The organism is Metallibacterium sp., assembly GCF_054637675.1.
This window is the reverse complement of record NZ_JBTSRB010000022.1, coordinates 1-45520: the sequence shown is the minus strand read 5'-3', so window position 1 is coordinate 45520 and position 45520 is coordinate 1. Positions and strand designations below refer to the sequence as shown.

The 45520-nt window shown below is 63.1% G+C and carries 30 protein-coding genes and 3 pseudogenes; 14 read left to right on the top strand and 19 right to left on the bottom strand.

The annotated features are described in order from the left end of the window. Positions 1-162 precede the first annotated feature (162 nt). A complete protein-coding gene (locus tag ACYDAT_RS08640) occupies positions 163-873 on the top strand; it encodes a response regulator transcription factor (RefSeq protein WP_461438729.1) in 711 nt (236 codons plus the stop codon). On the opposite strand, the gene ACYDAT_RS08635 is transcribed toward ACYDAT_RS08640, so the two are convergent. After that, a complete protein-coding gene (locus ACYDAT_RS08635) occupies positions 837-4400 on the bottom strand; it encodes a PAS-domain containing protein (protein ID WP_461449617.1) in 3564 nt (1187 codons plus the stop codon). The genes ACYDAT_RS08640 and ACYDAT_RS08635 overlap by 37 nt on opposite strands. A 441-nt stretch (positions 4401-4841) precedes the next feature. On the opposite strand from ACYDAT_RS08635, the gene ACYDAT_RS08630 reads away from it, so the two are divergent. The 5 genes from ACYDAT_RS08630 to ACYDAT_RS08610 all read left to right on the top strand — a co-directional run bounded on the left by ACYDAT_RS08630 (position 4842) and on the right by ACYDAT_RS08610 (position 14090). Further along, positions 4842-6140: a hypothetical protein gene (locus ACYDAT_RS08630; protein WP_461442091.1), complete on the top strand. Its 1299-nt coding sequence runs from the start codon at positions 4842-4844 to the stop codon at positions 6138-6140. A 73-nt stretch (positions 6141-6213) separates the two neighbouring features. Beyond that, positions 6214-6432, top strand: a complete 219-nt coding sequence (locus tag ACYDAT_RS08625) for a DUF3311 domain-containing protein (RefSeq protein WP_461438712.1) — start codon at positions 6214-6216, stop codon at positions 6430-6432. Between the two features lie 13 nt (positions 6433-6445). Further along, positions 6446-8038 carry a monocarboxylate uptake permease MctP gene (gene mctP / locus ACYDAT_RS08620; RefSeq protein ID WP_461449615.1) on the top strand — a complete coding sequence of 531 codons (1593 nt, stop codon included), beginning with the start codon at positions 6446-6448 and terminating at the stop codon, positions 8036-8038. A 342-nt stretch (positions 8039-8380) separates the two neighbouring features. Next, positions 8381-13285: an NAD-glutamate dehydrogenase gene (locus tag ACYDAT_RS08615; protein WP_461449613.1), complete on the top strand. Its 4905-nt coding sequence runs from the start codon at positions 8381-8383 to the stop codon at positions 13283-13285. A gap of 40 nt (positions 13286-13325) precedes the next feature. Continuing rightward, on the top strand, positions 13326-14090 hold the full coding sequence (locus tag ACYDAT_RS08610) for an NAD kinase (protein ID WP_461438715.1): 765 nt from the start codon (positions 13326-13328) through the stop codon (positions 14088-14090). 306 nt (positions 14091-14396) lie between these two features. Here the strand turns inward: ACYDAT_RS08610 and ACYDAT_RS08605 are convergent, their stop codons facing one another. From ACYDAT_RS08605 to hpnI, 6 genes are all read right to left on the bottom strand, one after another. Then, entirely contained in the window at positions 14397-16160 is a 1764-nt protein-coding gene (locus ACYDAT_RS08605; protein WP_461438716.1) for an ABC transporter transmembrane domain-containing protein, read from the bottom strand. A 54-nt stretch (positions 16161-16214) separates the two neighbouring features. After that, positions 16215-16811 (bottom strand): IMPACT family protein, encoded by a 597-nt coding sequence (locus ACYDAT_RS08600; protein ID WP_461449612.1) that lies wholly within the window; start codon positions 16809-16811, stop codon positions 16215-16217. Between the two features lie 116 nt (positions 16812-16927). Further along, positions 16928-18373: an aldehyde dehydrogenase family protein gene (locus ACYDAT_RS08595; protein ID WP_461449610.1), complete on the bottom strand. Its 1446-nt coding sequence runs from the start codon at positions 18371-18373 to the stop codon at positions 16928-16930. A 65-nt stretch (positions 18374-18438) separates the two neighbouring features. Continuing rightward, the gene (locus ACYDAT_RS08590; RefSeq protein WP_461449608.1) at positions 18439-18639 is read right to left on the bottom strand and encodes a hypothetical protein; all 201 of its coding nucleotides are present in this window, start codon (positions 18637-18639) and stop codon (positions 18439-18441) included. 41 nt (positions 18640-18680) lie between these two features. Continuing rightward, a complete protein-coding gene (hpnJ, locus tag ACYDAT_RS08585; RefSeq protein WP_461438719.1) occupies positions 18681-20102 on the bottom strand; it encodes a hopanoid biosynthesis associated radical SAM protein HpnJ in 1422 nt (473 codons plus the stop codon). A 58-nt stretch (positions 20103-20160) separates the two neighbouring features. Continuing rightward, positions 20161-21321, bottom strand: a complete 1161-nt coding sequence (gene hpnI / locus ACYDAT_RS08580) for a bacteriohopanetetrol glucosamine biosynthesis glycosyltransferase HpnI (protein ID WP_461449606.1) — start codon at positions 21319-21321, stop codon at positions 20161-20163. Between the two features lie 633 nt (positions 21322-21954). Here hpnI and ACYDAT_RS08575 point away from each other — a divergent pair. The 6 genes from ACYDAT_RS08575 (at position 21955) to ACYDAT_RS08550 (ending at position 30811) form a co-directional block, all read left to right on the top strand. Then, complete coding sequence (locus ACYDAT_RS08575; RefSeq protein ID WP_461438721.1) at positions 21955-22503, top strand: DUF2147 domain-containing protein; 549 nt, start codon at positions 21955-21957, stop codon at positions 22501-22503. A gap of 51 nt (positions 22504-22554) precedes the next feature. Next, entirely contained in the window at positions 22555-23583 is a 1029-nt protein-coding gene (gene mvaD, locus ACYDAT_RS08570; protein WP_461442098.1) for a diphosphomevalonate decarboxylase, read from the top strand. After that, positions 23583-24656, top strand: a complete 1074-nt coding sequence (locus ACYDAT_RS08565) for a mevalonate kinase family protein (RefSeq protein WP_461449604.1) — start codon at positions 23583-23585, stop codon at positions 24654-24656. The genes mvaD and ACYDAT_RS08565 overlap by 1 nt, the downstream gene beginning before the upstream one ends. 142 nt (positions 24657-24798) lie before the next feature. After that, the gene (locus ACYDAT_RS08560) at positions 24799-27087 is read left to right on the top strand and encodes a hydroxymethylglutaryl-CoA reductase, degradative (protein WP_461449602.1); all 2289 of its coding nucleotides are present in this window, start codon (positions 24799-24801) and stop codon (positions 27085-27087) included. A gap of 46 nt (positions 27088-27133) precedes the next feature. Next, positions 27134-27697: an isopentenyl-diphosphate Delta-isomerase gene (gene idi / locus ACYDAT_RS08555; protein WP_461438725.1), complete on the top strand. Its 564-nt coding sequence runs from the start codon at positions 27134-27136 to the stop codon at positions 27695-27697. Between the two features lie 522 nt (positions 27698-28219). Beyond that, positions 28220-30811 carry an MMPL family transporter gene (locus ACYDAT_RS08550; RefSeq protein ID WP_461449600.1) on the top strand — a complete coding sequence of 864 codons (2592 nt, stop codon included), beginning with the start codon at positions 28220-28222 and terminating at the stop codon, positions 30809-30811. A gap of 284 nt (positions 30812-31095) precedes the next feature. Here ACYDAT_RS08550 and hpnA read toward each other — a convergent pair whose 3' ends face one another. Both hpnA and ACYDAT_RS08540 read right to left on the bottom strand, forming a co-directional pair. Next, positions 31096-32208, bottom strand: coding sequence for a hopanoid-associated sugar epimerase (gene hpnA / locus ACYDAT_RS08545; RefSeq protein ID WP_461438727.1), 1113 nt, complete (start codon positions 32206-32208; stop codon positions 31096-31098). Further along, positions 32192-33256, bottom strand: a pseudogene (locus ACYDAT_RS08540) (RNA-guided endonuclease InsQ/TnpB family protein); the annotation flags it as partial. The pseudogene ACYDAT_RS08540 and the gene hpnA, both read right to left, overlap by 17 nt. A 338-nt stretch (positions 33257-33594) precedes the next feature. Here ACYDAT_RS08540 and ACYDAT_RS08535 point away from each other — a divergent pair. Then, the gene (locus ACYDAT_RS08535) at positions 33595-34494 is read left to right on the top strand and encodes a polyprenyl synthetase family protein (RefSeq protein WP_461438561.1); all 900 of its coding nucleotides are present in this window, start codon (positions 33595-33597) and stop codon (positions 34492-34494) included. A 247-nt stretch (positions 34495-34741) separates the two neighbouring features. On the opposite strand, the gene ACYDAT_RS08530 is transcribed toward ACYDAT_RS08535, so the two are convergent. The 9 genes and pseudogenes from ACYDAT_RS08530 to ACYDAT_RS08490 all read right to left on the bottom strand — a co-directional run bounded on the left by ACYDAT_RS08530 (position 34742) and on the right by ACYDAT_RS08490 (position 43819). Then, positions 34742-35476: a phosphorylase family protein gene (locus ACYDAT_RS08530; RefSeq protein WP_461438560.1), complete on the bottom strand. Its 735-nt coding sequence runs from the start codon at positions 35474-35476 to the stop codon at positions 34742-34744. Further along, positions 35473-37443, bottom strand: coding sequence for a squalene--hopene cyclase (gene shc, locus ACYDAT_RS08525; protein ID WP_461438559.1), 1971 nt, complete (start codon positions 37441-37443; stop codon positions 35473-35475). The genes ACYDAT_RS08530 and shc overlap by 4 nt, the downstream gene beginning before the upstream one ends. Beyond that, the gene (locus tag ACYDAT_RS08520) at positions 37440-38606 is read right to left on the bottom strand and encodes a phytoene/squalene synthase family protein (protein ID WP_461449598.1); all 1167 of its coding nucleotides are present in this window, start codon (positions 38604-38606) and stop codon (positions 37440-37442) included. Before ACYDAT_RS08520 ends, shc begins: the two co-directional genes overlap by 4 nt. Beyond that, on the bottom strand, positions 38510-39022 hold the full coding sequence (locus ACYDAT_RS08515) for an IS66 family transposase (RefSeq protein ID WP_461449596.1): 513 nt from the start codon (positions 39020-39022) through the stop codon (positions 38510-38512). The genes ACYDAT_RS08520 and ACYDAT_RS08515 overlap by 97 nt, the downstream gene beginning before the upstream one ends. 486 nt (positions 39023-39508) lie before the next feature. Then, positions 39509-40213: an MlaC/ttg2D family ABC transporter substrate-binding protein gene (locus tag ACYDAT_RS08510; protein ID WP_461438556.1), complete on the bottom strand. Its 705-nt coding sequence runs from the start codon at positions 40211-40213 to the stop codon at positions 39509-39511. 260 nt (positions 40214-40473) lie between these two features. Then, positions 40474-40666: pseudogene (locus ACYDAT_RS08505) on the bottom strand (transposase); the annotation flags it as partial. A 30-nt stretch (positions 40667-40696) separates the two neighbouring features. After that, positions 40697-41848, bottom strand: a complete 1152-nt coding sequence (locus ACYDAT_RS08500) for a glycosyltransferase (protein ID WP_461449594.1) — start codon at positions 41846-41848, stop codon at positions 40697-40699. Positions 41849-41850: 2 nt separating this feature from the next. Continuing rightward, on the bottom strand, positions 41851-42996 hold the full coding sequence (hpnH, locus tag ACYDAT_RS08495) for an adenosyl-hopene transferase HpnH (protein ID WP_461449592.1): 1146 nt from the start codon (positions 42994-42996) through the stop codon (positions 41851-41853). A gap of 76 nt (positions 42997-43072) precedes the next feature. Then, on the bottom strand, positions 43073-43819 hold the full coding sequence (locus tag ACYDAT_RS08490; RefSeq protein ID WP_461449590.1) for a transposase: 747 nt from the start codon (positions 43817-43819) through the stop codon (positions 43073-43075). A 413-nt stretch (positions 43820-44232) separates the two neighbouring features. On the opposite strand from ACYDAT_RS08490, the gene ACYDAT_RS08485 reads away from it, so the two are divergent. Continuing rightward, positions 44233-45180: an MlaA family lipoprotein gene (locus ACYDAT_RS08485; protein ID WP_461449588.1), complete on the top strand. Its 948-nt coding sequence runs from the start codon at positions 44233-44235 to the stop codon at positions 45178-45180. A gap of 98 nt (positions 45181-45278) precedes the next feature. Here the strand turns inward: ACYDAT_RS08485 and ACYDAT_RS08480 are convergent. Next, positions 45279-45520 (bottom strand): annotated as a pseudogene (locus ACYDAT_RS08480) (hypothetical protein); the annotation flags it as partial.

Genomic DNA, 45520 nt, shown 5'->3' with positions numbered 1-45520 from the left:
GAGCCTGCCGAAGACGCGCTCGGGCAAGATCATGCGCCGCATCCTGCGCAAGATCGCCGAGAACGCCCCCGATCAGTTGGGCGACATCTCGACCCTGGCTGATCCCTCGGTGGTGCAGAGTCTGGTCGGGGAACGGCTGATCCAATGAGCGGTCCGGCCGCCATGGATCCGGCGCGCGGCGCGGTGACCGACGGCGCAACGGTCCCGCGCGAGGTCTTGATCGCTGACGATCATCCGCTGTATCGCGACGCCCTGACCAGCGCCGTGCAGGGCGCATTGCCCGGCGCGCAGGTGCACGGCGCCGACAGCGTGCCGACGTTGCTGGCGCTGATCGAGGCGCACCCGCAAGCCGATCTGCTGCTGCTGGACCTGCACATGCCGGGCGCGCGCGGCTTCTCGGCGCTGGCGCACATCCGTGGTCAGTATCCCGGGCTGCCGATCGTGGTCGTCTCGGCGCACGAAGAGGCGGCCGTGGTTCGTCGCGCCCTCGCGCACGGCGCGTCCGGCTATCTCGCCAAGTCGGCGGCGGGCGAGGACATCGGCGCCGCAGTGCGCGCCGTGCTCGCCGGCGAGGTATGGGTGCCGGCCACAATGACCCCCGGACAAACCGAACTGAAGCCTGACGAGGCCGCCGTGGCGGCGCGCATCGCCGAGTTGACGCCGCAGCAATTTCGCGTGCTCGGCATGATTGCCGAAGGCTTGCTCAACAAGCAGATTGCCTACGAGCTCGGCGTCTCCGAGGCGACGATCAAGGCACACATGACCGCAATCATGCGCAAGCTAGGTGTGTCCAATCGCACACAGGTCGCACTGGCCGCGAGCCAGTTGGCGCTGGATCAGACGCCGCTGCCCCTGCTGCCCGACGAAGACTGAAGCACCGCGGCGCGCGCGGCGACGGCACGTCGCCGTGTCGTGTCGGCACGCGCCAGCGCGGCCAGCAGCGCGCGCAGGACGGCCGGCTTGATCGGCTTCAGCAGCACCGGTACGCCCAACGCACGGGCACGCGCCTGCAACTCGTTACTGCCGTCGGCGGTGAGTAGTGCGGCCGGTAGCCGTTCGGGATACCGCAGACGCAGGTTCCGCAGCACATCCAGCCCGTCCGCATCGGCACCGAGATGCAAGTCCAGCAGCAGCAGGTCCGGCACGCGTTCGGCGAGCGCGATCTCGACCTCCGCGATGCCGGTGGCGGTACGGCAGCGCACCCCCCAGCGAACGAGTAGTGCGCTCATGCCCTCGAGAATCGTGGGATCGTTGTCCAGGCACAGCACGTCCAGATCCAGCGTGTGCGCGAAAGGCGAGGCTTCGCCGCCGACCGGCGCCGTGCGCGGCAGCACAGCCACGCCCTCGGCACGCGCCACGCTGACCATGAAGCCGCTGCCGCGCCCGGGCGTGGAGGCGAGCTCGAGCCGGTGGTCGAGGATGGTCGCAATGCGCTCGCAGATCGACAATCCAAGCCCGAGGCCGCGTTCGCCCCAGGGCGAGGGCTGATCGAGGCGCTGGAATTCGGCGAAGATCAGCCGCTGCTGCTCCGGCGCGATGCCGGGGCCGGTGTCCCAGACCTCGATGCGCACGCCGGCGCCGCGCCGGCGCGCACCCAGCAGCACGCCGCCGTGCGGGGTGTAGCGCAACGCGTTGGACAGCAGGTTCTGGATGATGCGGCGGAGCAACTGCGGATCGCTGCGTACCAGCAGCCGCGTCTCGCGCACGCGCAGGGCGAGACCGCGCTGCGCCGCCAGCACCGCGTACTGCGCCTTCAGTGAAGCAAACAGCTCGCCCAGCGCGACCGCACCGATTTCCGGGTGGTAGCGGCCGGCGTCCAGATGCGAGGCATCGAGCAGCCCCTCGAGCAGATCCTCGGCGGCGCGGAAGCTGGTCTCGATGCGTTCGCCCAGATGCGCCGCCTCACGATCCAGATCCGGCTGCTGACGCAGTGCCGCCGTGAACAGGCGCGCAGCGTTCAGCGGTTGCAGGAGGTCATGGCCGGCGGCAGCAATAAAACGGGTCTTCGACAGATTGGCAGCCTCGGCCTCGCGCTTGGCGTGCTCCTGCGCGGCCAACGCCTCGCTGAGCTGCACCGTGCGTTCGGCGACGCGCTGCTCGAGCGTTTCGTTGGCTTCAATCAGGGCAAGCTCGACCCGCTTGTAGGCGGTAACGTCGGCATACGTGGTGACATAGCCGCCCCCTGAGAGCGGGATGCCGCGCATCTCGATCACGCGGCCGTCCGTGCGCACGCGCTCGAACACGTGTGGCGAGCCGGCGTGCATGTGGCGGATGCGCTTGGCGACGTGTTCGGACACCTCGCCCGGACCGCATTCGCCGCGTTCGGCGTTGTAGCGGATCAGCTCGGCCACCGACTGACCGACGAATACCAGCCCCGGCGGATAGTCGAAAAGCTCGAGATAGCGGCGGTTCCAGGCCACCAGGCGCATCTCGGCATCGACCACGCTGACCGCCTGCGCGATGTGCTCCAGCGTGGATGACAGCAGGCCGCGGTTGAAGCGCAGTTCCTGCGAGGCCTCGTCAAGCAGGGCCAGCACTTCGGCAACGTCGAGCCCGCTGCCGGACAGCGCCGACATCAGCAGACGTCGCGCCGAGGCCGCGCCGACCGCGCCGGCCAGCACGCGCTCGGTGTACTGCAGCAGCGCGCGATCCGCGACCGCGGAGGGCGCGAGCATGGCCTGACTCCCTTGCGCGTAGTCCTCGAAGGCGCGCACCGCGCCGCGCTCGCCGAGGATGCGTTCGGCGATCGCGCGCAGATCGGCGACGGTGATCCGTCCGCGCCAGTCACCGGCTGTCGACAGGGATGCATCAAGCGCGGGCTGTTCGAGGAAGTCCTGTCCGCGCAGGCGATCCTCCAGGCTGGGGCGGAACCGCAACGAGACGAACACCAGTGCCGCCACGTTCACCAGCAGTGACCATGCCGTGCCGTGGGTGACCGGATCCCAGCCCGAGAGGTTGAACAACGCCAGCGGCCGCAACCAGTCGATGCCGAACGGGCCCTGGCGCACCCATCCGGCAGCAAACCAGTGCGCCTGCGCCAGCGCCGGCAGCAGCAGCGTATAGATCCAGACCGCGAAGCCGCCGATCAGCCCGGCATAGACACCGGCACGACTGGCGCCGCGCCAGTAGAGCGCCGCGAGCATGGCCGGCGCGAGCTGCGCCACCGCGGTGAACGACAGTAGGCCCAGCGCGGCGAGATTTTCGCGGTCGGATAGTCCGCGGTAGTAAGCGTAGGCCGCCGCGGCCAGCAACAGGATCGCCGCGCGTCGCACCGCGAGCACGACGCGGGAAAGGTCGCTGCGCTGCTCCAGATGCAATGCGCGCACGCGCAACAGCGCCGGCATCACCAGATCGTTGCTGATCATCGTTGCCAGCGCCACGCTGGCGACGATGACCATCCCCGTCGCCGCCGAAAACCCGCCGACGTAGGCCAGGATGGCCAGCGCACGGTTGTTCTGTTGCAGCGGCAGCAGCAGCGACCAGGCATCGGCCTGACCGCGGTCGCCGGCCAGCAGAACGTTGCCGGCAGCGGCGATCAGCGGCACTGCCAGCACGATCAACAGCAAGTACGTGGGGAAGATCCAGCGTGCCGTGCGCAGATCGTCCGGATGCTCCGACTCGACGATGGTCACCTGGAACTGGCGCGGCAGGGTGATGCCGGCGAAGAAGGCCAGCAGGCATTGCGCCAGGAAGTCTGGAGGCAATCCATCACGGGGGACGGTGGTGACGGTCTGCGCGTAACTCGCGATCAGTCCGGGTCCGTGGCGCAGCGCGAACAGCGCCACCGCGAGAAAGGCCAGCAGCTTGATCAGCGCCTCGACTGCGATCGCCAGCATCATGCCGTGGTGATGCTCGGTGGCGTCGATCGCGCGCGTGCCGAAGAGGATCGCGAACACCGCCAGCAGCAGCGCGACCCACAGCGCGCTGTCGGTGATCAGGGCACCGGACGAGTGACTGCCGGCGAGAACCACCACCGATTGCGACACCGCCTTGAACTGCAGCGCGATGTAGGGCACCGCCGCGATCACCGCGATCACCGTGATCAACGCGGCCAGTCCCGGCGAGCGGCCAAAGCGCGCGGCAATGAGGTCGGCAATGGACGTCAGGTTGCGGCGCTTGGCAATCCGCTGCACGCGCCCCAGCAGACCGTACCCGAGCGTAAACAGCAGGATCGGCCCGAGATAAATCGGCAGGAAGGCCAAACCGCTGCGCGCGGCTGTGCCGACAGCGCCGTAAAAGGTCCATGCCGAGCAGTAGACCGCCAGCGACAAGCTGTAGATCAACGGCTGCAGCGCGGTGCGCGCCGGGTAGACCGGCCTGCGGTCTCCCCACCAGGCCAGCGCGAACAGCATGCCGGCATACGCCAGCGATACCAGCAGCAATACGCCGCCTGCGATCATGCCCCCTCCGCCAGCCCCGTCGGCCGTGAGCTTGCTCTCCCTGCGCGACCGGGGTGGCAGTGTAACCGGTGCGTCTGGCGCCGGTTGGCCGCGAGCCTGCTCGTCCTTGCCAGCGCCTTGCGAAGCGCCTGTTGCAGCCGCTCGACTCGGCCGCCGCCGCAGAACCCCTTCCAGGCAGGCGGCGGCTGCCGCATTGCGGCAGCCGAGCGCGAGCGCTTCGACTTAAGTGGAATAGCTATCGTGGATTCTACAACTCATAATTTTCAAATGCTTCGTCGTGACGTTCATCGCGGCAAGCATTACTGCGATCACCCGAGGGGACATCCGATGAAACGTAATCGTTTATTTCTGGCCTTGACCATGTGCTTTGGGCTTGCCGCGGCCGGCCCAGTGCTCGCAGCCCCCGCCCACAAGCGCAGCGCAGATCAAGCGTTGCGCGCCATGATCGACAAGCAGCAGAAGCAGCTTGATCAGCAGCAGCAGGATCTGCAGATGCTGCGTGACAAGCTCAAGCAGATGGAGAGCGAACAGGCGCAGCAGCAGACGCAGATCCAGGCTCAGGCCAGCGCGCCACCGGCGCCGGCGCCGAAGCTGGAGAAACAGGTGTTCAGCAGCGGCCCGGGCGTCTCGGTGTCCATGCACGGCTGGGTCGACGCCACCTTCTTCCACCAGGACAAGAGTTTCATCTACGGTAACGGGCAGAACGCCGAATACCCGCAGCCGGGCACCACCGGCTCACTCAGCGGTGGCGACGTGCGCAACACGCGCTTCTGGTTTGACTTTGCCGGCCCCGCGCTGGCCAACGGCTGGACCGGCGGTGGTCATCTAGAGATGGACTTCTTTGGCGGCTTCAACGGCGCCGGCCCTTACAGCCAGGAGCAGGCCACGCCGCGCCTGCGACAGGCTTACATAGTTCTTGCCAATCCGGGCAATGGCAGCACGATACAGATCGGCCAGCAATGGGATCTGATGATCGGGCTCGACAATATCCCGGTCTCCCTGTCGCACATCGCCTTCCCGTTGGGTCTTGGCGCGGGTCTGATCGGTTGGCGCTTCCCCGGCGTGGTGTGGATGCAGGATCTCAACCACGGCGCCACTGGTCCGCAGTGGCGGCTCGACCTGGGCGTCTTCCAGGGCCAGTGGAACGGACCGGGCAACGATGTCAACTACCTGACCGCCGGCAACGCCGGATTCAAACCGCAACTCGAGGCGCGCCTGCACGTGCAGGACAAGGACTGGCTGGCCTACGCCGTGGTGCATTACAGTCAGGTCAGTCTCAGTGGAGTGGGCGGCACCGCGCCAACCCCGATTGCCTCCGGGATCAACACCGAAGCGTTCGAGGTCGGCGCCAGTTGGCATCCCGGTCCTTGGCTGTTCCACGGCAACCTCTACAGCGGCAAGGGCCTCGGTCAGATGTTCGGCACCATGACCCAGTTCGGCAACATCAAGGAGACCGGCGGCTGGCTGCAGGTGGGCTACAACCTCACCCCGCATTGGAGCGCCAACGCGTTCTACGCGTACGGCAAGCCCAATACGCATGACGTGATCACCTGGATGGGCCATGGATCATCCGGCTACCTCGAAAACCGCCAGGCAGTGGCGAGCCTGCTCTATAACGACGGCCCTTATGGTCTCGGCATCGAGTGGCTCCACGACTGGCTGAACTACACGACCACCGGCCTCAACCGCAATAGCATCAGCGGCAACCAGATGAACTTCAGCGCGATCTACCACTTCTGACCCTGACCCACCATGCCCCCCCCGGTCGCTTCGCGCGGCCGGTAGGTCAATGCAAACCTGACGGAGTCCTTCCATGACGACAAGCCAACCGTCTTCCGGCATTCACCCGCGCCTGTGGTGGCGGCTGCTGCTGCTGGTGCCGATCGTCGCCGTCCTCTGGGTGCCTTGGTACAACCACCTGGATCCGCGCTTCATCGGCATCCCGTTCCTGTACTGGTACCTGCTGATGTGGGTGCCGCTGAGCGCGGTGTGCTCGGCGGTCGTGTACTTCAAAACGCGTGACCTGACCTGAGGGGGAATCCGTCATGCAATGGAGCACACTGATCGTTTTTCTGGTGTTGTTCGTCCTTGTCACCGTGCTCGGCTTCGTCGCCGCGCATTGGCGCAAGGGTGACCTCGACCAGCTGCACGAATGGGGTCTGGGCGGGCGCCGTTTCGGCACTCTGGTCACCTGGTTCCTGATGGGCGGCGACCTGTACACCGCGTACACCTTCATCGCCGTGCCCGCGCTGGTGTTCGGCGCCGGTGCGATCGGCTTCTTCGCCGTGCCCTACACGATCATCGCCTACCCGATCGTGTTCGCGGTGCTGCCACGGCTGTGGTACGTGGCGCACAAGCACAACTATGTCACCGGTGCCGACTTCGTCCGCGGCCGCTACGACAGCCCGCTGCTGGCGTTGCTGGTGGCGCTCACCGGCATCCTCGCGACCATGCCCTACATTGCCCTGCAGCTGGTGGGCATGGAGGTGGTGATCTCGGCGCTCGGCTTCCCGATGAGCGGCTGGACCGCCGACCTGCCGCTGATCGCCGCTTTCGTGGTACTCGCCGCCTTCACCTACACCAGCGGCCTGCGCGCACCGGCCCTGATCGCGATCGTCAAGGACACCCTGGTCTACATCACGGTGATCGCCGCGGTGGTGATCATCCCGATGCAGTTGGGCGGGTTCGGCAAGATCTTCGCTGCCGTGCCGCCGGCCAAGCTGCTGCTGGCCGTGCCGACGGGACAGAGCCTGGGCATGTACAGCGCGTTCGCCACCCTGGCTCTGGGTTCGGCGCTGGCGTTGTTCGTCTATCCGCACGTGCTGACCGGCGTGCTGTCGGCCAAGAACCCGCGCACGCTAACCCGCAACATGGCCTTCCTGCCGGCCTACAGCCTGGTGCTGGGTCTGCTGGCGCTGCTCGGCTTCATGGCGCTGGCGGCGGGCGTGGACAAGGTTCCGCAGTACGCGCCGTTCTTCAAGCAGTACGCCAACAGCTTCGCCGTGCCGGCCCTGCTGATGCACAGCTTCCCCGGCTGGTTCGTCGGCGTCGGCTTCGCCGCGATCGTGATCGGCGCGCTGGTGCCGGCGGCGATCATGTCGATCGCAGCCTCCAACCTGTGGACGCGCAGCATCTACCGCGCCTACATCAACCCGCACTGCACCGAGGCGCAGGAAGCAAGCCAGGCCAAGCTGGCCTCGCTGGTCGTCAAGTTCGGCGCGCTGGTGTTTGTGCTGATACTGCCTGCGACCTACGCGATCCAGTTCCAGTTGCTCGGCGGCATCTGGATCATCCAGATCCTGCCGGCGCTGGTGTTCGGCCTGTACACGCGCTGGTTCCATCGCTACGCGCTGGCGCTGGGCTGGCTGGCCGGCATGGGCGTGGGTACGGCGATCGCGGCGCATCTCAAATTCGCCAGCTCCATCTATCCGTTGCACGCGTTCGGCTACGCCATACCCGGTTATGCGGCGCTGTATTCGCTGATCCTCAATATCGCGGTTGCAGCGGTGCTGACCGTCGTGCTGCGGCTGCTCGGCGTGGCCGGCGGCCAGGACCAGACCGTGCCCGGCGATTACCGCGCCCAGCCGAGTCACGGGGCCAACGACGGCCAGTTGGCGGCCCCGCCGCCCATGCTGTAAGCCGGCGGCGACCACGCCCAGCCTGGCCACGCGGGGCGGCTGATCGGCTGTCTGCCCCTGTCGGCCACAGGTGCTGGTGGGGGTTCGACTTGGCGACCGTCTCTCAAGCACGCTCGGCGTGGCCGTCGGTGCGCCGACGCTGACAGACGGCGCGCACGGGAAGCCCCATCTTGCCCGCCATTGGCCATGGGCTTCTTTTCAGCCACAGCGGCGAGATCGTTTTCCGGCGCGGTTTTACTGACTGGCTCGCCACCACGTCGCTGCCGGGCTCACCTCACGGGGGTAAACTTTCGTGCTGGGCACAGGTCTGTTGTGCCATCCCATTCCTGCCACGGAACCTCCATGAACGCGCTAGCCCAGAGTGATCGCTCGATGTCGCATATGGCCCTGATCAAGGAAGTCGCCGGCAAGCTGGCGGTGCAGCACAAGCAGCTCGGTGCGCCGTTCGCACAGGTGCTGCTCGGGCGCGTGGCCGACAGCGAGTTGTCTTCGCGGCCGGCCGATGACTGGGCGGCGCTAGCCACGCACCTGCTGGGCTTCATGCGCGAGCGCCGCGCCGGTCAGGCACGCGTGCTGGTGCACAAGCCCGAAAGCGATGGGCAGGGTGGGGAGAACCTGTTTACCGCAATCAGCATTCTCACCGACGACATGCCGTTTCTGGTCGACTCGGTGAGCATGGCGGTGCGCGCCGAGAACCTCGACACCCATACCCTGCTGCACCCGGTGCTGAGCGTTCGTCGCGATGCCGGCGGCAACCTGCTTGAATTGGACGAGGGCGGCGCGGCCGAATCGCTGATGTATCTGGAGATCGACCGTCTCGCCGATGCCAGCGAAGTGATGCGCCTGCGGGTCGCGATCGAATCGGCGCTGAGCGATGTGCGCGCTGCGGTGGCGGACTGGGCGGCAATGCGCGAGCGCATGCTGGAGATCGCCGCGCAGTTGCCGCGGCAGCCGGGCATGGACACGGCCAGCGTGGGCGAGGCGCAGGAGTTCCTGCGCTGGGTAGCGGCTGACAACTTCACCCTGCTCGGTTATCGCGAGTACGAGGTAGCCACCGAGGGCGGTGACGAGGTGCTGCGCGCGATCGCGCATTCGGGCCTGGGCATCCTGCGTGAGCGCGAGCGTTCGCACGCACCGCGCTCGCTGAAAAGTCTGGTCGCCAGCGGCCTGCCGCAATCCGGCGCGCCACAGACGGTGATCCTGACCAAGACCAATGCGCGCGCCACCGTGCATCGTGCCGGGTACATGGATTACATCGGCGTGCTGCGCTTCGATGCCAAGGGCAAGCCGGTGGCGGAGCAGCGTTTTCTTGGCTTGTTCACTTCCTCGGCCTACACCGCGCGCCCGCAGGAGATTCCGTTGGTGCGTCAGCGCGTCAGCGCGATTCTGCAACGCTCCGGCCTGCGCCGCGATTCGCATTTGGGCAAGGCGCTGCGTCACATTCTCGAAACCATGCCGCGCGACGAATTGTTCCAGGCCAGCACCGAGGAGCTGGAAGCCACGGCGATGGGTGTGTTGGGCCTGGCCGAGCGCGCGCGCCCACGCCTGTTCCTGCGCGCCGATCGTTACGCGCGCTTTTATTCGTGCCTGATCTATCTGCCGCGCGAGCGCTTCAGCGAAGGCGTGCGCGAGCGCCTTGAGCACATGCTACGCGATTCGCTCAGCGGCGATCGCATCGACTCGCAGGTGCTGGTGGATGAATCGCCGCTGGCGCGCCTGTACGTCGTGGTGCGTCCGCGCGCGGGCGCGCACGTGCAAGTGGATGTCGCCGCGCTGGAACAATCGGTCGCCGCGCTGTCGCGCAACTGGCACGACGATCTGCGCGAAGTGCTGATCCATCGTCACGGCGAGGAAAAAGGTTTGCGCCTGGCCAACCGTTTTGGTCGGCTGCTGCCCACCGATTACATCGATGACGTCGGCGCCGAACTGGCCGCAGACGACGTGCAGCATCTTGCCGGCCTGCGCGGCGCCGACGATGCCGCGATCACGCTGTATCGCGTCGGCGACAGCGGCGCGCTGCGCTTCAAGATCATCCACTTCGGCGCGCCAGTACCACTGTCCGATGCGCTGCCGATGCTGGAAAACCTCGGCGTGCGCATCAGCGCCGAGCACCTGCTTGAGCTGGAAATGCACGGCACGCCGGTGACCATGCATGATTTCGATCTGGCCGAGCCGGTCGGGCTGGCGTTCCCGGTCGCGAGCGTTGCCGCCCCCTTTGCTGAAGCCTTCGCCGCGATCTGGCGCGGGCAGGCCGAGAACGACGGCTTCAATCGCCTCGTGCTGGGCGCGCGTCTGGATTGGCGCCAGGTCGCGGTGTTGCGCGGCTACTGCAAGTACCTGCTGCAGGTCGGGCTACCGTATTCACAGCCATACATGGAGGAGGTGATCGGGCGCTATCCGCTGATCGCCGGACTGCTGATCGAGCTGTTCCTGGCCAGGTTCGATCCGCGCCGCGAGCGGCACGACGCCGCCGCGCAGGCGCAGTTCAAGGTCGAGCTTGAAGCGCTGGTCGATGCCGACCTGCGCCAGCGCAATCCCGCGCTGATCGAGAATCTGGTGCAGGCCATGGCGCTGCCGCGCGCCGAGCAGGTCGCGCGCATCGAACAGGCGCTGAAAGCCGCGCTGGACGATGTACAAAGTCTCGATGACGACCGCATCCTGCGTTTGTTCCTGGGCGTGGTGCGCGCCACGCTGCGCACCGGTTATTTCCAGCGCCCTGGTGGCGCGATGCGCGAGTACATCAACTACAAGTTCGATTGCGCGCGCGTGCCCGAACTGCCCAAGCCGCGGCCGTACCGCGAGATTTTCGTCTACAGCCCGCGCGTCGAGGGCATCCATCTGCGCTTCGGTCCGGTGGCGCGCGGTGGTCTGCGCTGGTCCGACCGGCGCGAGGATTTCCGCACCGAGGTACTGGGCCTGGTCAAGGCGCAGATGGTCAAGAACACGGTGATCGTGCCGGTGGGTTCCAAGGGCGGTTTCTTCGTCAAGCGCCCGCCCGTCGGTGGCGATCGCGAGGCGCAACTGGCCGATGGCATCGCCTGCTACCGTCTGTTTGTCAACGCGCTGCTGGACATCACCGACAACATCATCGAGGGCGCGATCGCGCCGCCAGTCGATGTGGTGCGGCACGATGGCGATGATCCGTATCTGGTGGTCGCCGCGGACAAGGGCACGGCCACGTTCTCGGATATCGCCAACAGCATCTCCATCGAGCACGACTACTGGCTGGGTGACGCGTTCGCCTCGGGCGGCTCCAACGGCTATGACCACAAACGCATGGCGATCACCGCGCGCGGCGGCTGGGAGTCGGTGAAGCGCCACTTCCGCGCGCTGGGCCGTAATTGCCAGCGCGAAGATTTCACCTGCGTCGGCGTGGGCGACTTGTCCGGCGATGTGTTCGGCAACGCCATGTTGCAGTCGCGGCACATTCGTCTGCTGGCCGCGTTCGATCACCGCGATATTTTTCTCGATCCCAATCCCGACGCTGCGCGTTCGTTCGTCGAGCGCGAGCGCATGTTCAAGCTGCCGCGTTCGAGCTGGCAGGACTATGACAAGAGCACGATCTCCAAGGGCGGCGGCATCTGGCCGCGCAGCGCCAAGTCGATCCCTGTGTCGCCCGAGGTGCGCGCCGCGCTGGGCATCAGCGATGAGGTCGAGCACATGGCACCGACCGATCTGTTGCGCGCGATCCTCAAGGCGCCGGTGGACCTGTTCTGGAACGGCGGAATCGGTACTTACGTGAAGGCCAGCAACGAAACCAACGCCGACGTCGGCGACCGCGCCAACAATGCCATTCGCCTGAATGGCAACGAGCTGCGCTGCAAGATCGTCGGTGAAGGCGGCAATCTCGGCCTGACCCAGCGCGGGCGCATCGAGGCGGCTTTCCATGGTGTGCAGATGAACACCGATTTCATCGACAACTCGGCCGGCGTGGACACCTCGGATCACGAGGTCAATATCAAGATCCTGCTCAACGATGCCGTGCAGCGCGGCGAACTGGACGAGGCCGCACGCAATCGCCTGCTGCCCGGCATGACCGACGAGATCGCGCGTCTGGTGCTGTGGGACAACTACCGCCAGAACCAGGCCATCAGCCTGATGGAGCACATGGCGGTCAAGCGTCTGGGCTCGTTCGGGCACCTGATCCGCACGCTGGAAGCCGAGGGTACGCTGGACCGCGCCATCGAGTTCTTGCCCAGCGACACCGAACTCGCCGAGCGCAAGACGCGCGGCCTCGGTCTCACCCGTCCGGAGCTGGCGATCCTGCTGTCCTACGACAAGATCAAGATCTACCAGCAGTTGCTGGACTCGGACGTACCCGAGGACGCTTACCTCGCGCGCGAGCTGGTGCGCTATTTTCCCGAACCGCTGCACGCTCCCTACGCCGCGCACATGCAACGCCATCGCCTGAAGCGCGAGATCATCGCCACCGCCGTCACCAACACCCTGGTCAACCGCATGGGCGCCAGCTTCATGCTGCGCATGCAGGAGGACACCGGGCAGGGCGCGGCCGCCGTGGCCAAGGCCTTCACCATCGCGCGCGAGGTCATGCAGGCACGCGAGCTGTGGGCCGAGATCGAGGTGCTGGACGGCACCGTCACCGACGCGGTGCAGATCGAAGCAGTGCTCGCGGTGTGGGAACTGGTGCGCAACCTCACGCGCTGGTTGCTCAACCGGCCGGGCGCGGCGCTGGACATCGCCGCGCAGGTCGAGCGCTATGCCGCCGGCTTCGCCGAGGTGCGCGCCGCCATCCCACAAAGCCTGCCCGAGCCGGGCGCCAAGGCGCACGACGAACTGGTGCAGCGCTGGCTGCAGGCGGGTCTGCCGCGGCCGCTGGCCGAGCAGCTGGCGGCGCTGCCGACGCTGGGTCTGGCGTTGGACGTGGTGGAAGTGGCGCACGACAGCAGCCAGGCCATCGCCCGCGTGGCGCATACGTTCTTCGAGCTGGGCGCGGCGCTGGAGCTGGACTGGATGCGCACCCGCATCGAGGAACTACCCGTTGAAAGCCGCTGGCACGCGCAGGCGCGCGGCGCGCTGCGCGACGAGCTGGCGCACCAGCACCGCCAGCTCGCGGTGCAGGTGCTGGGCAGCGGGCTCGGCGTCGAGGCGTGGCTGGGCCGCGACGATGCCGGCCTGCGCTACACGCTGACCATGCTCGGCGAGATCCGTGCACTGCCGCTGGATTATCCGATCGCCTCGGTCGCGGTGCGGCGCTTGGCGCAACTGGCGCAGGCCGGCGTCGCGTGAACCACGCGCGGCGCAAACCGATGGCGATGGCTATGCGCGCGTGAGCACGCACATCGCTTTTCTGGCCAACCCATCGGCTGAGGCGCAGCGCGCACGCGCCGAGCTGATCGCGCGCTACGGCGAGGTGGCGCCGCAACACGCCAGCGTGCTGGTGGCGTTGGGCGGCGATGGCTTCATGCTGCGCACGCTGCACGCCATGCTCGACCTGCGTGTGCCAGTGTTCGGCATGAAGCTGGGCAAGGTCGGGTTTCTGATGAACCATTATCGTGCCGAGGATCTGCCCGCGCGGCTGGCGCGCGCGCACGCCACGCCGCTGGCGCCGCTGCACATGCGCGTGCAAACGCGCGACGGCGGCAGCGAGGAAGCGCTGGCTTTCAACGAGGTTTCGCTGCTGCGCCAGACCAATCAGGCCGCGCACCTGCAAATCGCGCTCAACGATCGCGTCAAGCTCGACGAGCTGATATGCGACGGCGCGCTGGTGGCGACGCCGGCCGGTTCGACTGCCTATAACCTCTCCGCGCACGGCCCCATCCTGCCACTGGACGCCAATGTGCTGGCGTTGACGCCGATCAGTCCATTTCGTCCACGGCGCTGGCGTGGCGCGCTGTTGCCGGTGAATACCCAGGTACGCATCGAGGTGCGCGAGCCCGAGCTGCGCCCGGTCAGCGCCACCGCCGATTTTCACGAAGTGCGCGACATCCGCAGCGTCGTGGTGCGCTCACAGTCCGAACACGCTGTGACCCTGCTGTTCGATCCCGAGCACAAGCTGGCCGAGCGCATTCTGGACGAACAGTTCGCGCTGTAAGCCAATCCCGCCAATTGTTCGGATTGGGGCGGCCCTGGTGACTGCCGTCCAGTGGGCAGGGCTGGTCGGTATCGACATGCGCCTATTCACGGAGCCATCCGCAACATGGACCACGCCGCATTCGCTGGTGAGCTGGTCCGAGAGCATGACGCGTCAGACCGGCCGCGTGCGTGAGCTGTTACAGGGGCGCGGGTGCAGCCTGACCCACACCCTTGAGACCTTGAATCCGGTGCTGCGGGGGAAGGGGGAGGTTACCGGTTCCCTACCCGATGTCCACCCGGCAGCAACGTCCGCCGGCGCGCTGGATCAGGCGAGCAGTTGCAGACGCGCGAGGTCGGCGTACAGCCCGCCTTGCGCCAGCAGTTGTTCGTGCGTGCCTTCGGCGATGATATGGCCGGCATCCATCACCACGATGCGATCGGCGCGCTGCACGGTGGCGAGGCGGTGCGCGATCACCAGCGTGGTCTGGCCGTGGTGCAGGCGCGCGAGGGCTTTCTGGATGGCGGCCTCGGATTGTGCGTCGAGGCTGGCGGTGGCCTCGTCCAGCAGCAGCACCGGCGCGTTCTTGAGCAGCGCGCGGGCGATGGCAATGCGTTGCTTCTGGCCACCGGACAGGCGCACGCCGCGCTCGCCCAGTGGCATGTCATAGCCCTGCGGCATCTCGCGGATGAAGACGTCGGCCTCGGCGGATCGCGCGGCTGCGATGACTGCGGCATCATCGGCCTCGGCGCGGCCGAAGCGGATATTGTCGGCGGCGCTGGCGTGGAAGATCACGGCCTCCTGCGGCACCATGGCGATGGCGCTGCGCAGCGCACTCGGGTCGAGTTCGCGCAGGTCGATGCCGTCGAGGCTGATGCGTCCCTGCTGCGGATCGTAAAAGCGCAGCAGCAATTGCAGCACCGTGGTCTTGCCAGCGCCGGAGGGGCCGACCAGCGCCACCGTTTCGCCCGGTCGCACGCGCAGGCTGAACCGCGTCAGCGCCGGGGCATCCGGGCGCGAGGAATAGTGAAACTCGACCGCTTCAAACGCGATCTCGCCGCGCAGCGGCTGCGGCAGGGCGCGCGGCTGCGCCGGCGCGATCAGCCTGGGTTGCTCGGCCAGCAGTTCATCGATGCGCTCCATGGCGCCCGCGGCGCGCTGCACCTCGCCCCAGGTCTCGGCCAGCGCGCCGATGGCACCGGCGGCGAATACCGCATACAGCACGAACTGTCCGAGTACACCGGGGCTGAGCTGCCCGGCGACAACCTCGCGCGCGCCCGACCACAGCACCAGCGTGACCGCGCCGAACACCAGAACGATCACCGTGGCGGTGAGTCCGGCGCGCGTGCCAATGCGCTGCTGCGCGCTGCGCAGTGCCTGCATCAACGCAGTGCGGTAACGAGCGGTTTCGTAGGGCTCGCGCGCATAGGCCTTGACCGTGCTCGCGGCATTCAGGGTTTCATTGGCGATCGCGGCGGTATCGGCGATGCGGTCCTGGTTGCTGCGCGAGAGTTTCTGCACGCGGCGGCCGAAGATCAGGATCGGCAGGATCACGCCGGGGATCACCAGCGCGGTCAGGCCGGCTAGGCGCGGCTGCGTCCACACCATCAGCGCCGATGCGCCGAGCAGCGTGACCATGCTGCGCAGCGCCACCGACACGCCCGAGCCGAGCATGTCCTGCACCACTTGCGTATCGGTGCCCAGACGCGAGTTCACCTCGCCCACGCGCAGGCGCTCGAAAAAGCTCACGTCCTGGCCGATCAGGTGCGCATACAGGTGCTCGCGCAACGCGGTGATGGCGCGCTCGCCCAGTAGCGAAATGCAGAAATAGCGCCCGGCAGTGGCCAGCGCCAGCACCAGCGCGATCATGAACAACAGCAGAAAACTGCGGTTGAGCGCGGTCGCGTTGTTGTGACTAAAGCCGTGGTCGATCATCAGCCGCACGCCATAGGGCAGCGCCAGCGTGGAGCTGGAGGACAGCGCCAGAAACACCACCCAGCCCAGCGCCAGTGCGCGGTGCGGGCGCACGTAAGGCCACAGGCGGGTGAGGGCGCGCAGATTGCGGCCGCGTGGGCGTGGGGCTTCGGTCATGGAACTGCTGCTCGAAGAAAACGTCAGTGTAGAGGTTGCACCGTTGCTTTCGCGTCAGCGTGCGTCCGCGGCGCCGGCCAACATGCAGTGGCCCTGACCACGCGTGTGCTCGGCCAGCCATTCGCGTAGCGCCGGAACTTGTTCGAGCGGCAGTTGCAGGTGCAGCACGGTGTTCATCGAGGTATCGCCATCGATGCGCGCGGCGAACGCCGGCAAGCGCCCGCGCAATCGCGCCAGGGTCGCGGGGTCGGCTGTGATGCGTGCCGTGGTCATGGCCATGAGCACACGCCGCGGCGCCGTGCGCAGACATTCCGCTGCGCAGCCACCGTAGGCGCGCAGCAGCCCGCCCACGCCCAGCTTGGTGCCGCCGAACCAGCGCGCCACACGCACCACCACGCAATCCAGACCTTGCGCGTCGATGGCCTGCAGGATCGGGCGCCCGGCGCTGCCGCCGGGCTCGCCGTCGTCGCTGCTGCGGTACTCGGCGCTGCAGCGCCACGCCCAACAGTTGTGTGTGGCGTCGGCGTGGCGTTGTGCCGCCAGCCAGCGCATGGCAGCGGCGGCATCAGCCACCGGCGCCGCGTCGGCCAGAAAGCGGCTGCCGCGCACCGTGAGTGCGTGCTGTGCGGGGGCGATGAGAGTTTCCGGCATGGTCGTTGATGGCAGAGGTGAGCCCCCTCCCGCCGGGAGAGGGGTGAGGGTATGACCCGCGAGCAGGCGCTGACATGACGTTCGCAAGCGACCAGATCCTGGGTGCGTGCGCGGCGTCAGTGGCTTGCATCCGCTTGCTCGCGAATCACCAGCAAGCGTGGCTCGGTCATTTCCAGAATGCTGGCGCGGATGCCCTCGCGACCCAGGCCCGAGCGTTTGACGCCGCCATAAGGCATGTTGTCGACGCGGAAGCTGGGCACATCGCCGACGATCACGCCGCCGACATCGAGCGCATCCCACGCACGCAGAGCATGCGCCATCGAGTCGGTGAACACGCCGGCCTGCAGGCCGTAGCCGGAATCATTGACCGTGCGCAAGGCGGCGTCGAAATCATCGAAAGGCTCCAGCACGGCGATCGGGCCGAAGGCTTCCTCGCGCCACAGCTTGGCTGCATGCGACAGGTTTTCCAGCACGCTGGCGGGCAGCAGCAAGCCCTCGCCCTTGCCGCCGCACAGCAGGTGCGCACCGCTGCCGATGGCTTCGTCGAGCCAGGTGCGCAAACGCGCCGCGGCGGCGGCATCGATGACCGGACCCAGCGTCACCGCCGCATCGCGCGGATCGCCCATGCGCAGCGCCGCGGCCGCGGTCACGAAACGTTGCCGGAACCCGGCGTACATCTCGCGCTGCACGAGGATGCGCTGCACGCTGATGCAGCTTTGCCCGGACTGGTAAAACGCGCCGAAGATCATGCGCTCGACCACGGCGTCCAGGCGCGCGCGCTGATCGCCATCGACGATGCAGGCGGCATTGCCGCCAAGCTCCAGCAGCACCTTCTTGCGCCCGGCGCGGGCTTTCAAATCCCAGCCGATCTGGCCGCCGGTGAAGGACAGCAGCTTGAAACGCGCGTCCTCGACCAGCGCGGCGGCGTGATCGCCGGGCAGCGGCAGGATCGAGAACGCGCCCGCGGGCAGATCGGTCTCGGCCAGCACCTCGCCGATGATCAGCGCGCCCAGCGGCGTTTTCTCCGAGGGCTTGAGCACGAACGGGCAACCCGCGGCGATCGCCGGCGCCAGCTTGTGCGCGACCAGATTGAGTGGAAAATTGAACGGCGTGATGAAGCTGCATGCGCCCACCGGCACGCGGCGGGTGAAGCCGCGATAGCCGCGCGCGCGCGCGGAAATCTCCAGATTCAGCACCTCGCCGTCGATGCGCACGGCTTCCTCGGCGGCGACCTTGAAGGTGTCGATCAGGCGCGTGACCTCGCCGCGCGCATCGCGGATGGGTTTTCCGGCCTCGACGCATAGCGTCAGCGCCAGTTCCTCCTGACGTTCGCGAAAACGCGCCACGCAGTGTTCCAGTATTTGCTGGCGCGCATACGGCGGCAGCGCGCGCAGCGGCGCTTCGGCGGCCACGGCAGCGGCAATGGCCCGCTCGATGGTGGCCGCATCGGGCAGCGCCACGCGCGCGGCCAGTGTGCCGTGATACTTGTCGATGACCTCGAGATCGGCGTTGGGCGCTTGCGCGACATTGGCCAGGTAATACGGATAGCGCTGCGCCGACATGGGCATGCTCCGGGGTGGACTGCTATGTGACTGTGTGCACGTGCAACGGTTCCAGCGCACCGGTTTCAACCATCGTCGCGCAGCCACGCTCGATGCGCCGATCCGGCACCAGCCACATCAGCGCCGCCACCAGATAAAGCCATTGCGCCAGCTATGGGGCGCACGAAGGCCAGCGCGATGGCGATGGCGTACGTCGCGATCGACGGCTTGCCCTTGAAGTCACCCGCGGACCGCGCGCACCAGCAATGATTGCTCGCCTTCGCCATGCACGACCATCATTCCAGAATCCGGCAGGCGATGGCTGCCATCAGCTCTCGTGCGCGTGGAGGAAGCGGAAGAACTCCAGGCCCTCGCGCAGGCGGCGCTTCATCATCTCCCAACTCACCATCATTTCCTTGACAATCTCCCAGATCTTCGATGGGCGGAAATAGAAGCTCCTGTAGAACCTCTCGACACCGTGGTAGATGTCCTCCTTGGAAAGGTGCGGGTAACTGATTGAGGCGAGCTGGATGCCTTTGTCGTTGACCAGATGGACCGCCTCGTTTTCCACCAGCCAGCCATTTTCGACGGCCTGCTTGTACAGCGAGGTACCCGGATAGGGCGCGGCCAGCGACACCTGGATCGTGTGCGGATTGATTTCCTTGGCGAAACGGATGGTCTTTTCGATCGTTTCCCGGGTCTCGCCGGGCAACCCCAGGATGAAGGTGCCGTGGATGATGATGCCCAGCTTGCGGCAATCCTCGGTGAAGCGTCGCGCGATATCGGTGCGCAGCCCTTTCTTGATGTTGTGCAGGATCTGGTCGTCGCCCGACTCATAACCTACCAGCAGCAATCGCAGGCCATTTTCCTTCATGACCTTCAACGTCTCGTGAGGCACGTTGGCCTTTGCGTTGCAAGACCAGGTAACGCCGAGCTTGCCCAATCCGCGGGCGATCTCCTCGACGCGCGGCTTGAAGTCAGTGAAGGTGTCGTCGTCGAACATGATCTCCTTGACCTCGGGCATGTTCTCCTTGATCCATTTCACCTCGGCCAGCACATTTTCCGCTGAGCGCACGCGATAGCGATGGCCGCCGACGGTCTGAGGCCACAGACAGAAAGTGCACTTCGAGCGGCAGCCGCGGCCGGTATAAATCGACACGTACGGATGCTTGAGGTAGCCGATGAAATATTTTTCGATCGTCAGGTCGCGCTTGTAAATCGGCGCCACGAACGGCAGATCGTCCATGTTCTCGATCATGGCCCGTGGCGGGTTGTGCCGCACACGACCGTCGGCGAGCTTGTAGCTGAGTCCGTTGATGTCCTTGAACGGGTGACCGTCGGCAACTTCCTTGCATGTGTAGTCGAATTCCTCGCGGGCGACAAAATCGATCGCCGCCGAGGCGATCAGCGATTCAGTCGGGTCAACCGCGACCTTCGCTCCGACCATGCCGATGAGGATGGTCGGGTTGCGAGCTTTGAGCAGCTCCGCGAATTTCGCGTCGGTAGGAAAGGAGGGCGTGCTGGTATGGATGACGACGAGTTCGTAGCCCTCGGCGATACGCAAGGTCTGTTCCACCGAAAGCTCGTCCGCTGGCGCATCCAGCAGGCGGGAATCCGGCACCAATGCCGCAGGCTGCGCCAACCAGGTCGGGTACCAGAAACTCTTGATCTCGCGCTTGGCCTGATAGCGCGAGCCAGCGCCACCGTCAAAACCATCGAACGAAGGGGCCTGCAAAAAAAGCGTTTTCATGGGGCTGAAGCTCCTGCGGCAACACGAACCGATGTTCACGAAAACCAGGTGGTTCAGGTCACGGCGCTGGACGGTTACCCCGGGCATGAAGCACCTGGCCGCGCCATCCTACACGCCAACCGGTCAGGGCAGCAGCCCATTCCAGCAGCAACAGACCGTCACGAAGCGGGATCAGCGCGATTTCGTACCATGGCGAGCCTCCACGGTGGCTTCGCCATTGCGAAAAACGCAGCCATACCCTCGCGCAGCCACCGCACAGGGCGAAGCCTGCCGTCAGCAAGTTGGGCGCGATGCACAATCCCACTACAAGTATCGGCGTCGTGAAACAGACAAAGCTCATGGCAAATCCAAGCGGCGCGATCGCGCGGATCGTGCGCAGCCAGCGCAGCTCGTGCATCCACAGTGCGGATAGCCGGGTTTCACCCACCTCCGTGCCAACGACCAAGTCCGAAAGGACCGTACGCAGTTGCTTTTTCCTGGTCAATTCACCCAGCCAGAAATCGTCCGCCAGCACATCCCGCAGAGTTTCGAAGCCACCGATCGCCAGCAACGTGTCGCGGCGTAGTGCGATGGTCGAGCCGAAGGCGAAACGCGTCGATCCGAATGCGTGTGCAAGCCGAACCGAGGGCGCGAACCAGTCGTCGATGAACAGGCGGCCGATGTGTGACCAAAGCCCATGCCGTGCAATGCCGTGATACAGGCATGTGACGACGCCCACACCGGGATCGGCCAAAGGGGCAGACACGCGCGCAAGATAATCCGCAGGCACGCTGATGTCGCTGTCGGCGAGTACCAGCCAGTCGTGTCTGGCGTGCGGCAACATGTTCATGAGGTTGCTTACTTTCAAATTTGTACCGTATACACGGGCATCGATTACTAGGGTCATGTCGAGCTGCGGAAATTCCATTTGCAACCGCCGTACAACGGCGATGGCCGGGTCATCGGGTTCGCGCACGCCGAAGATCAGCTGGTAATCCGCGTGTGTCTGCAGGCAGAAGCCGCGCAGATTTTCATATAGGCACGGCTCGGCCCCATGCAAAGGTTTGAAGATGCTTACCGGTTGCAGTAGGTCAAGACCGCGAATGTCTGAAAGCGAAGCCATGGAGTGGGCACTTTTCAGTGCTGCGAACAAAACGGCGCAGGCATATCCGGCGGCGGCGGCGGTCAATCCGGTGCCGAACCAATGGATACCGACGATAACGGTCCAGTCTGTTAACATGAGGCCTATACTACAGTCGGATTTCAGCCTGTCAGGCTGGGGCCGTTGTGTCCCATCGCTTGTTCCTGTCGACTCGGAGGCTGTTGCGATGCGTCGCGGGTTTGAAAAACCTGTTCTTGCCAGCAGCGGATGCACGTCCCCTGTCAGGGTTTACGCGGGCGCGGGCGCAGGATGCCGGATCAGGGCGTAGGCAGCGGCGGCTTGATGCCACGTTGCTTGAACACAGCGATGGACGCCGTGGACCGCTCGCGGCAGCGCCGCGCGCAGCCGCCGCTCCGGCGCGCTCGAGGTGTCCGCCGGCGGCATGGCGTGCAGCCGGCACGTCATCCAAGCCGCCCAGGATCGCACCCGCCAGCGCGTGCAACTCGCGCATCGGACGATCGCTCGGAACCCGATCCTGCACCGGCCCATGCGAGAACATACCTGGTTGCCGCACGTCTGGACTACGCATCGATTCCATGCCTCTACGATCAGTGCTACCTGTGACCACGGCGCGTTCGCGGAGTTGCTCGACAGCCTTTCCGGTAAAGTCAGGACATGAACCGGGCCAACGCACAAATCGAGCATGGGGATGGCGTCATGGCTGCAGCGTGGCCGGACCATCGCGCGGCGCCCCTCCGGGGGCGGACTTGCTTGGAATACGGTCAACTCTGGTTGTATGGCCTGGCATGCGGCCTGTGGCTGATCGGCGTGGGGATCGCGGCAGCGAATCCCATCGTCGCTGGTGGCAGCGCTGCTTCCAGCATCCAGGGTGACTGGCTGGTAGCGAACCGCGATGCCGTGATCCACATTTATCGCGTCGGTGACGAATTCGAAGGCCGCATTGTGTGGCAATCGCACGGCCGTATAGAGAACGGGCACGTCCGCAATGGCAAGGCCGTCACGGCTCGGAGCACTTCGGGCGCGACGCGGAGATCTCAGCCGACAAACGAATTGCGGCTGTTGTGGGGGTTGCGCTATGACGCCAGCGACAGGCGCTGGGCAGGTGGTTACATTTATGATGCCGACAACGGCAACACCTACCACTGCCGGATACGACTGATCAATCCCGACCAACTGAAGTTGCGGGGCTACATCGGTTTCAGTCTGTTTGGCGGCACCACGTTGTGGAGCCGCGTCGCGATGACAACCCCGATGCATGGTGGCCTCCCCTACGTGGTAATGCACTTTGCGGGAGGGTGAGGCTGACAGATAGCCGTCGCCATACCGACAACCCGTTATCCAGCGAAGTCCATGAATCCCGAGCCTCGTACCGCAGCGCTTGGCAAATTCCATGCCGCAGCACAAGCCCAGCCCAACATAGCTCTGGTCAAGTACTGGGGAAAGCGCGACGTCGTGCTGAATTTGCCGACCACAGGCTCCATATCCATCACATTGGACAGCTTGTGGACACGCACCGAAGTGCGCTTCGTGCCGGGACAGACGCATGATCGGGTCAGCCTCAATGGTCGCAGCGATGCGGCCGAGACGAAGCGGGTAGTCGCCTGCCTTGATTTGCTGCGGCAGCGTGCCGCTGTCGACTGGGGTGCGGAGGTCGATAGCCGCAATAATTTTCCCACTGCTGCCGGTCTGGCTTCCTCCGCTTCCGGATTCGCGGCGCTGGTACGTGCCGGCGCCCAAGCCTTGGATCTTGGCCTGAATGAGACCGAGCTGTCGATGTTGGCGCGCCGTTGCTCCGGATCGGCGGCGCGCTCGATATTCGGCGGTTATGTTGAATGGGCGCGCGGTCGGCTGGCCGATGGATCCGATTCAGTCGCTCTTCCGCTGCTGTTGGCGGACGCATGGCCTTTGCGTGTGGCGGTGGCAGTCACCTCCATCACTGCTAAGCAAATCGGCTCAAGTGAAGGCATGCGCCACACCGCGCAGAGCTCTCCATTTCAAGCTTCCTGGGTTGCCACCCAGCCGGCTGATCTGACTACGGCGCGCAATGCCATCTTGGCGCGCGATTTTGATGCGCTCGCGCTGGTTTCCGAACATAGCTGTCTGAAGATGCATGCGCTGGCCTTGGCGGCGCAGCCGGGATTGCTCTATTGGAATGGCGCCACGGTGGAATGCATGCACTGCGTGCGCACGTTGCGCCAACAGGGCGTGCCAGTGTTCTTCACGATCGATGCGGGGCCGCAGTTGAAAGCGGTTTGCGCGCCATCGGTGATTGGGCAGGTGAAAGCGGCCCTGCGTGAGATCCCCGGGGTACTTCATGTACTCGATTCGGGCCTTGGCGCAGGTGCATGCGTCATTTCCATCGACGCGTTGGAGGCGTAATGGAGCTGATCGCCAGCGCACCCGGCAAGCTCGTGTTGCTGGGGGAATACGCGGTACTGGAAGGAGCCCACGCGCTGGCGCTGGCGGTGAACCGCCGTGCCAAGGTGCGCATCGCGGCACGCAACGATGGCCTTTGCGTAGTAAACGCGCCTGATCTTGAGATGCTAGATGCTCGGATGTCCATTGATGCTGATGGCAGGCTGCACTGGCTATGCGCCGAAGCTGACGCCGGCAAGTTGCGGCTGGTTGATCATGTATGGCAGGGTTTGTTGGAGGAGGGCTTGGCGCCACCGACCAACGCGGGTTTTTGTCTAGATCTGGATACCGCGGGGTTTTTCGAAGCAGTTGGCGCAAACCGTGCCAAGCTGGGGCTTGGTTCCAGTGCGGCATTGGCGGTAGCACTGGCTTCGGCGCTGGCGGTGTTTGCCGGTCATGGCGACGCGGTTGCCGATCAGCCATCGTGGTTGCGCAGATTGCTTCGCATGCACGGCAACTGGCAAGACGGGCACGGCAGTGGCATTGATGTGGCAGCCAGCCTGGCTGGCGGCTTGATTGCCTATCGCTGTTCCGGGCAGAACGCCCGGCCGCATGTCACACCCCTGGATTGGCCTGTGGTCGGTGTGCACTGCTTGTTCGTCTGGTCCGGGCAGGCCGTATCGACCGTGGACTTCTTGCGCCGGCTGGCGCAATGGCGTCTCGACCACCAAGCTGAATATGCAGCGCACATGCGCGACCTCGGCGCGCTGGCTGAAGTGGCGACAGCTGCCTTGCAGCAGGGCCGCGGTGCGGACTATGTGCAGATGGTTGCCCGGTATGCGACGGCATTGCGAGACTTCGGCGCCGCAACTGGCCTGGAAATATTCTCCCCTGTGCATAATCGCCTCGCGGACATCGTCGCGAGTGCCGGAGCCAGCTACAAGCCATGCGGGGCTGGCGGCGACTTTGGGGTGGTCGTAGCCGAGGATGCAGACCGCCTGGCCCGAATCGAGCGACGCATCCTCGACGAAGGCTTGCATAGCAAGCCACTCGCGCTTGATCCGCAGGGGTTCACTTGCGCCATCCATTTGACTTGAGATTGCTGGCAGGGCAAGAATCCGAGCAACAATTTCTTTCAGCGCAGATTCGAGGACACCCAAGCGCAGCTGTCGACACGCTGCATCCGCGTGCTTGGGTAATGCGGTTTAGGCGTGCATACCTCCACGGAGTGACCATGGCATGAGCATTGAGCGATCAAGTGCGGAGCGGTCGCGGTTCCCGGCGTTTTTCAAGTTGTCAGTGTCTGATCGAGTACGGATCATTCACGAGCGTGGTTGGCTGTCCGACGCGGACTACCAGATGCTCATTTCCGGCGAACACACGCTGAAGGTCCACAAAGCCGACAAGATGATTGAGAACGTCGTCGGCGTGATGGGCTTGCCAATCGGACTCGGCCTGAACTTCCTGGTCAACGGACGTGACTACGTCGTGCCGCTGGTGGTCGAAGAGCCTTCGATCGTGGCCGCGCTGTCCTCCGCGGCCAAAGTGGTGCGTGGTGCGAGTGGTTTCCAGGTTGAAAGCACCGCGCCAGTACTGATTGGCCAAGTCCAGGTGATAGGCGCACCGCATCCGGCCCGGGCCAAAGCAGTGTTGCTGCAGCGCAAGGACGAGTTGCTCAACCTTGCCAACAGCCTGCATCCGCAGATGGTGGCACGTGGCGGTGGCGCACAAGACATGGAAGTGCACCTGCACGCGCGTGCCGAAGGCGGTGACATGCTCGTGGTGCATTTGCTGGTCGATACGCGCGATGCGATGGGCGCCAACCTCGTCAACACCATGTGCGAGGGGATTGCATCGCTGGTGGAGTCCATGACCGGTGGTCGTGTATTTCTTCGCATCCTGTCCAACCTCACCGACCGGGCATTGGTGCGCGCGCGCTGCGTCATTCCGGTGGAAGGGCTCGCCGGGAAGGGTCATGATGGCGAGGAGGTCCGCGATGGGATCGTGCTCGCCAACGAATTCGCCTGCATCGATCCCTACCGCGCCGCTACGCACAACAAGGGCATCATGAATGGTGTCGACGCGGTTGCGCTGGCAAGTGGCAACGATTGGCGTGCCATCGAGGCGGCTGCACACGCCTATGCGGCACGCGGCGGTCGCTATACCGCGTTGACGCGTTGGTACAAGGGTGAACAAGGCGAACTGGTGGGTGAGTTGGACATGCCGATGAAGGTTGGTATCGTCGGCGGGTCGTTGCAGTCCAACGCCACTGTGGCGCTGAATCTGCGTCTGCTCGGCGTGAAGTCGGCGTGCGAATTGGCTGAGGTGATGGGTGCGGTCGGGCTCGCGCAGAATTTTTCTGCACTGCGCGCGTTGGTCACCGAAGGCATCCAGCATGGCCACATGACATTGCATGCGCGCAGCGTCGCCATTGCCGCGGGTGCCACCGCGGAAATTTTCGACACCGTGGTCGAACGGCTGGTGGAAACTGGCGAAATCAAGATTTGGAAGGCGCGCGAGATCGTCGAACAGGTGCGCAAAGAAGCTCGCGGCGTGTCGGTCGGCGCAGTGACATCCGATCAGCCGGCGATCGATCAGCGCGCTTGCGGTCACGGCAAGATCATCTTGCTCGGCGAACATGCGGTCGTATATGGCAGCCACGCGATCGCCGCACCGGTGCCGTTGGCAGTACGCGCTACGGCGCAGGACACGACGTCTGGTGGCGTCGATATGCTCATACCACGCTGGGGTGTGGAGTATCGGCTGCAGCGTGATCCCGCGCATCGCGACTCGCTACAGCGTTCGCTCGGCATCATATTCGACGCGCTGGATCTGACTGAACGCTCAGTGCGCATCGAGGTCTTTCCCAGCGTGCCTAGGGCGATGGGCCTTGGCGGTTCGGCGGCGATGGCGGTGGCGGTGATCCGCGCGCTGGATCAGCACTACCGGCTCGGCCTTCGCGACGAGGAGGTCAATGCATTGGCTTACCGCTGTGAAGAAGTGGCACATGGCTCGCCCTCAGGTATCGATAACACCGTGGCGACCTATGGCAAGCTTGTGCTCTACAAACGCGGTTGGCAGCCGAATGAAGCACCGACCATGCGAGAATTGGCGGTGCCAAAACCCATTCCAATCGTGATTGGTATCAGCCGCAAGGAAAGTCTTACCGCGGTGACGGTCGGCAAAGTGCGCAATGCTTGGCAACGCAACTCGACCCTGTACGAAGGCATTTTCCATCAGATCGACGAACTCGTCCTGCAAGCCGTGGAGGCCATGCAAGTGCAGGACTTGGAGCGTTTGGGCGACCTGATGAACATTTGCCATGGCCTGCTCAATGCCTTGCGAGTGTCAAGCTGGGAAGTGGAGGAACTGGTGCAAATCGCACGTGAACATGGCGCGCTCGGCGCCAAGCTCACGGGCGGTGGCGGTGGTGGCTCGATCATTGCCTTGTGTCCGGGAAACCGGGACAAGGTGGTTGCCGCGATGCGCGATGCCGGCTATCAGGCGATGGAGGTCGAGATTGGGTAATTCAGGGTTGCCGGGTCACAAGGCGCGACCGAGTTCGAGGGAAGTGGTGTCTTTCGATGACGAGCCCCTGATTCTGGTCGACAAGGATGACTGCGAGATCGGCTTTCTCGACAAGACGTCCGTACACCTGGGGCCGGGTGTGCTGCATAGGGCTTTTTCGCTGTTCGTGTTCAACTCGCAGGGAGAATTGCTGTTGCAGCAACGGGCATCGGGCAAGCGACTTTGGCCGGGATACTGGTCGAATACCTGCTGCAGTCATCCGCGCCGTGGCGAGACCATGGATGAGGCGATCCACCGGCGATTGGGCGAGGAACTGGGCATGCAGTGTCCACTACAATATCTGTTCAAGTTCGAGTACCACGCGCAATTCGACGCGGATGGGGCCGAGCGCGAGCTGTGTTCGGTCTATGCCGGCTGCAGTGACACATCACCTACCGTGAATGACAACGAGATTTCGGCATTGCGTTATCTCTCCCCGGCCGCGCTCGACGCGGAAATCGCGGTGCAACCGGAAATCTTCACGCCATGGTTCAAGATCGAATGGCAGCGTATCCGCAGCGAGCACGCAGGAGGGCTTGCAACTTGCCGGTCGAGTCCGTTGCGCGCCTGACGACACCCATTGGTATGCATGGCGCGATGACAGCATGAAAGGCACCGAACTCGTGTTGACGAACGCCGGTTACGTGACCGCGCCAAGCGGACGGCATAGGGCAAAACCCAGCAACTGGTTCCCCAGTCACCGTGGTCGCACGGCTACTGCCGCGAAGACGCGAGCATGGATGTTGTCGGGCGCCTGGGTGGCGCACATGCGCCGCCGTCTGTGGTGCCAACCATGTTTTCACGCGCAGGCCGACCCACCAGGCACCTCCATTGCCATGCAACGCGATGGCAACATGCGCGAGATCCGTGCCTGGACTGGAGCCGACGACCAATCTAGGCGCGGCCCTCGTAGCGTCCAACAGAACTGGCATGTCGATCGGCGAGAGCATTGGCGCGCTCATCAGGATAATGACTTGCATCATGGCCAGGAGTGCAGATGCCGGCTTTTAGGGGCGCCAAACAGGCTGTGCCCGAGCATGCCGACGATGCCCGATACGACTAGTACAGCGATGGATCGGCGGCATTCCGGGCGATGAGGGCATGGATCACCCATATCGTTGACTTCAGCCGGCGCCATGCCGTCGTCGTCACGCTGCTCTTCGCACTGCTTGCCTCGATGGGCGTGTGGCTGGCCCATGGCCAGCTCCGCGTGGACACCAATACCGATCACATGTTCGATGCACGCCTGCCGTGGCGGCAGCACGAGCGGGCGTTCGATCACGAATTTCCGCAGTTCAACAATCTGCTGGTGGCTGTGGTGCGTGGCGCCACACCCGAGGAAACCGAACAGACGGCGGCGCAGCTGGTTCGGTCGGTTCGTGCCGATCCGCGCCACTTTCACGATGTGGAACGTCCGGATGCCAATCCGTTCTTTCGACACGAAGGCTTGTTGCTGCTGCCACCGGATGATCTGTCCAAGCTGCTGAACTCGTTGATAGCCGCACAGCCACTGCTCGGTTCGCTGGCCCGCGATCCCTCGGCGATCGGCCTGCTGCGAGGCTTGTCGTTGATGGCCGAGGGCGTGCGCATCCAGCATGCGAACCTCAGGCCATACAAGAGCGCACTTGATCAGCTGCAACAAGTACTGGCGAATGCCGCTGACGGTCACCCGGCGCCCTTATCATGGCAAAACTTGCTGGGTTCTGGCATCAGCGCAGCAAAGCATCCGGTACAGTTGGTGCTGATCCATCCTGTACTCGAGGCGAATACACTGCAACCAGGCCTTGCCGCCACACAGGCCCTCATGCGGATCAGCGACAGTTTGCCTGACGTGCGCGATGGGCGTGTACGCATTGATTACACCGGTTCAGTGGCATTGTCCGATGTGCAATTCGGCGCACTCACGCACGGGATCGTGATCAGCACCCTGGCAAGCCTTGCGTTGATCGCGTTGTGGCTGTACTTGGCGGTGCGTTCGTGGCGCCTGATCGTCCCGATCCTGCTGACACTGCTCGGTGGCTTTGCCTTGACACTGGGATTCGCAGCCATAGCCGTGGGCACCCTGAACGTGATCTCCGTGGCGTTTGCGGTATTGTTCGTCGGCCTTGCGGTGGATTTCGCTATCCAGTTTACGACGCGTCTGCGCGATGAGAGGTTGCTGCAGCCCGACCTCGCACTTGCGCTGCGGCAAACGGCGCGGGTTTCTGGTGGCCAGATCGCGGTGGCTGCCGCTGCGACGGCATGCGGTTTCCTGGCATTTGCACCGACTGCATTCTTGGGTGTTGCCCAACTGGGCATTATCGCCGGTGTCGGCATGGGTATCGCCCTGGCCTGCACGGTGACGCTGCTACCCGCACTGCTCTGGTTGTTCAAGCCCCGTTACCAGATCATGGATCTCGCACTTCCGTTCGGTGCCATGTGCGACCTGTGGCTACAGCGACGTCACCGCGCCGTGCTTGGCTTGTTCAGCCTGCTGGCCGTGGCCGGTGCGATTGCTGCCGTTCGCATGCCGTTCGATGCCAACCCACTGCATACGCAAAATCCCGATTCGGAGCCAATGCGCACATTGCTCAGCCTGGCCGACAACCCGGCCATCAATCCATTCAATATTAATGTATTGGTACCGAGTCTTGCCGACGCGCGTCGCCTGGACGACCGGTTGTCGAAACTGCCCGAAGTGTCGAGCGTGATATCCCTCGCCACCTTCCTGCCGGATCACCAGCAGGCATCCCTGGATCAGATCGGTGAAGCGCAGGCGCTCCTGTTGCCCTCGCTCGATACCTCGGGTACTGCAGCGCCGGTGACGCCCGCTGCGCTACGTTCAGCGATCATCAATACACGCAACGCAATCACTGCGGCCGATGTTGCCCTCCCGGCTGACTCGCCTTTGCGTGGTATCGGTGTCGCCTTGGGGCGCCTGGAGCACGCGCCCGATTCGCGGCTGCTGGCGATGAACGAAGCGGTCAGCCGCTTCCTGCCTGAGCAACTGTCGCTCCTGCGCGATGAACTCGATGCCGGTCCGGTCAGCATGAAGAACCTCCCCGCATCGCTTCGCCGCGACTGGATCAGCCCCGGCGGCTGGCTGCGCGTGCAGGTATCGCCTACCGCTCGGGCACAGGATACGGCAGGCCTGCGTCGTTTCGTGCAAGCCGTGCAAGCCGTCGCACCGCAGGCAGGGGGTTCTGCGGTGACGACCATCGCTTCTGCCGATACCATCATGTGGGCATTCCAGCAGGCCGCTGTGCTGGCTATTCTGGCCATTACGGGTGTGTTGCTGCTGGTGATGCGGCGCTTGCGCGACACGGGCATCGTGCTACTCACCCTAGGCATGTCCGCTTTGCTCACTGCGCTGTTTGCCCGCGCAGCAGGCATGTCCATCAACTACGCGAATATCATCGCATTGCCATTGCTGCTTGGCGTTGGCGTATCGTTCAATGTGTACTTTGTGATGAACTGGCGTGCCGGCATGCATCGCTTCGTCAGCTCCGCTTCGGCCCGCGCCGTGCTGTTTTCCGCGCTGACCACTGGCACCGCCTTTGGCTCATTGGCGCTTTCTCACGACCGCGGTATGGCCAGCATGGGCAGCATGCTGCTGACCAGCTTGCTCGCCGTGCTGGTGGCGACGTTCGTGTTTCTACCGGCACTGCTCTACACGCTGCGGGGATGGACACGCGTCTCACCCTGACGACAAGGGCTCATCGAACGACATTCTGACCCCACGCAACGTCGAGAGCTGCTCCAACATCGGCTGCAAGGCAATGGATCGCTTCGCCGGTAGCGCTTCCGAGCGCAGTAACCGATCGGTTGGCTTGGATCATCCCACTCGCTTCCAGATCAGCCAACCGTTGTTTGTCACCGTGAAATGTTTTGGTGCTTCGATCTCGCCATCGATCTTGCGCGTCGATCACCCCGCGACTCCAGGGCGAGGGGAACCGGGGGAGTCCATTCTGTCGAGTCCTGCGGTAGATATCATCGCTGCCGGTGACGAAACCATTGCACCGCGTCCTCCAGCGCCAGACGCGCCGGGCGTGGCTTGTAGCCCAGTTCACGCTCGGCTTTGGCGCTGGAGAAGAACATGCGCTTTTTCGACATGCGCACTTCTTCGACCGTTGCTAACGGATTTGCTCCGGTCAGCCGCGCCCAGGCCTCGGCTACATAAGCCACCGGCATCACCACCGCATGCGGCAAACACAGTTTTGGCGGAGAGCGTCCGGCGATCTCGGCGATCTCGGTCAAAATCTCGCGAAGACTGAGGTTGAAGCCACCGAGGACGTAGCGCTCGCCGACGACGCCGTGCTGGAACGCCAGCCAGTGCCCTTCGGCAACATCATCCACGTGCACTATGTTGAGGCCTGTATCGACATATGCCGGCAGGCGGCCAGAAATCACATCGCGCACGATACGGCCGGTTGGTGTGGGTTTGATGTCGCGTGGCCCGATCGGCGTGGATGGGTTCACGATAATGATCGGCAAGCCCTCGGCGACGTACTCCATGGCCACCGCTTCGGCGAGGAACTTTGAACGCTTGTAATGTCCGATCATGTCGCTCAACGCCACCGCCATACTCTCGTCGCCAGGGCTGCCATCCGTGGGAATGCCCAGCGTGGCTACGCTGCTGGTATATACGATGCGCGGCACGCCCGCGCGCTTGGCTGCTCCGAGAATGGCGCGCGTGCCCTCGACATTGGCGCAATAGAGTTCCTTGGGCACAGGCGCCCACAGACGATAGTCGGCCGCCACGTGGAACAACGCATCGCAACCATCGCAAGCGGGCAGCAACGAAGCTGCATTGGTAAGGTCACCTTCGACCACTTCCACATCCAGGCCCTGCAGATTGCAGCGATCCGATGTTGCGCGTGCCAGCACGCGAACACGATGGCCGTCACGCAGCAAGCGGCGCACGACTGCCGAACCGACAAAACCGGTGCCCCCGGTAACCAATGTTTTCACGTTGACATCCTCCCCGCCGTGAACGCCGAGGATTCCAGCAGAGCTACGCATGCGCGGCTCCCTGTAGGTTCGCACTTCGCGGGGACGTGCGTCCAGGGGCCTTGGCTCTTGGACGTCAGACCGTCCCTCCATGCGCAGGCACCGTGTGCCCCACGGCCAAAATGTTCTGTGCCGCGTTCTCGTCGCGGTCGTGGCGCGTGCTGCACTGCGCACACGCCCAGTCCCGAATTGACAGCGGCAGCTTCTCGACGATGTGTCCGCAGTGCGAGCACGTCTTGCTGCTTGGATACCAGCGGTCGATTTTCACGACCGTCTTGCCGGCGCGTTCGGCCTTCTCTTCGAGAAGCCGAATCGCCGTGCCAATGCTGGCGTCCGAGACGGCGCGGGCAAGGTGGTGGTTCTTCACCATGCCGCGCAGATTGAGATCTTCGACCACGATCCGGTCGAAGCGACGCACGAGGTCCGTGCTGAGTTTGTGCAGGGTGTCCATGCGCGCATTGCGGATGCGCTCGTGCACACGGGCCACGCGCTGGCTGGCCTGCATGCGCCGCCTGGACGCACGCTCGCCCTTTTTCGCCTTGGGCTTGCGCGCAAGCTGACACTGATAGAACGCCAAGCGTCGGGCCCACTTTGCACCATGCGTGGGGTTGGCGATGCGCTCGCCGTTGGACAGCGTGGCCAGTCGCACCACGCCAAAGTCGATGCCCACGCTCTGTCCTGTCTTGGGCAGCTCGACCAGCGCGACATCCACGACCAGCGACACAAAATACTTGCCGCTGGCGGCGCGGATCACGCGCACAGAACTCGGCGTTGGAATGACGGCACGGCTCCAGCGCACCCGCACCGCGCCGATCTTGGCGAGTTTCAACGTGCGCGTGGCCGGATCGAACGTGAAGCCTTGCGAGGCATAGTTCGCGCTTTGCCGCGCATCCTTGCGTTTGAACGCAGGATAGGCGGCGCGCTTGTCGAAGAAGTGGCTGAACGCGACTTGTAGATCGCGCAACGCCTGTTGCAGCGTCACGCTGGAGACTTCGGTCAACCACGCGGTTTCCTGCTGCTTTTTCAGCAGCGTCATGCGCCGGTCAGTCTCCGGGTAGCCAATGCGTTCACCGGTGCGGAACCCGTCGCTGCGCAGCCGTAGCACCCAGTTCCAGACATAGCGCACGCACCCGAACGTCCGCCGGTTGCTCCTGCTCGGGCGTTGGGTACAGGCGAAATGTCCAACGCTGTTTCATAACTCGCATTTTACGCACGTAGCACGCAAGAATAAAACTGCACGCCTGATATCCCCGCCCTGAAGGACGGGGCTTTACGGCGCTTTCCGGTAACGCCACCCGAAATGCAACGGTGCCGGCAGTTTTCAGGCGACAGGCATTTTGCGTAGTATAAATGTCGGCCTGCGTTCCGCGCCAAAACCCCGATGATAGAGTCGTGATAGCGGTCGACCTCGCGGCTTTTACTGCTACTCGTATATCATCGCGTGCTGCCAATTATCCCGCCTTCCATCCCGGATATACGATGCATCTAATTCTCGAGACTGCCCCGTTTGGTGCTCGCGTACCTGCCTACCTGCAACGATTGGAACACGCTTTGAATACCTGTCTGCCATCGGCTGCCACTGACCCGAAGCGGCTCCATGAGGCGATGCGCTATGCCTGCACTGGTGGCAAACGTCTGCGCGGGCTATTGGTTTACGCCACCGGCGAGACCTTGGGCGTGGCGCCCGAACTGCTCGATCCGCCGGCTTGCGCCATCGAACTCATTCATGCTTATTCACTCGTGCATGACGACCTGCCAGGCATGGACAACGACGATTTCCGTCGTGGACGCCCGACAGTGCACAAGGCTTATGACGAAGCCATCGCAATCCTGGTCGGTGATGTTCTGCAGACACTCGCCTTCGGGGAGCTGGCAAAAACCGGCGTGCTCGACGCGGAACAAAGGGTCCGGATGATCAGTTGCCTGTCGCTTGCCTCCGGTTCACTGGGAATGGCTGGCGGCCAAGCTGTGGATATGGACTCGGAAGACCGCACATTGAGTCTTGAGCGTCTGGAATGGCTGCACCGCCACAAGACTGGCGCGCTCATTTGCGCCGCCTGCCAGCTTGCCTGCATTGCGGCTCATGCACCCTATCCCGTGCAGCAGGCGCTCGACAGCTATGGAAAGTCCGTAGGCCTCGCTTTCCAGATCCAGGACGACGTGCTGGATCTGACCGCCGATACCGTTACTCTGGGCAAAACATCGGGCAAGGATCAGGTCCAGCACAAGTCGACGTTCCCATCCCTGCTTGGCTTGGAACAGGCGCAGCATCGCGCGGCCGTGTTGTTCGACGAAGCGCGTGCCGCTGCGGACAGTGTCTCCAGTAATGCGGAACCTTTGCTGTGGCTTGTCGATCTCATCCAGAGACGGGATCACTGACAGCCAACCCAGTTACTGCAGCCAGAGGAGTCATCGACCATCAGACGCCCGCACCGTCGGCGGGATGCGCTGTCCATGTTGGCCGCTGCGGCCGGTGCAATAGCCGAACAGGGACGATTGGGGATGCGCCAGCGGCATTTCACATCCGGCGCAGGGCATGGACGCACACGGGCAGGTCGTGGAAATGCGCCCGAGCGCGTGTTCCGTTGCGGCTTGTCTGCGGTGACCGTGATGCAACATGGCGGACTCATGGTGGCCAACCCAACCCGGGACCGGCTGCATCGGCAGCGACATGCAGAGCTTGTGTTGCGTGACGCATGCGGGAGTATAGGCGCGGCAACCGGGCCAGCAGAGTCGGGTGGCGGCACACGGTTGCGACCAGATCGAAGAGGCGAGGGCGCCCCCACGGGTCGATGCTTTCATGCAACGCGACGGGAACGGTGTCGCTCGCCTCGTCGACGATGGCGCGCAATGCGATAAACGGCAAACCACGGGCCTTGGCGATCTCGGCAACTGCTGCGCTTTCCATATCCGCTGCCGCGGCCATGTGGAGACTGTGCGTGTTCGTCTTCGCTGCTTGCGTCAGCAAGGGCAGGGTCACGCTGAGCAGAGAACCATGCGCCTGCACCAGCAGCGCCGTCTGGGCCAGGCGCAACAGAATGTGAGTGCGCCAATCAGGATCGGGCGTGTAGTCGTGACCCTGTTCGTCACACACTCGTTCAGGACAAAACAGGGTGCTATTGCGCAAGCCGGATTCCAGTGCGCCAGCGACACCGAATGTTGCCAGGGCCTTTGCCCCCGCATCGGCAAGCGTTCGCGCCGCCTTCCGTGCAGCAACAAGCCCCATGCCGCTGAGGCAGACATCGGCACCCACGAGCGGAGTGATGCCTCCGGGTTTTATTGCGCACGCGGTCAATACCTTGGCCTCCACAGTCAACGCCACGACGATGCCCACCGGGCGAATGGCGATTGGGTCGCTCAAGAATCGACGCGCCGCAACTGTCGCCGATAGCAGGTCAGGGCCAACAGCGGAAAGTACGTCGCGTAGCCGTGATACCGCAGGTAGTACACACGTGGGAAGCCGGGTGCGTTGTGCGATGGATGTGACCATACCCCGTTGGCTTGCTGACTTGCGAGCAGGAAAGCGAGGCCACGTTGTACTGAATCCGATTGCACTTCGCCCAAAGCCAGTTGTGCCAGCATGGCCCATGCAGTGGAATGAGGCGTACTGACGTTCTGGTTGGTGCCGCGCAAGGCTGGATCGATATAGCTGTCGTTGGTTTCGCCCCAGCCACCATCGCCGTGCTGTCGCGCGCGCAGCCAATCGATCGCCTTGCGGATATACGGTTGTTGTGGATCCTCGCCAGCCAGGGCCAGACCGGTCAGCACGCTCCATGTGCCGTAGATATAGTTACTGCCCCAACGGCCCCACCAAGCGCCATCATCCTGTTGGCTCGCGCGCAGATAGTTGATGCAGTGACGAATGCTGTCGCGATCTTGTTCCCGTGCGAGTACACCCAAGCAGGCAATCACACGCCCTGAAACATCCTCCGTCGGCGGATCGAGCAGCGCACCGTGATCAGCAAACGGAATGGCGTTGAGGTAGTCATGCGTATTGTCGGCATCGAAGGCGGCAAAGCCGCCATTCTTTGATTGCAGAGCGAGCATCCAATCGGCGGCGCGATCAGTATTGACGCGGTGTCGTCCGGATTCCGCGCGACGACGGTCCTGTACATGCAGCAAGGCGGCGATCAACGCCGTATCGTCGATGTCGGGGTAAGCCGGGTTGGCGTACTGAAAAGCCCACCCACCAGGGGCTACATCAGGTGCGCGCGCGACCCAATCGCCCTTGCGCTCTAGTACCTGTTTCGCGGTCAGCCAGTCGCACGCGCGTGCGATGGCCGCTTGGGTTGATGCATCCTCATTGCTGTGCATCAAGGCCAGCGCGCACCAGCCGGTATCCCACACGGGCGAAACGCAAGGTTGACAATAGGCTGAACCGTCAGCGCGATGGACGATCAGCTTCTGGATGGAGCGCAAACAAGTTTGCCGGGCTGGATGATCTTTGGGGTACCCGAGCAAGGCCATTGCTTCGTAGCAATTGATCATTGGCGGGAAAATCGCGCCGATACCATCTTCGCCGTTCATGCGTGACAGGAACCATGCTTCGGCCTTGTGAATTGCATATTTTCGCAGTCGTCCCGGTATCCAGCGGTCGAGTGCACGCCCGACTTTGTCCACTACAAGGAACACCCGATTTAGTACGCCACCGCGGATGAAGTAGTGGCGTTCCTGCTCCGGTGGCGTGACAAACAGCTCGCGCATGTCGACTTGGTTCGGGTTGTTCGCTTTCGCCTTGAGCGAACATAGAATGGTTAGCGGCACGAGGGTGGTGCGCGCCCAGTAAGAGATCTTCTCGATATGAAATGGTGCCCAGCGCGGGAGCAGCATGATCTCGACTGGAACGTAAGGCACGGCTCGCCAAGGTACCTGCCCGAACTGGGCCAGCAGGATGCGGGTGAATACATTGCATTTTGCGGCCCCACCATGTGCGAGCACGGCATCACGAGCGCGGCGCATGTGTTCCATGGCGGGATCGTCGCCAGCGGCTTTCAGTGCATAGTAGGCTTTCACCGTACACGACAGGTCAATCGCGCCATCGTGATATTGCGACCAGCCACCATGCGTGCTGGTGGCTTGGATGGCACGCAGATAACGCGCCATTTTTTCCTGCAGCACACCGTCGATTTCATCCATGTAATGCATCATCAGGATATATTCAGCGGTGATCGTGCAGTCGGATTCCAGCTCGAAGCACCAGTGCCCATCCGCGCGCTGCTGCGCAAGCAAGGCGACTCGTGCACGCTCGATAGCCTGGCGCAGGCGGTCGGTTCCAGTTTCCTGAATTAAACTATCGCTGACCGCTGAGGCGGGCGAAGACGGGCTCATCGCTGCTGCGCGTCTCTGAGATCCACTGGCTCGCACCCGATGGATTCAGCGGGATATGGAGTGGCGCTTTGGGTCCACGCTGGTCTGAAGTTTTGAGACTCGCTCCAATCTTCCCCCAGCGGAGTGAACGGGAGCTTGTGTGCTGCCATCGTGAACATCTGGCGCAAACCCATATTGGATTTGCTAGCCAGTTTGGTGAGCATGACCGTGAGGGCGACCGCATTGTGCGATACTTTTACTTGTGCGCCAGAGGAAAAGCCGGAATTTTCATGAAGGTTGCGCAGTGTAAGTACCGCCAAACCGATAGACATCATGCAGAAGCGGCGCATCCCTGAATGCCTGGCTGGAATGAGCAATGTGTACTCGAGCGCATGGCGCACATGTGCGTGTGCTACCCCGATGAGCTCGCTTATTGCCTCGCCGTAATGTTCATTTTGCTGCCCTGGTTGCAACTCGATCAGGCGCACGCCATATCTGGCAAAGACATCCTGCGGGAGCCAGCAGACACCGTGGTTTCGGTCCTCCCATTGGTCTTTGAGGATATTTGTCATCTGCAGCCCCTGACCGAACTGAACGGCCAAGCGCATCATGGTGCTGCGATGCTCCGCGAGGGCCGGCTCGAAATCGATGAACAGCTCCGTCAGCATTTCGCCCACCACGCCCGCTACGCAATAGCAGTAGTGATCCAGGTCACGCAGTGTATCCAAGCCGCGCAAGCTTGCGCGGCTCTGGAATTCGTACATGCCGTGGGACATCACGTTCAGGCAGTTCACGATGGCCGTGCGTTGCACCAGCTTCAAGGCATTGGTCACTTGGAGCACTAGCGGCAGCCGGTGCACCAGGTCGCGCTCGGCTTCCAGCGTTTCGGTCGAAAGTAGCGGAGCGAGCTCAGCGGCAAAGCGGTGCGGGTCGATGCGGCCAGCCACCGCATCGATGAATGCATTCTCGTAATAACGCTTGCTCTCGGCCGAAAGTGCAGAGTCGTCTTCGATGGTGTCGGCGATGCGGCATAGCAAATAGGCGTTGGCCACAGCACGGCGCAGCATCGGCGGCAGCGCTGGTATCGTCAACGCGAAAGTCCTCGACACCTGCGGCAGTATGGCGTCTTGGTAAGCGTTGACGTCGTCGTGCGCGGCTGCAGTGGCGTGCTGGAATTGGGCCATGGAGTGCCTCGTACTGTCTGATGTTGGCGCTCGTTGAAACTGGCCACCCGTGCTCGTTGAAAATTGATCAGGGATGGGGCCGATGGGAGCGCCCGTTGACTGCGGATAAGTATAGGTCGGTGGCGCTCAGAAAGGATCGTTGACTTCAGCGGCGCTGCTCGCGCCCGATGGCAATGGGTCGCGCGCTCAATGCGGTTGCCGATAGGGTCGCGGCTGTCTTCGAGGTAGCGGGTCAGAACACTCCAGCGGTGGAAAGTGTAGTCGATCGCCTTGGCCGCGCCGCAGGCGCCAGTCACCGCCGGGCGCATCTGATCTAGCCAGACCTTCAGATTCTGCAGCAGTGGCGCAGCGTGCTGTGTTCCCGCCGGTACGCTGCGCGATGATCTGCAAGTCAGATCCTCGGCCTTCGCCTCCAACCGGTAGGGCGGGGATCCGGGTCAGCGTCACCTGGCTACCGCTGGCCTGGTGCAAATCGACAAACTTGCGTCAGGCGTTGGTCCAGCAAATAGCCGCCCGGTGATGCCAGCCGCGAACAAGGCCTTGCAACCTGAAATCGTCGACCATCAGAGACGCCCACGCAGTTGCCGAGGAAGCGCTGCGCATGCTGGTCGCTGCGGCTGGCGCAGTAATCGAACACCACGATCGAGTGGGCTCCAGTGCGCGCGTCACTTGCACGTTCGGTGTGGCGTGGAATCCATGCGCGCAGTTTAGACGTCCAAATGGATCTGCACCACATACGATGCAGCGAGTCCAGCGTCAACCGCGTGTCAGATTCGTGCCTAGCGCGGCAGCACGAAGCCCAGCCGCCGACTGTCGCACCCCGGCGCAGAGCTAGGCGGGCGGGTACTTACAATTTTGGGCGCACGCCAACAGGCCGCGCGAGAAATCTGGTAGAGCCCCACTCACTTGGCAGCCCCCGTTTTCTTCGGTTTGTCGAATGCCGAAAGGCCTTCAGTCTGCAGGCGCTTGATCAGGCCATCCAAGCCAATGTGCCGGATTTCATCACCTACCTGGCTGCGGTAGCTGGCGATGTACGAAATGCCCTCAATGACCACGTCATAGGCTTTCCACTGGCCGTCGGGGTCTTTGCGAAACACGAAGTCCACCGAAACCTCCTTGCCATCATTGAGCTTGACATGGGTCCGCGCAATCGCACGAGGCCCTTCGAGTGGAGCCCGTGCAGGGATCACTGTGACCCGACTCTCGCGATAGTGGGTCAGCTCGGCCGCGTATCGATCCAGCAATGCGTTGTAAAAAGCCCTCTGAAAGGCAAAGATCTGCTCGGGCGTGGCGGTGCGCGCATAGTCGCCCAGCACCAAGATGACTGAGTACGATTCGTCGAAATGGGACTCCAGCACATGGTTGGCTAGCTCAACCAGCTTAGGCTTGTCTTTCATGTATTCCTTCCGGTGTCCATGCAGTGCGGCACCCAGTTCCCGGGCAATCGCCTCAACTATCTGGTCCGGCGTCTGTGCTTGGGCGGCGGGAGCCGTTGCGGCGGCAGGTGGGGAGGTCTGTGCACCCAGCGGTGCGGTGGCGACCGTTGACACGGTCCCCACCAGCGCAACGGCTATCAGTGCACCGGATAGAGAAATGGGAATACGCATCTTCAAGCTCCTTTCGGCGGGGTCAGCCGCCGTTCTCGCCCGAACCGCTGCCGGCAGGGTACTTGCCGATCAGGTCTTCCGGCGGCAGCGCGGACTGGGTGTTGATGATCTGCATATAGTATTTCAGGTGAGGCGTGCTCTGAGGCCCCCACGTTTTCGCGCCTGGACTGTGAGGTAATCAAGCAGAGAATTGATCAGCGCTGATCTTCGGCAACGTCGCGGAATCCGAGACGAGCGCAGATCAATCCGGGCCAGCGTGCTCAGGCCCTCGCGCAGGCCGCTGTCACGCTCGCCCTGCCGGATCCAGCGCCGCAGTGTCTCCGGCGTCGCACCCATCTTGCCAGCAATCGACACGGTCGCCGCCCGCTGCGACGGGCACTGATCCTTGGCCTCGTAGATCATGCGCACGGCGCGCTCGACCACCCCAGGTGAAAACTTCGGGGATTTCCTCATGGCGCCATCCTCTCAAATAAAGGAGCCTCCTCAAATCCCGGGGCGGTTCAAACTGCCCTTACCGTAGCTGCGATTCTTCCAGCGTGAGCGTGTGCCTCGCCAATAGCGAATCGCCGAGATCCAGGTCATTCCCAGATACAGCGCCGCACTGAGCGGCAAGAGCAGTGCCCATAGCGGCGACATGTGGTAATAGCGAAGTGTCGGAAGGTAACTGGCCATCATGGCCAACCAAGCGACCAGCGCCAACGGCCAGACATGTGGCAAACCAAGGAAAGCAAATATCAACCCATATGCCATGATGAATAAAGCGGTCACCGCCAATAGCAACCAAGTGGAGTAGCCGAGTTGCGTGAAAGCCGAGCGTGCCACCATGTCGTTGATGGACCGCAGTGTGCCATAGGGGCGCAAACTTGCCACACCACGGCTCAAGCCCAGCCATGTATGATAACCGGCATTTTTCATTTTGCGCGCCAGTGCGCAGTCGTCGATCAGGGCGTTGTGTAGACTGGCAAAGGCGCCGACCTGCCGCAGTGCCGCCGTATCTACCAATACACAACCACCCGCCGCCGCAGCGACATGGCGGCAATACGAATTGGACAGGGCAAACGGATACAGTAATTTGAAGTAATACACGAAAACTGGGAGCAGCAGGCGATCCCAGAAGCTGGTGCGGCGCAGATCCGCCATCAATGAGACAAATTGCCGGCCCTCGCGTCGTTTGTGTTCCAGCATTGCCGCGAGCAAGCCGGGCTGCAGTTGAATGTCGGCATCGAGCAACAGCGTTAGCGCCGTATGCACCGTTGCCTTGCCCTGCTCCAGGGCCCATAGCTTGCCGACCCAACCATCCGGCAAGGGCTGGCCATCTATCACGCGTATGTTCGGGTGAGCGGCCGCAATCTGCGCTGTGGCATCACTCGATTGGTCGTCAATCACAACCACATGCAGACCTGTTCCCTGGGCCTGCAAACCGGTCAAGGTGTCGCCAATCATATTGGCTTCATTACGTGCTGGGATAAGTACAGTGATCTCGCCAAGGTTGGCTGCCGGGATAGTTTGCGGATCAGCCTCGATTCGTTCGCGGGTGCTCCATGGCCGCCAAGGCAGCAACAACAACCCACCCCAGATCAAGATCGGGATCGATACAGCTACCCAACTCAAAGTATCCCAGGCCATGAACACCATGGTCAGAGTCTGGCGTTAGCACTCGAACTGTTGCTGCTGCGCTGAATCGCGCTGATCGGGATATGCACTGCAGTGGCATCAACCTGATCGCTGCCATATAGCACGGGCAAATCCGGGGCCATCGCGCCTTCAGTACGCGGGCCGAACAGCGCTACACGCATGGCCTTTAGCGGATGCGTGAAAGTATCGTTGACGGCAGTGCCTTCAAATCCGCAGTGCGCCATGCAATTGGCGCACTTGGGATTGATGCCGACGCCGTACTTCTCCCATTCGGTTTCTTCCATCAGCGCCTTGTAGGTCGGTGCATAACCTTCATCGACCAGCAGATAGCAGGGCTTTTGCCAGCCGAAGATGTTGTAGGTCGGGTTGGCCCACGGCGTACACTGATACGTCTGGTTGCCGGCAATGAAATCGAGGAACATCGACGACTGATTGAACACCCACTTGCTCTTTCGCTGCTTGCCGAGCTTGAACACTTCGCGAAACAAATGCTTGCTCTGACTGCGCCCGAGGAACACATCATTGCGCGGCGCGTGCTGGTAGCTGTAACCTGGCGATACAGTGATGCCTTCGATACCCAGACTCATGGCGTAGTCGAAAAACTTGGCGACCTCGGCTGGCTGTTCTTGGTTGAACAAGGTGCAGTTTATGGTGACGCGATAACCACGCGAAAGCGCCAGCTTGATCGCGGTGATGGCTTTATCGAACACACCCTCCATACACACCGATTCATCGTGGCGCTTTTCCAATCCGTCCAGATGGATTGACCACGTAAAGTACGGCGAAGGCTCATATTCGTCGATATGCTTGGGCAACAGGATGGCATTTGTGCACAGATAAACGAACTTCTTGCGTGCAATGATGCCTTGCACGATCTGCGAAAGTTCTTTGTGGATCAACGGTTCCCCGCCGGGAATGGAGACGACTGGCGCGTCGCACTCGTCCACTGCACGCAGGGCGTCCGCGACGCTCATACGTCGTTGCAAGACTTCTTTGGTGTGATCAATCTTCCCGCAACCAGCACAGGCCAAATTACACTGAAACAATGGCTCCAACATCATCGCCAACGGATAGCGCTTCCGACCGCTGAGCTTCTTCCCGAGAATATAGCGCGCGATCTTGGCCTGCTGGATAAGAGGAATGCTCAATGGACCTCCGGGATCTTAGTATGTCTTGTAGCTAACCAGAATGCAGACGATCTGTTTCAGGGGCTCAAGGCCTCTATCAGGTTGTTGTCGAGGGAGTCTCTTTTTCCGTTGTGCTCCATCGCTTGTTCCTGTCGATTCGGAGGCTGTTGCGATGCGTCACGGGTCTGAAAAACCTGTTCTTGCCAGCAGCGGATGCACGCCTCCAGTCAGGGTTCACGCGAGCGCGGGATGCCGGATCAGGGTGTAGGCAGCGAATGTCCACGTCACCTGGCCGTGCACCGCTGACACGCGCACGCGGGGCGGCTTGCGTCGCCCACCAATGGTCTGAATTCCTCGTGCGCCGCTGCAGGCTCATCGCACAACCCTTGTCGCGTGCCGCGCGTCCAGCGATGGCGCTGCGCCGGCCTGACGTGTGCCGCGCGATATGCGGCTTGATGCCACGTTGCTTGAGCACAGCGATTAATAAATCATGGGTGTCACTGGCCAGCTCGCCCATCTTCGTCAGCGCTGCCGTGTGATCGAAGAGCTGCTGCGCAATGGCCGTGTCGAACGACCGCTCGCGGTTGAACGAAAACATCGAATGATCCCATGCTGCGTCGTCCACGTTGAGTCCCGCGAACCAGCGGAACCGCGGGTTGTCGTTGGGCTGCCCCATCGGCAAGCGCTTGCCGCGGACACCATGGACCGCCCGCGCCCGCGCCCGCGCCGCGCGCAGCCGCCGCTCCGGCGCGCTCGACAGACGTCCGCCGGCGGCATGGCGCGCAGCCGGCGCGTCATCCAAGCCGCCCAGGATCGCACCCGCCAGCGCGTGCAACTTGCGCATCGGGTGATCGCTCGGAACCCGATCCCGCACCGGCTCATGCGAGAACATACTTGGTTGCCGCGCGTCTGGACTACGCATCGATTCCATGCCTCTACGATCAGTGCTACCTGTGACCACAGCGCGTTCGCGAAGTTGCTCGACAGCCTGCCGTCACTTCGGTTGCAGTATAATACGCTTATCGCTTTTCCGGTCTCGCCGTGGAATCTGATCCTGAGGTTTTTCCGCAAATATTCGTTGCAGAACAGTTGATTGCGCGCTGCGCGATCGAACGCAGCACGCACGGACTCCGCGGGGAGAGTTGCGCAAGTCGCTGATTGCTTGGCTACGTCAGCCTGGGCCGCAGCACGCGCAAGCCACGCAGTCGTGGCATGGATCGGCGCAGCCAGTTCCCTGATCGATCTATAATTCATCCCATGAATCCTCCCAAGAAAGCCCTTTGGATCGTAGTTACCGCTTGCATCGTTCTGTTCTTGGCTGGATGCGCGATCCAGCCAGCAAAGCCGGAGGATCCACTGCAAAGCATGAATCGCAAGGTTTTCGCGTTCAACGAGAAAGTGGATAACTACGTTGTCAAGCCCATTGCCAAGGGATACGTGAAGATCACCTCGGCAAATGTTCGCTCGCTAGTCAGCAATTTCTACAGCAATCTGCTTCTGCCGATAAGCATCGTCAATGACCTGTTACAGGCGCGAGTAGGGGGCGCAGCAGAAGATACCGGACGGCTGGTGGTGAACTCGACGATCGGCTTGGCAGGCCTGTTCGACCCCGCCAACAAATTGGGCCTGAAACTTGACGAAACCGATTTCGGCGTTACCTTGGCCCGCTGGGGCGTTCCACAGGGTCCGTATCTCGTTTTACCGTTTTTGGGTCCGAGTTCATTTCGCGATGCCTGGTCCGATCCCGTGGATTCGTACCTTCTGAATCCCATGACATACTGGATCCGCGACAACAATTTCAAGTACCACGCGGAGTATCTGCCGTTGGTCCTATACGACGTCCAGCTGAGAGCCAGCTATCTGAGTGCGGATACATTCCTCGATTCGTCTTACGATCCTTATATATTGGTCCGCAACGCTTACCTGCAACACCGTAATTTCCTGATCTACCATGGCAGCCCACCGCTCAGTGTGATCGAGAGCGAGCAGGGCTTGGGTCCGACCAGCCAAGAGAGTCTGGATGCTATTTCCGCTCAGCAGCGCGCCTGGCAGGCCCAACAAGCTGCCAAGAATACGGCTGGCAAGGCCATCGGACCAAAGCCGCAAAAGAAAGCAGGAGCCGGTACAGAGCAATCCAGTCCGGTCGCACCGAGCAGTACTTCGCCGACCATCTTGGACCATGTTCCTGCGGCGGCTGGAATCTGATCCGAATCGCTATGGCTTCAATCACTGCGGCGGCGGGTCAGCCGACCTTATCTCGCGAACGCACAAACCTTGTCCGTCATACCTGGACAGATATCGCGTCATACGTTGCCAGTATTGGACAGGTCGGGTGAAGTGCTGCTGCGCCATTCCGTGCGCAGTTTCCGTGTTTCCGCCCACTGCCAGGAAATCAAGGCAGGAACACCGAACGTGATCTCACGCATGCGTTTGACCAGGGACAGCGCGATGCTGGCATCCGGCGGCAGGCCGATCATGTTGCCGAACAGAACCAGACCGACTTCCTGCGTGCCCAGCCCGGCCGGAGTAACAAAGTTGAGCTGGC

Bases quoted from the DNA above. Each gene is read 5' to 3' on its own strand.
- ACYDAT_RS08535 (WP_461438561.1), top strand. From the start codon at position 33,595: ATGCATCTAATTCTCGAGACTGCCCCGTTTGGTGCTCGCGTACCTGCC.
- ACYDAT_RS08560 (WP_461449602.1), top strand. From the start codon at position 24,799: ATGAGCATTGAGCGATCAAGTGCGGAGCGGTCGCGGTTCCCGGCGTTT.
- hpnJ (WP_461438719.1), bottom strand. From the start codon at position 20,102: ATGAAAACGCTTTTTTTGCAGGCCCCTTCGTTCGATGGTTTTGACGGT.
- ACYDAT_RS08605 (WP_461438716.1), bottom strand. From the start codon at position 16,160: ATGACCGAAGCCCCACGCCCACGCGGCCGCAATCTGCGCGCCCTCACC.
- ACYDAT_RS08625 (WP_461438712.1), top strand. From the start codon at position 6,214: ATGACGACAAGCCAACCGTCTTCCGGCATTCACCCGCGCCTGTGGTGG.
- hpnA (WP_461438727.1), bottom strand. From the start codon at position 32,208: ATGGAGGGACGGTCTGACGTCCAAGAGCCAAGGCCCCTGGACGCACGT.
- shc (WP_461438559.1), bottom strand. From the start codon at position 37,443: ATGAGCCCGTCTTCGCCCGCCTCAGCGGTCAGCGATAGTTTAATTCAG.
- mctP (WP_461449615.1), top strand. From the start codon at position 6,446: ATGCAATGGAGCACACTGATCGTTTTTCTGGTGTTGTTCGTCCTTGTC.
- ACYDAT_RS08600 (WP_461449612.1), bottom strand. From the start codon at position 16,811: ATGCCGGAAACTCTCATCGCCCCCGCACAGCACGCACTCACGGTGCGC.
- mvaD (WP_461442098.1), top strand. From the start codon at position 22,555: ATGAATCCCGAGCCTCGTACCGCAGCGCTTGGCAAATTCCATGCCGCA.
- ACYDAT_RS08590 (WP_461449608.1), bottom strand. From the start codon at position 18,639: ATGGCGAAGGCGAGCAATCATTGCTGGTGCGCGCGGTCCGCGGGTGAC.
- ACYDAT_RS08500 (WP_461449594.1), bottom strand. From the start codon at position 41,848: ATGGTGTTCATGGCCTGGGATACTTTGAGTTGGGTAGCTGTATCGATC.
- ACYDAT_RS08565 (WP_461449604.1), top strand. From the start codon at position 23,583: ATGGAGCTGATCGCCAGCGCACCCGGCAAGCTCGTGTTGCTGGGGGAA.
- ACYDAT_RS08640 (WP_461438729.1), top strand. From the start codon at position 163: ATGGATCCGGCGCGCGGCGCGGTGACCGACGGCGCAACGGTCCCGCGC.
- ACYDAT_RS08635 (WP_461449617.1), bottom strand. From the start codon at position 4,400: ATGATCGCAGGCGGCGTATTGCTGCTGGTATCGCTGGCGTATGCCGGC.
- ACYDAT_RS08630 (WP_461442091.1), top strand. From the start codon at position 4,842: ATGATCGACAAGCAGCAGAAGCAGCTTGATCAGCAGCAGCAGGATCTG.
- hpnI (WP_461449606.1), bottom strand. From the start codon at position 21,321: ATGTTAACAGACTGGACCGTTATCGTCGGTATCCATTGGTTCGGCACC.
- ACYDAT_RS08490 (WP_461449590.1), bottom strand. From the start codon at position 43,819: ATGCGCAAGTTGCACGCGCTGGCGGGTGCGATCCTGGGCGGCTTGGAT.
- ACYDAT_RS08550 (WP_461449600.1), top strand. From the start codon at position 28,220: ATGAGGGCATGGATCACCCATATCGTTGACTTCAGCCGGCGCCATGCC.
- ACYDAT_RS08615 (WP_461449613.1), top strand. From the start codon at position 8,381: ATGAACGCGCTAGCCCAGAGTGATCGCTCGATGTCGCATATGGCCCTG.
- ACYDAT_RS08485 (WP_461449588.1), top strand. From the start codon at position 44,233: ATGAATCCTCCCAAGAAAGCCCTTTGGATCGTAGTTACCGCTTGCATC.
- ACYDAT_RS08510 (WP_461438556.1), bottom strand. From the start codon at position 40,213: ATGCGTATTCCCATTTCTCTATCCGGTGCACTGATAGCCGTTGCGCTG.
- ACYDAT_RS08595 (WP_461449610.1), bottom strand. From the start codon at position 18,373: ATGTCGGCGCAGCGCTATCCGTATTACCTGGCCAATGTCGCGCAAGCG.
- ACYDAT_RS08520 (WP_461449598.1), bottom strand. From the start codon at position 38,606: ATGGCCCAATTCCAGCACGCCACTGCAGCCGCGCACGACGACGTCAAC.